Origin of the sequence: Micromonospora pallida, assembly GCF_900090325.1 — a bacterium.
GTDB classification, from domain to species: domain Bacteria; phylum Actinomycetota; class Actinomycetes; order Mycobacteriales; family Micromonosporaceae; genus Micromonospora; species Micromonospora pallida.
The window spans coordinates 6056701-6112734 of record NZ_FMHW01000002.1 but is presented as its reverse complement, the minus strand read 5'-3'; the positions used below and the strand labels follow the sequence as shown (position 1 = coordinate 6112734).

The 56034-nt window shown below is 71.3% G+C and carries 58 protein-coding genes and 1 pseudogene (2 of these 59 cut by a window edge); 44 read left to right on the top strand and 15 right to left on the bottom strand.

Going from position 1 to position 56034, the window contains the following annotated elements; genetic code table 11:
- The 6 genes from GA0074692_RS25755 to GA0074692_RS25730 form a co-directional block, all read left to right on the top strand.
- A protein-coding gene (locus GA0074692_RS25755) for an iron-containing alcohol dehydrogenase family protein (protein ID WP_091648469.1) crosses the window boundary here: on the top strand, positions 1 to 874 show its 3' portion. Its footprint begins 194 nt before the window's first position; 874 of the gene's 1068 nt are visible here — the last part of the coding sequence; the start codon falls outside the window, past its left edge; it ends in the stop codon at positions 872 to 874.
- Entirely contained in the window at positions 849 to 1574 is a 726-nt protein-coding gene (locus GA0074692_RS25750; RefSeq protein ID WP_091648467.1) for a CDP-alcohol phosphatidyltransferase family protein, read from the top strand. Before GA0074692_RS25755 ends, GA0074692_RS25750 begins: the two co-directional genes overlap by 26 nt.
- A 1033-nt stretch (positions 1575 to 2607) precedes the next feature.
- Positions 2608 to 3075 carry a hypothetical protein gene (locus GA0074692_RS25745; RefSeq protein ID WP_091648465.1) on the top strand — a complete coding sequence of 156 codons (468 nt, stop codon included), beginning with the start codon at positions 2608 to 2610 and terminating at the stop codon, positions 3073 to 3075.
- Between the two features lie 176 nt (positions 3076 to 3251).
- Positions 3252 to 3866: an ATP-binding cassette domain-containing protein gene (locus GA0074692_RS25740; RefSeq protein WP_245730457.1), complete on the top strand. Its 615-nt coding sequence runs from the start codon at positions 3252 to 3254 to the stop codon at positions 3864 to 3866.
- Between the two features lie 76 nt (positions 3867 to 3942).
- A complete protein-coding gene (locus tag GA0074692_RS25735; RefSeq protein ID WP_245730456.1) occupies positions 3943 to 5091 on the top strand; it encodes a hypothetical protein in 1149 nt (382 codons plus the stop codon).
- A 95-nt stretch (positions 5092 to 5186) separates the two neighbouring features.
- Positions 5187 to 5687 carry a hypothetical protein gene (locus GA0074692_RS25730; protein WP_245730455.1) on the top strand — a complete coding sequence of 167 codons (501 nt, stop codon included), beginning with the start codon at positions 5187 to 5189 and terminating at the stop codon, positions 5685 to 5687.
- Between the two features lie 95 nt (positions 5688 to 5782).
- On the opposite strand, the gene GA0074692_RS25725 is transcribed toward GA0074692_RS25730, so the two are convergent.
- On the bottom strand, positions 5783 to 6949 hold the full coding sequence (locus tag GA0074692_RS25725) for a glycosyltransferase family 4 protein (protein ID WP_091648458.1): 1167 nt from the start codon (positions 6947 to 6949) through the stop codon (positions 5783 to 5785).
- A 137-nt stretch (positions 6950 to 7086) separates the two neighbouring features.
- Between GA0074692_RS25725 and GA0074692_RS25720 the strand changes: the two genes are divergently transcribed.
- The 9 genes from GA0074692_RS25720 (at position 7087) to GA0074692_RS25675 (ending at position 19007) form a co-directional block, all read left to right on the top strand.
- Positions 7087 to 7947 (top strand): Fpg/Nei family DNA glycosylase, encoded by an 861-nt coding sequence (locus tag GA0074692_RS25720; protein WP_091648455.1) that lies wholly within the window; start codon positions 7087 to 7089, stop codon positions 7945 to 7947.
- Between the two features lie 318 nt (positions 7948 to 8265).
- Positions 8266 to 9777 (top strand): sugar transferase, encoded by a 1512-nt coding sequence (locus GA0074692_RS25715; protein ID WP_091648453.1) that lies wholly within the window; start codon positions 8266 to 8268, stop codon positions 9775 to 9777.
- Between the two features lie 59 nt (positions 9778 to 9836).
- Positions 9837 to 11123 carry a sensor histidine kinase gene (locus tag GA0074692_RS25710; protein WP_091648451.1) on the top strand — a complete coding sequence of 429 codons (1287 nt, stop codon included), beginning with the start codon at positions 9837 to 9839 and terminating at the stop codon, positions 11121 to 11123.
- A complete protein-coding gene (locus GA0074692_RS25705; protein WP_091648449.1) occupies positions 11120 to 11878 on the top strand; it encodes a LytR/AlgR family response regulator transcription factor in 759 nt (252 codons plus the stop codon). The genes GA0074692_RS25710 and GA0074692_RS25705 overlap by 4 nt, the downstream gene beginning before the upstream one ends.
- 289 nt (positions 11879 to 12167) lie before the next feature.
- Positions 12168 to 14249 carry a carboxypeptidase regulatory-like domain-containing protein gene (locus tag GA0074692_RS25695; protein WP_091648446.1) on the top strand — a complete coding sequence of 694 codons (2082 nt, stop codon included), beginning with the start codon at positions 12168 to 12170 and terminating at the stop codon, positions 14247 to 14249.
- A 99-nt stretch (positions 14250 to 14348) separates the two neighbouring features.
- A complete protein-coding gene (locus GA0074692_RS25690; protein ID WP_245730454.1) occupies positions 14349 to 14756 on the top strand; it encodes a hypothetical protein in 408 nt (135 codons plus the stop codon).
- Position 14757: 1 nt separating this feature from the next.
- On the top strand, positions 14758 to 16398 hold the full coding sequence (locus GA0074692_RS25685) for a sodium/solute symporter (RefSeq protein ID WP_091648443.1): 1641 nt from the start codon (positions 14758 to 14760) through the stop codon (positions 16396 to 16398).
- Positions 16399 to 16566: 168 nt separating this feature from the next.
- Complete coding sequence (locus tag GA0074692_RS25680; RefSeq protein ID WP_091648441.1) at positions 16567 to 17331, top strand: ABC transporter ATP-binding protein; 765 nt, start codon at positions 16567 to 16569, stop codon at positions 17329 to 17331.
- Positions 17316 to 19007, top strand: coding sequence for an ABC transporter permease (locus GA0074692_RS25675; RefSeq protein ID WP_091648438.1), 1692 nt, complete (start codon positions 17316 to 17318; stop codon positions 19005 to 19007). Before GA0074692_RS25680 ends, GA0074692_RS25675 begins: the two co-directional genes overlap by 16 nt.
- Before the next feature lie 53 nt (positions 19008 to 19060).
- Here GA0074692_RS25675 and GA0074692_RS25670 read toward each other — a convergent pair whose 3' ends face one another.
- Positions 19061 to 19315: a hypothetical protein gene (locus tag GA0074692_RS25670; RefSeq protein ID WP_245730453.1), complete on the bottom strand. Its 255-nt coding sequence runs from the start codon at positions 19313 to 19315 to the stop codon at positions 19061 to 19063.
- A 129-nt stretch (positions 19316 to 19444) separates the two neighbouring features.
- Here GA0074692_RS25670 and GA0074692_RS25665 point away from each other — a divergent pair, with 129 nt between their 5' ends.
- The 13 genes and pseudogenes from GA0074692_RS25665 (at position 19445) to GA0074692_RS25605 (ending at position 31836) form a co-directional block, all read left to right on the top strand.
- A complete protein-coding gene (locus tag GA0074692_RS25665) occupies positions 19445 to 19972 on the top strand; it encodes an SRPBCC family protein (RefSeq protein ID WP_091648434.1) in 528 nt (175 codons plus the stop codon).
- A pseudogene (locus GA0074692_RS25660) lies at positions 19968 to 20534 on the top strand (flavin reductase family protein); the annotation flags it as partial. The gene GA0074692_RS25665 and the pseudogene GA0074692_RS25660, both read left to right, overlap by 5 nt.
- A gap of 301 nt (positions 20535 to 20835) precedes the next feature.
- Positions 20836 to 21201, top strand: coding sequence for a DUF485 domain-containing protein (locus GA0074692_RS25655; RefSeq protein WP_091654077.1), 366 nt, complete (start codon positions 20836 to 20838; stop codon positions 21199 to 21201).
- Complete coding sequence (locus GA0074692_RS25650) at positions 21179 to 22852, top strand: solute symporter family protein (RefSeq protein ID WP_091648430.1); 1674 nt, start codon at positions 21179 to 21181, stop codon at positions 22850 to 22852. The genes GA0074692_RS25655 and GA0074692_RS25650 overlap by 23 nt, the downstream gene beginning before the upstream one ends.
- Before the next feature lie 168 nt (positions 22853 to 23020).
- Positions 23021 to 23998 carry an NAD-dependent epimerase/dehydratase family protein gene (locus GA0074692_RS25645; RefSeq protein WP_091648428.1) on the top strand — a complete coding sequence of 326 codons (978 nt, stop codon included), beginning with the start codon at positions 23021 to 23023 and terminating at the stop codon, positions 23996 to 23998.
- A 76-nt stretch (positions 23999 to 24074) separates the two neighbouring features.
- Positions 24075 to 25295: an LCP family protein gene (locus GA0074692_RS25640; protein ID WP_091648426.1), complete on the top strand. Its 1221-nt coding sequence runs from the start codon at positions 24075 to 24077 to the stop codon at positions 25293 to 25295.
- 278 nt (positions 25296 to 25573) lie between these two features.
- On the top strand, positions 25574 to 26719 hold the full coding sequence (locus GA0074692_RS25635; RefSeq protein ID WP_483819083.1) for an LCP family protein: 1146 nt from the start codon (positions 25574 to 25576) through the stop codon (positions 26717 to 26719).
- 196 nt (positions 26720 to 26915) lie between these two features.
- Positions 26916 to 27914 (top strand): LCP family protein, encoded by a 999-nt coding sequence (locus GA0074692_RS25630; protein WP_091648423.1) that lies wholly within the window; start codon positions 26916 to 26918, stop codon positions 27912 to 27914.
- Positions 27915 to 27987: 73 nt separating this feature from the next.
- Positions 27988 to 28323 (top strand): rhodanese-like domain-containing protein, encoded by a 336-nt coding sequence (locus GA0074692_RS25625; protein ID WP_091648421.1) that lies wholly within the window; start codon positions 27988 to 27990, stop codon positions 28321 to 28323.
- Positions 28324 to 28333: 10 nt separating this feature from the next.
- Positions 28334 to 29122, top strand: coding sequence for a glycerophosphodiester phosphodiesterase (locus GA0074692_RS25620; protein WP_091648418.1), 789 nt, complete (start codon positions 28334 to 28336; stop codon positions 29120 to 29122).
- A gap of 60 nt (positions 29123 to 29182) precedes the next feature.
- A complete protein-coding gene (locus tag GA0074692_RS25615; protein ID WP_091648416.1) occupies positions 29183 to 30391 on the top strand; it encodes a sensor histidine kinase in 1209 nt (402 codons plus the stop codon).
- A gap of 74 nt (positions 30392 to 30465) precedes the next feature.
- Complete coding sequence (locus tag GA0074692_RS25610) at positions 30466 to 30882, top strand: ATP-binding protein (protein WP_091648414.1); 417 nt, start codon at positions 30466 to 30468, stop codon at positions 30880 to 30882.
- 69 nt (positions 30883 to 30951) lie between these two features.
- Positions 30952 to 31836 carry a DUF5926 family protein gene (locus GA0074692_RS25605; protein ID WP_091648412.1) on the top strand — a complete coding sequence of 295 codons (885 nt, stop codon included), beginning with the start codon at positions 30952 to 30954 and terminating at the stop codon, positions 31834 to 31836.
- Between the two features lie 81 nt (positions 31837 to 31917).
- Here the strand turns inward: GA0074692_RS25605 and GA0074692_RS25600 are convergent, their stop codons facing one another.
- Positions 31918 to 33132, bottom strand: a complete 1215-nt coding sequence (locus GA0074692_RS25600) for an arginine deiminase (protein WP_091648410.1) — start codon at positions 33130 to 33132, stop codon at positions 31918 to 31920.
- A 163-nt stretch (positions 33133 to 33295) separates the two neighbouring features.
- On the opposite strand from GA0074692_RS25600, the gene GA0074692_RS25595 reads away from it, so the two are divergent.
- The 5 genes from GA0074692_RS25595 (at position 33296) to pheA (ending at position 36678) form a co-directional block, all read left to right on the top strand.
- Entirely contained in the window at positions 33296 to 34036 is a 741-nt protein-coding gene (locus tag GA0074692_RS25595; RefSeq protein ID WP_091648408.1) for a hypothetical protein, read from the top strand.
- Between the two features lie 164 nt (positions 34037 to 34200).
- Positions 34201 to 34659: a hypothetical protein gene (locus GA0074692_RS25590; protein ID WP_091648406.1), complete on the top strand. Its 459-nt coding sequence runs from the start codon at positions 34201 to 34203 to the stop codon at positions 34657 to 34659.
- 61 nt (positions 34660 to 34720) lie between these two features.
- Entirely contained in the window at positions 34721 to 35110 is a 390-nt protein-coding gene (locus GA0074692_RS25585; protein WP_091648403.1) for an ACT domain-containing protein, read from the top strand.
- Positions 35111 to 35138: 28 nt separating this feature from the next.
- On the top strand, positions 35139 to 35711 hold the full coding sequence (locus GA0074692_RS25580) for a hypothetical protein (protein WP_245730452.1): 573 nt from the start codon (positions 35139 to 35141) through the stop codon (positions 35709 to 35711).
- Positions 35712 to 35721: 10 nt separating this feature from the next.
- Positions 35722 to 36678, top strand: a complete 957-nt coding sequence (gene pheA / locus GA0074692_RS25575; protein ID WP_091654072.1) for a prephenate dehydratase — start codon at positions 35722 to 35724, stop codon at positions 36676 to 36678.
- A 75-nt stretch (positions 36679 to 36753) separates the two neighbouring features.
- Here pheA and GA0074692_RS25570 read toward each other — a convergent pair whose 3' ends face one another.
- The 3 genes from GA0074692_RS25570 to GA0074692_RS25560 all read right to left on the bottom strand — a co-directional run bounded on the left by GA0074692_RS25570 (position 36754) and on the right by GA0074692_RS25560 (position 38458).
- A complete protein-coding gene (locus GA0074692_RS25570; RefSeq protein ID WP_091648400.1) occupies positions 36754 to 37473 on the bottom strand; it encodes an AIM24 family protein in 720 nt (239 codons plus the stop codon).
- Between the two features lie 93 nt (positions 37474 to 37566).
- A complete protein-coding gene (locus tag GA0074692_RS25565; protein WP_091654070.1) occupies positions 37567 to 37908 on the bottom strand; it encodes a metallopeptidase family protein in 342 nt (113 codons plus the stop codon).
- 118 nt (positions 37909 to 38026) lie between these two features.
- On the bottom strand, positions 38027 to 38458 hold the full coding sequence (locus GA0074692_RS25560) for an OsmC family protein (RefSeq protein WP_091648398.1): 432 nt from the start codon (positions 38456 to 38458) through the stop codon (positions 38027 to 38029).
- Between the two features lie 143 nt (positions 38459 to 38601).
- On the opposite strand from GA0074692_RS25560, the gene GA0074692_RS25555 reads away from it, so the two are divergent.
- The 3 genes from GA0074692_RS25555 (at position 38602) to GA0074692_RS25545 (ending at position 41352) form a co-directional block, all read left to right on the top strand.
- The gene (locus tag GA0074692_RS25555; RefSeq protein ID WP_091648395.1) at positions 38602 to 39399 is read left to right on the top strand and encodes a hypothetical protein; all 798 of its coding nucleotides are present in this window, start codon (positions 38602 to 38604) and stop codon (positions 39397 to 39399) included.
- 292 nt (positions 39400 to 39691) lie between these two features.
- The gene (locus tag GA0074692_RS25550; RefSeq protein ID WP_091648392.1) at positions 39692 to 40513 is read left to right on the top strand and encodes an HAD family hydrolase; all 822 of its coding nucleotides are present in this window, start codon (positions 39692 to 39694) and stop codon (positions 40511 to 40513) included.
- Complete coding sequence (locus GA0074692_RS25545) at positions 40513 to 41352, top strand: HAD family hydrolase (RefSeq protein ID WP_091648389.1); 840 nt, start codon at positions 40513 to 40515, stop codon at positions 41350 to 41352. The genes GA0074692_RS25550 and GA0074692_RS25545 overlap by 1 nt, the downstream gene beginning before the upstream one ends.
- A gap of 57 nt (positions 41353 to 41409) precedes the next feature.
- On the opposite strand, the gene GA0074692_RS25540 is transcribed toward GA0074692_RS25545, so the two are convergent.
- Positions 41410 to 42006 (bottom strand): bacterial proteasome activator family protein, encoded by a 597-nt coding sequence (locus GA0074692_RS25540; RefSeq protein ID WP_091648387.1) that lies wholly within the window; start codon positions 42004 to 42006, stop codon positions 41410 to 41412.
- 104 nt (positions 42007 to 42110) lie between these two features.
- A complete protein-coding gene (locus GA0074692_RS25535) occupies positions 42111 to 43079 on the bottom strand; it encodes a GNAT family N-acetyltransferase (RefSeq protein WP_245730451.1) in 969 nt (322 codons plus the stop codon).
- A 149-nt stretch (positions 43080 to 43228) separates the two neighbouring features.
- On the opposite strand from GA0074692_RS25535, the gene GA0074692_RS25530 reads away from it, so the two are divergent.
- Both GA0074692_RS25530 and GA0074692_RS25525 read left to right on the top strand, forming a co-directional pair.
- On the top strand, positions 43229 to 44026 hold the full coding sequence (locus GA0074692_RS25530) for an alpha/beta hydrolase family protein (protein ID WP_091648385.1): 798 nt from the start codon (positions 43229 to 43231) through the stop codon (positions 44024 to 44026).
- A gap of 90 nt (positions 44027 to 44116) precedes the next feature.
- A complete protein-coding gene (locus GA0074692_RS25525) occupies positions 44117 to 45301 on the top strand; it encodes an ABC transporter substrate-binding protein (protein ID WP_091648382.1) in 1185 nt (394 codons plus the stop codon).
- Between the two features lie 96 nt (positions 45302 to 45397).
- Here GA0074692_RS25525 and ddaH read toward each other — a convergent pair whose 3' ends face one another.
- Positions 45398 to 46231 (bottom strand): dimethylargininase, encoded by an 834-nt coding sequence (gene ddaH / locus GA0074692_RS25520; protein ID WP_342672854.1) that lies wholly within the window; start codon positions 46229 to 46231, stop codon positions 45398 to 45400.
- A gap of 59 nt (positions 46232 to 46290) precedes the next feature.
- Here ddaH and GA0074692_RS25515 point away from each other — a divergent pair, with 59 nt between their 5' ends.
- Together GA0074692_RS25515 and GA0074692_RS25510 are read left to right on the top strand one after the other, a co-directional pair.
- Positions 46291 to 46749: an Lrp/AsnC family transcriptional regulator gene (locus GA0074692_RS25515; RefSeq protein WP_091648378.1), complete on the top strand. Its 459-nt coding sequence runs from the start codon at positions 46291 to 46293 to the stop codon at positions 46747 to 46749.
- A gap of 57 nt (positions 46750 to 46806) precedes the next feature.
- Positions 46807 to 48678, top strand: coding sequence for a beta-propeller domain-containing protein (locus GA0074692_RS25510; protein ID WP_091648376.1), 1872 nt, complete (start codon positions 46807 to 46809; stop codon positions 48676 to 48678).
- A 64-nt stretch (positions 48679 to 48742) separates the two neighbouring features.
- Here GA0074692_RS25510 and GA0074692_RS25505 read toward each other — a convergent pair whose 3' ends face one another.
- From GA0074692_RS25505 to mobA, 3 genes are read right to left on the bottom strand one after another with little or no spacing between them, the layout of a single operon-like run.
- A complete protein-coding gene (locus GA0074692_RS25505; protein ID WP_091648374.1) occupies positions 48743 to 49846 on the bottom strand; it encodes a T3SS (YopN, CesT) and YbjN peptide-binding chaperone 1 in 1104 nt (367 codons plus the stop codon).
- Between the two features lie 49 nt (positions 49847 to 49895).
- Positions 49896 to 50159 carry a DUF6457 domain-containing protein gene (locus GA0074692_RS25500; protein WP_091648373.1) on the bottom strand — a complete coding sequence of 88 codons (264 nt, stop codon included), beginning with the start codon at positions 50157 to 50159 and terminating at the stop codon, positions 49896 to 49898.
- Positions 50074 to 50760 (bottom strand): molybdenum cofactor guanylyltransferase, encoded by a 687-nt coding sequence (gene mobA, locus GA0074692_RS25495; RefSeq protein ID WP_091648370.1) that lies wholly within the window; start codon positions 50758 to 50760, stop codon positions 50074 to 50076. Before mobA ends, GA0074692_RS25500 begins: the two co-directional genes overlap by 86 nt.
- Before the next feature lie 179 nt (positions 50761 to 50939).
- Between mobA and fdhD the strand changes: the two genes are divergently transcribed.
- From fdhD to GA0074692_RS25480, 3 genes are all read left to right on the top strand, one after another.
- Positions 50940 to 51785 carry a formate dehydrogenase accessory sulfurtransferase FdhD gene (gene fdhD / locus GA0074692_RS25490; protein WP_091648367.1) on the top strand — a complete coding sequence of 282 codons (846 nt, stop codon included), beginning with the start codon at positions 50940 to 50942 and terminating at the stop codon, positions 51783 to 51785.
- Positions 51786 to 51788: 3 nt separating this feature from the next.
- A complete protein-coding gene (locus GA0074692_RS25485; protein WP_342672853.1) occupies positions 51789 to 52424 on the top strand; it encodes a tyrosine-protein phosphatase in 636 nt (211 codons plus the stop codon).
- Between the two features lie 64 nt (positions 52425 to 52488).
- On the top strand, positions 52489 to 53679 hold the full coding sequence (locus tag GA0074692_RS25480; RefSeq protein ID WP_218106709.1) for a serine hydrolase domain-containing protein: 1191 nt from the start codon (positions 52489 to 52491) through the stop codon (positions 53677 to 53679).
- A 24-nt stretch (positions 53680 to 53703) separates the two neighbouring features.
- Here GA0074692_RS25480 and GA0074692_RS25475 read toward each other — a convergent pair whose 3' ends face one another.
- The gene (locus GA0074692_RS25475) at positions 53704 to 54252 is read right to left on the bottom strand and encodes a GNAT family N-acetyltransferase (protein ID WP_091648361.1); all 549 of its coding nucleotides are present in this window, start codon (positions 54250 to 54252) and stop codon (positions 53704 to 53706) included.
- A gap of 112 nt (positions 54253 to 54364) precedes the next feature.
- Between GA0074692_RS25475 and GA0074692_RS25470 the strand changes: the two genes are divergently transcribed.
- Positions 54365 to 55306: a HEAT repeat domain-containing protein gene (locus tag GA0074692_RS25470; protein WP_091648359.1), complete on the top strand. Its 942-nt coding sequence runs from the start codon at positions 54365 to 54367 to the stop codon at positions 55304 to 55306.
- A 51-nt stretch (positions 55307 to 55357) separates the two neighbouring features.
- Here the strand turns inward: GA0074692_RS25470 and GA0074692_RS25465 are convergent, their stop codons facing one another.
- Together GA0074692_RS25465 and GA0074692_RS25460 are read right to left on the bottom strand one after the other, a co-directional pair.
- Positions 55358 to 55654, bottom strand: coding sequence for a hypothetical protein (locus tag GA0074692_RS25465; protein ID WP_141725407.1), 297 nt, complete (start codon positions 55652 to 55654; stop codon positions 55358 to 55360).
- A gap of 23 nt (positions 55655 to 55677) precedes the next feature.
- On the bottom strand, positions 55678 to 56034 hold the 3' portion of the coding sequence (locus GA0074692_RS25460) for a class I SAM-dependent methyltransferase (RefSeq protein ID WP_176738572.1). Its footprint extends 258 nt past the window's final position; the window shows 357 of its 615 coding nt (coding positions 259-615); the start codon falls outside the window, past its right edge; the stop codon is at positions 55678 to 55680.

Here is a 56034-nt window from a genome sequence, read left to right as displayed (position 1 = left end):
CATGGTCGCCGGCGGTTCCATCGACTCGGCGAACGAACTGGGCGACCAGCTCCGCCGCCGCTCCTACGACGCGGTGGTCGGCATCGGCGGCGGCAAGACCATCGACACCGCCAAGTACGCCGCCACCCGGTACGGCATTCCGATGGTGACCGTGGCGACCAGCCTCGCCAACGACGGCATCGCCTCGCCGACCGCCTCCCTGGACCACGAGGGCGGCAAGGGCTCGTACGGCGTGCACATGCCGATCGCGGTCATTGTCGACCTGGACTTCGTGGAGAACGGGCCGGACCGGCAGACCCAGGCCGGCATCGGAGACGCGGTGAGCAACCTGAGCGCCTGCGCCGACTGGGAACTGGCCCACCAGGTACGCGACGAGCCGATCGACGGGCTGGCCGTGACCCTGGCCCGGACCGGGGCGGAGGCGCTGGTCAACCACCCCGGGACGATCACCGACGACGGCTTCCTCACCACCCTCGCCGAGGCGCTGATCCTGGGCGGCATCGCCAGTTCGGTGGCCGGGTCGACCCGCCCGGCCAGCGGCGGCGACCACGAGATCTCGCACGCCATCGACCGGCTCTACCCGGGCACCGCCTCGCACGGTGAGCAGGTCGGGCTCGGTGCCCTGTTCTGCACCTTCCTGCGCGACGAACCGGAACGCTTCGCCCAACTCGCCGGCTGCCTGCGCCGACACGGTCTGGCCGTGGACCCGGCCGGGATCGGGCTGACCGACGAGCAGTTCGTCGAGGCCGTGCAGTACGCCCCCCGCACCCGGCCGGACCGGTACACCATCCTCGAACACCTGACGATGTCGCCTACCGAGACGCGGAGGCGGCTGGCAGACTACGCCGGTGCACTCCGCGACCACCTTGACTGAATCGTCCCGTCCCACCGTCGCCGACTTCCACCGGGTCAACCGGGGCGGCGGGCTGTTCAGCGAGTCGATCAGCCAATGGCTGGGGGCGGTGTTCGCGCTGGTCGCCCAGCGGCTGGGCCTGCGCCCCACCGCGTTGACCATCATGAACCTGGTGCTCGGGCTGGCCGCCTCGGTGACCGTGGTGGCGCTCGCCGACCGGGTCGCCGCCGGGTCCGTGCCGGCCTGGGTGGTCGGGCTGGTCGCGCTGGTCGGCTGGCAGGTGGCGTACGCCCTGGACTGTGCCGACGGTCAGCTCGCCCGGGTGACCGGGCAGGGCAGCGCGGCCGGCGCCCGGGTGGACGTGCTCTGCGACGTGGCGGCCCAGATCGCCCTGGTCACCGCGCTGGGGACGGTGGCGGTGGCACAGCGCCCGTCGACGCCGGTCTGGCTGGTGGCGGCCTTCGCCGGCACCTGGATGGTCAACCTGGTGACCTCGGTGATGCAGGCCGGCCCGAACGCCGCCAGCATGGTCACCTCGACCAGCCTCCCGGTACGCCTGGCGAAGCTGGTCCGCGACTACGGTGCGGTGATCTTCGTAGCCGGCCTGGTCCTCACCTTCGTACCCACGCTGACGTTCTGGGTGGTGGCCGCGTTCACCGTCGTCAACGGCGGATTCCTCCTGGCCAGCATCGCCTTCTCCGCCCGCGCATCCCTGCGCTGAACGGCAGAAAGCTGTCCCGGCACGGACGGCTACCGGAACTTCGGTTACTCGAAACGAAACGTGCCCCGGCTCCGGAACGGAAGTCGGGGCACGTCACTGTCTCAGTAGCGTCAGTTGCTCTTGAGGAGCAGTGTGGGGTTCGTGATTCAGAGGTTGAATCACGAACCCCACACCCGGCACCTCTTACAAACTAGAACCAGACCGTCAACGCGGTTCCGCGACCGCCTCTCCGCACAGGGAACCCGACGACTCCGCCCTAGTGGATTCGGAAGCTCAACCCGGTGTAGTTGTTCCCGTCAGAGAAGAAGAAGAAAAGACCTGGCCCCAAGGTGGGGCCACACACCGTGCCGCCAGCGCTCCAGCAGAAGCTGACCGAGTAATTGCCCGCCCTACCCCCACTGCGGGATGGCCAACTTCCGGTTTTCGTACCAGCGGTGCCATAAAAGCCCTGGTCCGCGTAAGGCACTTGCCCGGAGTAGTAGCAGGCATAGCTTGAATTCACACAGCTACTGGTCTGCGTAATCAGGGGTCGAACCATGCCCTCCTCGTACACCGCGACGATCTCACCCGTCTTGGGGTCGATAGCAACGGCCGCTCCTGGCGGCAGGGTGGCCTGTGCCGGCGACGCCCCGAAGATGCTGGCCATCACGGCCACGACGAGGCCAAGTAGCGCCGCCCCGAATCGTCCACTCAACCTCTTCCTACCCAACGTAACCCCTCCACAACTCTGGGTGATCAATTGGTCTGAGCTTAGGCGGGCTTCGATGCCCGGTCAACCGAGACAATGGATCCCCAATTTTTGTGCAATTGGCCATCTTCTATTGACATTTAGATCCACCCCCATGGCGGGAGACGATAACGATCAACCCGCGCCACCCCGCATCAACGGCATGCATACACAGAGGGTAGGGGTTGCGTCACCCAGCGAAGGGTGCAAGTATTGACCGTCGCCACATCGCCGCAGTAAACGGGGAAACGGCCAAGGCGACAGGTCGGGCTCCCCGTGTCTGCGGCCCGTCTGCATGGAGAATTGATGAGCCTGTCACTCAGTGATCGACGCGGGGACGACCAGAGAGGTGGTATCGGCTCTTCCAATCGACGCAGGGCAAGCCTGTGGCTGGGCGCTGCGCTGGTCGGGGCCATCGTGGCCGCCCCGACCCCGGCCCTTGCCGAGGGGAGTTGGAGCAGCAGTCTGAGCGGCGCGCGTAGCGGTTTCACCTCTCGGATCTGGGACGACAACAACTCGGACGGCGTCATCACCAAGACGACGCTCTCCGGCTGCTCGCGGTCGGACGGGGCCACCTTCAACCTGGACGTCGAACTCATTCGGGAGCTCTCCCTCCAGCCGGATGTCTCGTACGGCCTGCGGGATGTTTCCGCCTGCAAGGGTGGGACGGGCACCGGAAGTTGGGGCGACCAGACGGCTGGTGACTACTTCCTCCAGTTCTGGCACTACGATTTCGGCACGGTTTCCGCGTCCAGCGTGAGCGCCGTATACTAATTGGGGCTGGCCGTGAGTGCTTCGACGCTCACGGCCACTCAAATTGACGGGTCGCAGAAGTCGCCAAGAGAAAGTGTGACGTCATCATTAGTGAGTCATTTGGCTTACGGGCCGACAACGTCTCTTTCCGGTATCGGGGACGCGGGTCCGGGGACGTGTTCAGCAATTTCTCACTCGTGTTGGACAGTCGCCCGACCGTGCTCATCGGCCCGAACGGTGCGGGCAAGTCGACGCTGATGCGGTTGCTGACCGGGCAGCTGAAGCCGAGCACCGGAACGGTCACCCGGGTCGGACGCGTGGGCTGGGCAGCCCAGCACACGGTCGCCCTGCCCGGCTTCACTGTCACCGAGCAGGTGCAGTACGCCAGCTGGCTGGCGGGAATCTCCCGGTCCGGCGCCGTCGAAGCGGCTGCCCGGTCGCTCGACCAGGCGCACCTGACGGAGCTGGCTGGCCGGCCGGCGACGCAGCTCAGTGGCGGCGAGCTGGCTCGCATGGGCATCGCGTGTGCGCTGGCCTCCGCGCCCGACTTCCTGGTGCTCGACGAGCCGACGGCCGCGTTGGACCCGCTGGCTCGCCGTTCGGTCACCGCGGTCCTGCAGGGGCTCGCGGCCCAGGGCATCGGCATCCTCGTCTCGTCGCACACCGCAACGGACATCGGTCCGCCGTTCAACCGGTTGTTGGTGCTCCACCGTGGCCGACTGGAGTTTGACGGTTCGGTGCACGACTTCTTCCACCTGCGACACCGAAGCGGAGTCGTGGCAGACCTTGCGCAGGCCCTCCGTGACCACTAGTACGACGTCTCCCGCCCACACGTTCCGCGGTCTGACGCGTCGGCGAGCGGACCGCTCCCTCCTACGGACACCGGCGGTGCTGCTTGCCGTGCCGTGCGCCGTGCTCGCCCACCTGTTCGTCACGATGAACCCGCCCGTGGCGGAGTACGCTCCCGCTCGTGCGGCAGCGGTCTCGTTGACGATGAGCGTCGTCGCGCCGACGCTGTCGTTCTGCGCCGCGTGGGAGGCGCTGACCGTTCGCGCCCTCTGGGGGCTGCTCACGGTCGACCGCCCCTGGTGGCGGGTCCTGCTGGGCCGGCTGGCCCCGGTTCTCGCTGCCGGGCTGCTGGTTCAACTGGTGCTGTACGCCGGCACGCTGCTGACCTCGTCCCCGATCGGATGGCCGGGTTGGCAGTTTCCCTTCCTCTTCCTCTTCGCCATGGTGACCTGGGCGTTCTTCGGCGCGGCTGTCGCTCTGGTGCTGGGGCGGCTGCTTGCCATCACGGTGGCTCTGCTCGTGCCGTACCTGTTGACGTCCCTTCCCGCAGCGTGGGAACCACTCTGGTTGCGGCATCTCAACGGCAACCCGTTCGACTGCTGCGCGACGGATCAGGTCCTCGACCCGCGCGTCACGATCGGTTCGGTGGCCGTCCTGGGCGCGATCCTGGTGGTGTCGCTCTGCGTCGTCCGGGTGCGGCTGGCTCCGAGCCAGGACCGCCCGTTGATTCCGCTGCTGACCGCACTCGGCGCGCTGATCGCCGGTGTGGCCGGTGCCAGCGTGGTGACCGACCTCGGAGCCTCACCCGCCCGTCCGCGCTCCGCCAGTGAACTCGTCTGTCGAAGCGAGGTCTGCCTGTACCCGGAGGATTCGGCGGCTTTCGACGCCAACGCCGCCGCCTGGGTGGCGGTACGCGCCTCGTGGTCCGGGCTCGGCCTGCCAGCACCGATGCTCGAACGGGTCGGCCCGATTCCGGCCGAGGGGATGCTGGCGATCACCACGACCTCCTCCGACGTGACGGCCGCCAAGGCCACCATGGCGCAACTGCTGCCCCGTGCGCTGGCCGGCTGCCTCACCGACTTCGGCGACACCGGCCGCAACGAACGCCTCGATGCGTTGAGCGTCCTGCTCATGCGAGATCTCGGTGTCGAGGAGTACCTCGGCTCTCCGCCTGCCGTGGGTTCGCCGGAGCCGACGCCGGCCCGGGCCCAGCAGCTGTGGCGCGAGACGGGGAGGTGCGTCGGATGAGGCTCTTTCTCCGGGCCCATCATGCGGCCTTCCTCCTAGGAGGAAGCGCTCTGCTGGCGATCGCTGCGTGGGGCTGGAGAGGCACGACCCTGCCCGTGCCACAGCTGTTGCAGGGCCGGACCGTGCCGGTCGCGATCGAGATGCTGCTCGGTGCCCTCTACGCCCCGCTTGTCGCCCACAGCTTCGGCGGGGTTGCTCTCCGCATGGAGAACGGCGCCCGGCGCCGGCTGCTCAGTCCGGACCTGCTGCTGGTCGGGATCGCGCTCATCCCGGTGGTTCTCGTGTGCCTGACGGCTACCGCCCTGGGCGACGGCGCCCTCGGTGCGAGCCTCGTTCGAAATGCCACGTTCTTCGTCGGTGCGGCGCTGTTGCTGCTCAGCGCGTTCGGACAGTCAGCAGCGGTTGCGGTGCCGATCGCCTACTTCTTCATCGCCAGCCTGCTGGGGGGCAGCCCAGGTGGGTCCGCCGAATGGTGGGCGGTGGTCCGTGGGCCGGCCGATCCGGCTTCGGTGATCGCCGCCGTGTTCCTGATGGTCCTCGGGTCGGTGATCTTCCATCTCCGTGCCCGACAGGCAGCCGCGCTGCGTCCTGCCTGACCGCGACCGAAGGTTTGCCGCTGGTCACCCACGACACGTCGATCATGCGGTACGACGTGGATGTCCTCAAGGTGTGAGAGGGCTTTGGGAGATGGTCAGGCGAGCGAGGCGTACACGTCGATGAGGCGCTTGGTGACCACGTCGGGGTGGAAGGTGCGCTCGTAGCGGAGGCGGGCGGGGGCCGACAGGGCGGCGGCGCCGGCCGCTGCCGTCGGCAGGGCGGCGGCCATGGCGGCCGGGTCGGCGGGCACCACCCAGCCGACCGCCCCGGCCGGGTCGTCCATCCCCACCAGGTACGGGATGCCGCCCAGGTCGGTGCCGAGCACCGGCCGACCGCTCGCCATCGCCTCGATCACCACGGTCGGCAGCACGTCGTGCCAGAGCGAGGCGGCGATCACCACGGCGCTCTGCGCCATCACCGCCCGGACGCCGTCCCGGTCCAGCGACCCGAGGTAGGTAACGTCGGACCGTTCGGCGGCGGCCTGCTCGGCGAGGTGCCGCAGTTCGCCGTCACCGGCGATGCGGAGCGGACCGAGCGCGCCGTCCGGATGCCGCCGCCAGGCGTCGAGCAGCAGGCCGAGCCCCTTCTCAGGGGAGAGCCGACCCAGGTAGAAGAAGCCCTCGCCGAGCGACGCGGGGCGGCCCGGGTCGGGAATGCCGTTCGGCTTCACCACGATCCGATCGGCCGGGATGCCGTAGTCGCGCAGGTGGGTGGCGATCTGCGAGGTCAGCGCGATGAACCGGTCGACCGAGCGCCAGGTGCCCCGGTGCACGGCCAGGGTGGTCGCCATCAGGGCGCTCTGCACGGTCGAGCCCCGGTAGCAGCGGTTCGTGATCGCCGGCACGCCGAGCGCCTTGCCCTTGCAGTCCTGGCAGATCGCGCCGTCGCGGAAGTAGACGCCGGAGGAGCAGACCTGCCGGTAGTTGTGCACCGTCTGCACCACCGGCACCCCGTGCTTGTGCGCGGTCCGCACCACCCAGGGCGAGAGCAGCGGGTACGGGTTGTGCAGGTGCAGCGCGTCCGGTTTGTGTTCGGTCAGCAGCCGGCTCAGCTCCTGCTGGGCGCGGGGAGCGTAGATCGGTGAGATCGGCAGCAGCGCCTTGGCCGTCTTCGGCATCGTGGGGATCTCGTCGGAGCTGCGGAGGAAGGGCAGCACCTCCACCCCCGCCGCCCTGAGCTGGGCGATCTCCGCGTCGACGATGGTGTTCTCACCAGAGGGCTGGGCCTGGCGGTACCGGTTGTGCGCCACCACGATTTTCACTGGGCCAGCCTCTTGTTCGCGATTGCGGGACTCGCAAGCTCATTCCTCACGCTCACGGGTGCCAGCCTCTTGTTCGCGATTGCGGGACTCGCAAGCTCATTCCTCACGCTCACGGGTATGAAGGCTACCGTTGGAGCGTGCCGGAGCTACCCGAGGTGGAAGCGCTCGCCGATCACCTGCGCCGACGTGCCGTCGGGCACCGGGTCGAGCGGGTGGAGGTCGCCGCGATCAGCGCCCTGAAGACGTACGACCCCGCGCCGGACGCGCTGACCGGGCGGCAGGTCCTGGACGCCGGCCGGCACGGCAAGTTCCTCGACGTCCGGTTCGAGGGTGACCTGCACCTGGTGATCCATCTGGCCCGTGCCGGCTGGCTGCACTACCGGGAGTCGTTCCCGTCCGCCGTCCCGTTGCGGCCCGGGAAGGGGCCGATCGCGCTGCGGGTACGCCTTGACGACGGTTCCGGTTTCGACCTGACCGAGGCGGGTACGCAGAAGAGTCTCGCCGGGTACCTGGTGACCGATCCGGGGCAGGTGCCCGGGGTGGCTCGGCTCGGCCCGGATGCACTCGACGCCGACCTGGCCACCTTCAGCGCACGGTTGCGCAGTCGACGGGGCCAGGTCAAGGGGGTGCTGACCGACCAGCAGGTGCTGGCCGGGGTCGGCAACGCGTACTCCGACGAGATCCTGCACGCGGCGCGGCTGTCACCGTTCGCGCTGACCAACCGGCTGACCGACGAGCAGCTCGGCACGCTGCACGACGCGACCCGGCGGGTGCTCGGCGACGCGGTGGCCCGCTCGGTCGGGCAGCGGGCGGCGGAGCTGAAGGGGGAGAAGCGGTCCGGATTGAAGGTGCATGCCCGGACTGGGCTGCCCTGTCCGGTGTGCGGGGACACCATCCGGGAGGTCTCTTTTGCCGACTCCAGCCTCCAGTACTGCCCAGGCTGCCAGACCGGCGGCAAGCCGCTCGCTGACCGAAGGTTGTCCAGACTTGTACGGTGAGTGACTATCACTCGGGCGCACCTCCAAGATCACCCACCCGGGTCAGCATCCCGGCTGCGCGGCTCTTCCGGTGCCCCGATCCATCGGTATAGTGGCTCGGTCCCCGGCTTCCGCTTATCGGAGCCGGCCGGATCCCGGCCACAACATCGACGCCATCTCCGTAGGGTCGACGGCGGTGTCGTGGCTCGCGTGGGAGACTGGTAACGGTGGGCGACCGCGCCCTCACGATGTGAGCGGCGCGTGTCATGCGGGAGGACACAGGTTGAGGTGACGACAAGCCTCCAGCGCCCGGTAACCAACGAAGGCCGGAGCAAACTCGTGCGGCACGTCGACAGCTTCGAGATCCAGCCGCCGACACCGCCGTCACACAACGGCGTACCCCGGTCGGCGTGGGCGCGGTCCAGCCGCCGGGTCTCTCGGTGGCACCGTCCCTACATCTTCCTCCTCCTGCTGCTGGACTTCGGCGCGGCGGCCCTGGCCAGTTGGACCGCCATCCAGCTCTTCGACCAGGCAGCCTCCGGTTTCACCGAGGCCGAACACGACCCGACCTGGTTCTACACCGTGTCGTACCTCCTGCTCCCGCTCGGCTGGGTGGTCACCCTGTGGAGCAACCGGGCCTACGACCGCCGCTACCTGGGCCTGGGCCCGGAGGAGTTCAAGCGGGTGATGCGGGCTGCCGTCACGGTGGCAGCCAGCGTGTCGTTCCTGGCCTTCTCCACCGTGACCCAGCTCTCCCGGTTTACGGTGGGCACCGCGCTGCTCGGCGCGGCCATCCTGATCCTCCTCGGCCGGATGTTGGGCCGGTTCACCCTGCACATGGTGCGGCGACGCAACGGGCACGCGGCGCACCGGATGGTCCTGGTGGGCACGCTCCCGGAGTGCCTGGAGGTGTACGCGGCGGTCACCCGTAACCCGGCCGCCGGGCTGGTGCCGGTCGCCATCCACATCACCGACGGCTACGCCGCGGCGCGGGGCATCGAGACCCCGGTGCCGGTCTACGCCGGCCAGGACGTGCTCGCCCTGGTCCGCGAGGTCGGCGGGGACACCATCGCGGTCTGCGGATCGGCCAGCTCGGAGCCGGGTGAGTTGCGCCGGCTGGCCTGGCAGCTGGAGGGTTCCGGGGTCGACCTGGTGGTCGCGCCGCAGCTCACCGACATCGCCGGCCCTCGGGTGCACATCCGGCCGATCGAGGGCCTGCCGCTGCTGCACGTCGAGGAGCCGACCCTCTCCGGCCCGGCACTCCTGATGAAGAACCTGATGGACCGGGTGGCGGCGGGGCTGGGCCTGCTGGTGCTCGTGCCGGCCTTCCTGGCCATCGCGGTGGCCATCCGGATCTCGGACCCGGGACCGGTCTTCTTCCGGCAGCCCCGGGTGGGGCACGAGGGGCGTACCTTCCGGGTCTGGAAGTTCCGCACCATGTACGTCGACGCGGAGGATCGGCTCGCCAGTCTGGTGGACCAGAACGAGACCGACGGCATGCTCTTCAAGATGAAGCAGGATCCCCGAGTCTTCCCGGTCGGCCGGTTCCTGCGTGCCTCGTCGATGGACGAGCTGCCCCAGTTGATCAACGTACTCTGGGGCGAGATGTCGCTGGTGGGGCCGCGTCCGCTCCCCGCCGACGACGGTGACTTCCTGGGCGACGTGCGCCGCCGGCTGCTGGTCCGTCCCGGGATAACCGGTCTGTGGCAGGTCTCCGGCCGCTCCGACCTCTCCTGGGACGAGGCGGTCCGACTCGACCTGTACTACGTCGACAACTGGTCGCTGGCGTACGACCTGAGCATCCTCTGGCGGACGGTCGGGGTGGTGCTCGCCCGCAAGGGCGCGTACTGACTCACCTTCCCCACGGTCGGGGCTTGGCGGGCGGTGCCCCGACCGGTCAGGATCGTCGGATGAGCGGCAACGTCTCGGCGGTGCTCGCGGTCGTCGTGCTGGTGACCGCGCTGGTGGCCGCCCTGTTCGGGGTGGGCCGGCTGCGCGCCCGCCGGGGCATCGCCACGGCCAGCCAGCGGGCCACGTACGAGGTGCTGCACACCGCCGGGCTGGCCGCCGCGCCACTGCGCGCCGGGTTGGACGAGGTCAACGCGGCCAAGGCCGTCCGGCACCTGCGGACCCTGGTGGGTGCGGCCGGGCTGGCGCTGACCGACCGGGACGACCTGCTCGCCCTCGACGGGCGCGGTGCGCACCACACGGCCCAGTTGCGCGCGGCGGCGCAGAAGGCGGTGGCCGCCGGCCGCTCGACCGTGCTCGGCGAGGTGGAACTGCACTGCGACCGGGTCGACTGCCCGGTACGCGGTGCCATCGTCGCCCCGCTCAGCGGCCCGGACGGGCGGGTGGTCGGGGCGCTGGTGGCGGTCGCCGACGACGCTCCCCCGCCGGGGCTGGTGCAGGCCACCCTGGAGACCGCCGACTGGGCCGGCGACCAGCTCGCCCTGGCCGAGCTGGACTCGTCCCGGGAACGGCTGGCCCGGGCCGAGGTCCGCGCGCTGCGGGCGCAGATCAGCCCGCACTTCATCTACAACGCGCTCACCGCCATCGCCTCGTTCGTCCGCACCGACCCGGAGCGGGCCCGCGAGCTGATCATGGAGTTTGCCGAGTTCACCCGGTACTCCTTCCGAGCGCACGGCGAGTTCACCACGTTGGCCGAGGAGCTGCGCTCGATCGACCGCTACCTGACCATCGAACGGGCCCGGTTCGGCGACCGGCTCCAGGTGCGGCTCCAGGTCGCCCCGGAGGTACTGCCGGTGGCGCTGCCCTTCCTCTGCCTCCAACCGCTGGTGGAGAACGCCGTCCGGCACGGGTTGTCCCGCAAGCCCGGCACGGGCATGGTGAGCATCGAGGCCCGGGACGCGGGCGCCGAGTGCCACATCACGGTGGAGGACGACGGCGTGGGGATGGATCCGGCGACCCTGACCGCCGGGATCGCCGAGCTGGCCGGGCCGGGCGGGAAGCCGGGCAGCGCCACGCACTCCGGGGCCGGGCACTCCGGCGGGGCCGGGCACTCCGGCGGGCCGGGGGACGACTCCGGGCAGCACGTCGGGCTCTCGAACGTCGACGAGCGGCTCCGGTCAGCCTTCGGCGACCAGTTCGGCCTGGTCGTGGAGACCGGCCTCGGATCGGGTACGAAGGTGAGCATGCGAATCCCGAAGTTCCACCCCGGCGTCCGGGCGGGCTCGTGACCGGCGGATTCCTGCGGGTGCTGGCGGTCGACGACGAGCCTCCGGCGCTGGACGAACTGGCGTACCACCTGCGCGCCGACCCCCGGGTGGCCCGGCTGCACACCGCCTCGGACGCCACCGAGGCGCTTCGGGTGCTCCGCGACGACGACGTGGACGTGGTGTTCCTGGACATCCGGATGCCCGGCCTGGACGGCATGGAGCTGGCCCGGGTGCTGCGTCGCTTCGCCCGCCCGCCGTCGATCGTCTTCGTCACCGCGTACGACGACGGCGCGGCGGACGCCTTCGACCTGGGCGCGACCGACTACGTGCGCAAGCCGGTCCGCGCGGACCGGTTGGCCGAGTCCCTGCGCCGGGTGATCGGGTCGCGGGTGGTGCCGAGTCATCCCGCCGCGCACGCCCGGGCCGAGGAGGACCCGACCATCCCGATCGAGCTGGCCGGGACGACCCGGATGTTGCCCCGGTCGGCGGTGCGCTGGGTGGAGGCGCAGGGCGACTACGCACGCCTGCACACCGCCGACGGGTCACACCTGGTCCGGGTGTCGTTGTCGACTCTCGCCGAACGTTGGGCGGATGCCGGATTCGTACGGATCCACCGCTCGTACCTGGTGCAGTTGCGGCTGATCGCCGAACTGCGGCTGGTCAACTCGGGCTACGTGGTGGTCATCGACGCCGCCGAACTGCCGGTGAGCCGCCGGCACACCCGGGAGCTGAAGGACCGCCTGGTCCGCGCCGCCAAACAGGACTGGAGCCGCTGAACCGGCCAGGGGACGGTTCCCCGGGTCAACAGCCCTGTCGCCCGCTGCTGATCTGGTACCGGGTGCCCTGCCAGTCGATGTAGCCGACCGCGGCGACGCAGTAGTTCGCGGTGCCGGTGACGCCACGCGGGCCCGCGTAGTAGGCGTAGTTGCCGAGGTCCGCACTGGAGGCAGAATCGGCGAAGATAGCCGTTAGCCTATACTCTCGGTGCCGATCCGGTTACGGGGCGCGGGGTCGGTGCGGCGTCGTGCTGCGCGGACGCCCCACCACCCTCGCGTTTGGAGACACATGCGACTGTCCCTCCTGCGACGTGCCGGCCTGGTCGGCCTCGTCGTCGCGTCCCTCGTCGCGCCGGGGGCGATCCCGGCGCAGGCGGCCGAAACCGGCACGGTCAGTGGACGGCTGACCACCAGCACCGGAGCCGGGGCCGCCGACGCCACGGTCTATGTCTACGAGCCGAAGAACTTCTTCGTCGTCGACCGGACCGACACCGACGCGGACGGCAACTGGTCCGTCCCGGGGCTGGCCGCCGGCAGCTACGCCGTGGGCTTCTTCCGAGCCGAGGGCGGCCCGGAGCAGTTCTACCGGCAGCAGACCTCACGGTGGGACGCCGAACGGATCACCGTCACCGCGAACGAGACCACCACGGTCGACGAGCAACTCATCGCCACCGGCACCATCAGGGGTCAGATCCGGGACACCGCCGGCAACCCGGTGGTAGAGCTCATGGTGGAGGCGACCAGGCTCGACACCTACGAGGTGACGTACGCCCGGACCGAACCCGACGGGCGCTACCAGATGCCGACGTGGGCCGGCACCTATCAGATCTCGTTCCGTCCGGTCGAGGGGCTGTGGCAGAGCCAGTACGTCCCCGGCAAGCTCGACAAGGCGGAGGCCGGTCAGTACACCGTCACCGCCGGTTCGGAGACCGTCGTCGACGAGACCGTGCTCCCCACCGGCAGCCTCTCCGGCACGCTGACCAGCGCCACGGGCAAACCGATCGCGAACGCGTACGTGGGGGTGAACACCGTGAACATGCACGGCGGGGTGGACACACGCACCGGCGCCGACGGCACCTTCACCGTCCCGACACTGCTCGCCGGGTCCTACAAGATCATGTTCGACACGGGCAGCCGGCAGCAGTTCTACGACGGCAAGCTCACCCACGAGGAGGCCGACGTGGTCACCGTGCAGGGCGGGCAGACCACCACGGTGACCGAGAGCCTCCTCGGTACCGGGTCGGTGCAGGTCTCCGCCGTCGACTCGGTGACCGGAGCCCCGATCGCCGACTTCTGCGCCCACACCGGGTGCAGCAACGGCACCGGCAGGGTGACCATCACCGGCCTGCCGGAGGGCCGGCACGACCTCTACCTCTACACCAACACCGGTCGGTACTTCGCACGTGACCTGCTCGGCGTCCAGGTCCAGGCTAACCAGACCACCCGGGTCTCTCCGGCGATGCGCCCGGGTGCGGTGATCACCACTACCGTCGTCGACGCGCAGACCGGCGCGGCGCTGCCGAACGTCTGCCTCGCCGCCTTCCTGCCCAAGCGGGCGGCCCTGCTGGACGGGTACAACCGCTGCTCCAACAGCGCCGGCCAGATCAGCGTCGGCCCGCTCGACACCGGCACCTACAAGCTCTTCGCCAACCCACAGCAAACGACGTACGGGCGGCAGTGGGTCGGGGCGAACGGTGGCACCGGCGACGAACAGCAGGCCGTTTCGATCTCGGCGACGGCCGGCACGGTGGTGACCGGTCCGCAGGTCCGGATGGACCGGGCGGGCACGATCAGCGGTACGGTCACCGACGCGGCGACCGGTGCCCCGCTGCGCGACGTCTTCGTCTCGGTGCTCACCGGTCACCCGGGCCTCGGGGCGGAGGACGCGACCACCGACGAGGACGGCCGCTACACGCTGACGAAGCTCGGCCCGTACGACTGGCCGGTGGTCTTCGGCTCCCGCCCGTACGGCTACCAGTGGTCGGGGAACGCAGCCAGCCGGTTCACCGCCACGCCAGTGACCGTCACCACCGGCGGCACCGCCACGTACGACATGGCGATGCGGGCCGCCAGCCGGGCCACCGGTGCGGTCACCACCCCGGACGGCACCCCGTTCACCGGGGGTTTCGTGATCGCCCGCAGCGCTGACACCGGTGACATCGCGGCGGCCGACTCGGTCGAGAACGGCCGGTTCGACGTGCCGGTCCTCGGCCAACAGCAGGTCTACTTCACCTACGAGGTGACGCTCGGGGAGGAGTCCTACTCCGGCACTTACCAGCTTCCCGACGCGGACGGCGTGCCCCGGGCGGCGCTGTTCACCGTGCCGGCCAGCGGCACCCTCACCGCCGACCTCGTCATATCCACAAGCTGACCGGGTTATCCACAGGGGCCGGGCCGGTTGTCCACAGGTTGTGCACAACCGGCCCGGCGGCCCCCTTGACAATCCAGCCCGGGCGGCGAGACTGCGTCAGTGGCCGCCCCCACCGACCCCGTGCCCGCACCCCGGCGCCCGGAACCGTCCCGCCGGACGCGGATCGTGCTCGCCGAGGTGTCGCGGCGGGGTGTCGACCGGACCCGCAGCGAGCTGACCGAGCAGACCCGGGTCGGCGAGGCCCTGGTCCGGGGCCTGGTCCGGGCCCAGCTCGCACTGGCCCTGCGGCTCACCGTGGTGGTGCTGGTCGGGCTCGGCGGGCTGCCCTGGCTCTTCGCCATCGCGCCCACGGTCAGCCGGGTCACCGTCCTCGGGATCAACCTGCCGTGGCTGCTGCTCGGGGTGGCCGCCTTCCCGTTCCTGGTCGCGGTTGGCTGGGCGTACGTACGACTGGCCGAACGCAACGAGCAGGACTTCACCGACCTCGTCCAGCGGCCGGGGCGCTGAGGTGGACAACGGGTACGTGATCCCGGCGATCGTGGCGGTCACCCTGGCCACGTTCGGCATCGGCTTCTACGGGCTGCGGGTGGCCCGCACCACCTCCGACTTCCTGGTCGCGTCCCGCGCGGTCAGCCCGAACTGGAACGCCGCCGCCATCGGCGGGGAGTACCTCTCGGCCGCGTCCTTCCTGGGCATCGCCGGCCTGATCCTCAAGTACGGCGTCGACGTGCTCTGGTACCCGGTCGGCTTCGCCGCCGGCTACCTGGCGCTGCTGCTGTTCGTGGCCGCCCCATTGCGCCGCTCCGGGGCGTTCACCCTGCCGGACTTCTGCGAGCTGCGGCTGCACTCCCGCCGGCTCCGCGCGCTCGCCACCGTCTTCGTGATCTTCATCGGCTGGCTCTACCTGATGCCGCAGCTCCAGGGGGCGGGGCTCACGCTGACCACCCTGACCGGCTCGCCGTACCCGGTCGGGGCGCTAATCGTCGCCGTGGTGGTCACCGCGAACGTGGCGCTCGGCGGGATGCGGGCGATCACCTTCGTCCAGGCGTTCCAGTACTGGCTGAAGCTCACCGCGCTCGCCGTACCGGTGATCTTCCTGGTGTTGCAGTGGCAGGCCGACGGCCGCCCCGCGGTGACCCCGCCCGACGGGCCGGCGTTCCGGACCGCGACCACCGTCGTGGTCGAGCATCCGGCGACCCTCACCCTCGCCGACGGCACCACCCGCGAGGTACGCCCCGGCGACGAGCTGACCTTCGCCGCCGGTGACCCGATGCCGGCGGTCTCCGGCGTGGCCGTCGAGGCCACCGACTGGCTGCTGCCGAGCACGGCCGGGGACGACGACCGGGGGTTGTTCGCCACCTACTCGCTGATCCTGGCCACCTTCCTCGGCACCATGGGGCTGCCGCACGTACTGGTCCGCTTCTACACCAATCCGGACGGCGCGGCGGCCCGGCGGACCACGCTGGTGGTGCTGGCCATGGTCGGGGCCTTCTACCTGCTACCCACCCTCTACGGCGTGCTCGGCCGGATCTACACCCCGCATCTGCTGCTGACCGGGCACACCGACGCGGTGGTGGTGCTGCTGCCCGGCGCGGCCCTCGGCGACGGGGTGACCGGACGGCTGCTCGCCGCGTTGGTCGCCGCCGGGGCGTTCGCGGCGTTCCTCTCCACCTCGTCCGGGCTGCTCACCAGCGTCGCCGGGGTGATCTCCACCGACGTGCTCGGGCGCGGCTCGGTACGCGGCTTCCGGCAGGCCACCCTGATCGCCGGTGCGGTACCGGCCGCGCTGGCGCTCAACGTCTCGGAACTGGACGTCTCGCAGGTGGTGGGGCTCGCCTTCGCGGTGGCCGCGTCCAGCTTCTGCCCGCTGCTGGTGCTCGGCATCTGGTGGCGGGGGCTGACCGACGTGGGCGCCGCCGCCGGCATCCTCGCCGGAGGTGGGGCAGCGGTCACCGCAGTGCTGCTGACCGTGGTCGGCCCGCCCCTGGACGGCTGGCCGGCGACGCTCATCGCCCAGCCCGCAGCCTGGACGGTACCGCTCGCGTTCACGGTCATGGTGGCCGTCTCGGTGGCCTCCCGCCGCCGCGTCCCCGCCGACGTCGCCACCACCATGCTGCGCCTGCACACCCCGGAGTCCCTACGCCTGTAACCGTCCGGGTTCCCCGTGATCAACTCCGATTGCCGCATGTCGGGGCCTCGTCACGCCGTGACACCCCCACATGCCGCATCACGAGTGGATCACCGTCCGACCGGGGGATGACGACGGATCACCCTGTGGCGGGACGGCGGGGTGGCCGGTGACGGATAGTTTCGAGGCATGACTTCTGGGCACCCGGCCCTCGCCCTGCGCGGCCTGGCCAAACGGTTCGACAGCAAGGTGGCGGTGGCGGGCGTCGACCTGGACGTCCCGGCCGGGTCGTTCTACGGGCTGCTCGGCCCGAACGGTGCCGGCAAGACCACCACCCTGTCGATGGCCGTGGGCCTGCTCCGCCCCGACGCGGGTGGCGCCTGGGTGCTCGGGCACGACGTCTGGCGCGACCCGGTCACCGCCAAGCAGCTGCTCGGGGTGATGCCGGACGGCGTCCGCCTCTTCGACCGGCTCAGCGGCGCGGAGCTGCTGGCGTACCACGGTCTGTTGCGGGGCATGGACCCGGCGGTGGTCGACCAGCGCGCGGCGGAGCTGCTCGACGTGCTCGCGTTGCACGACGCCGGCCGGACCCTGGTAGTCGACTACTCGGCCGGCATGAAGAAGAAGATCGGACTGGCCTGCGCCCTGCTGCACGGCCCCCGGCTGCTGGTGCTGGACGAGCCGTTCGAGGCGGTAGACCCGGTCTCGGCGGCGCTGATCCGCGACATCCTGCACCGGTACGTCGTCGGTGGCGGGACGGTGGTCTTCTCCAGCCACGTGATGGAGGTCGTGGAGCGGCTCTGCTCGCACGTGGCGATCCTCGCCGAGGGAACGATCAAACGCGTCGGCACCCTCGACGAGGTACGCGGGCAACGCTCGCTGGAGGAGGTCTTCGTGGAGGTGGTCGGCGGCCGTACCGCGACGGGTGAGGAGTTGTCGTGGCTGTCGCGGTGACGTCACCCACCGAGCGGGTCCGTCCCGTCTCGGCCCGCCACTTCGTCCGGCTCAAGTTGCGGGTGATGGGCAACAACTTCCGGGGTCAGGGCTGGCGGATCGCCCTCTTCGTCGGCGGGGTGGTCGCCGGGCTCTGGTTCGCGGCCATGGGTTTCTTCCTGCTGGCCGCCCCCGGGCTGGCCGGCGAGCCCCGGTACGCGCTGATGGCCGCCGCGTTCGGCGGGGGCCTGCTGGTGCTCGGCTGGCTGCTGCTGCCGCTGGTCTTCTTCGGGGTGGACGAGACACTCGATCCGGCGCGGTTCGCGCTGCTGCCGTTGACCCGGCGCACCCTGGTGACCGGATTGTTCGCCGCTGCGCTGGTCGGCGTGCCGGCAGCGGCGACGCTGCTCGCCACCACCGGGCTGGTGCTCACCTCGGGGGCGCTCGGCGGTTGGGCGGCGGCCCTGGTCGCCGCCGTCGGGGTGGTCGCCGGGCTGCTGCTGTGCGTGGCGGCCAGCCGGGCGGTCACCAGCGCGTTCGCCACCATGCTGCGCTCCCGGCGGGTACGCGACCTGGCGGCCGTGCTGCTGGCGGCGCTCGCCGCACTGCTCGGTCCGTTGCAGCTCGTGGTGATGGCCGCCGTGCAGGACGCCGACTGGGACCGGCTGACCGGGGTGGCCCGGGTGATCGGCTGGACCCCGCTCGGCGCCCCGTGGACGGTCGGCGTCGACGTGGCCGAGGGCCGGGCGTGGACGGTGCCGGTAAAGCTGCTGATCACCGTGGCGGCCATCGGCGCGTTGCTGCTGTGGTGGTCCCGGTCGCTGGAGTCGGCGATGGTCGGGGCGGCCAGTTCCGGTCCGGCGAAGACCCGCAGCGGCCCGGTCGGTGGGGCCGTCGCGCAGCTCTTCCCCCGCGCGGTGGGCTGGGTCCGACGGGACCGGTTCGGCGCCCTGGTGGCCCGGGAGTGCCGCTACTGGTGGCGGGACGCCCGACGGCGGGCCAACCTGATCACGATCGCGGTGGTCGGCATCTTCGTGCCGGTGATGGTCAACGTCGGCGGCTCCAGCTTCACGGTTGAGAGCGGGGGAACGGAACTGGCCGCCCCGAACTCCTCCCCGGTGCTGGTCAGCCTCTCGATGATCTTCGTCGGGGTGCTCGCCTCGATCACCCTGGCCAACCAGTTCGGCTTCGACGGCAGCGCGTACGCGGCCAACGTGGTCGCCGGGCTGCCCGGCCGGCTGGAACTGCGCGCCCGGATGACCGCGTTCTCGGTGTACGTGCTGCCGCTGCTGGCGGTCGTCGCCGTCGTCCTGGCGGTGCTGTTGGACCGACCGGCCTGGCTGGGGCTGATGGCCGGCAGCCTGCTCGCGGCGTACGGGGTGGGGTTGGCGATCAGCGCGTTCGTCTCGGTGCTGGGGGCGTACTCGCTGCCGGAGACGAGCAACCCGTTCGCCGTGAACAGCGGCGCGGGGCTCGCCAAGGGCCTGTTCACCATGGTGGCGATGGTCGGCTCGGCGATCGCCGCGGTCCCGATGGTGCTCGCGGCGGCGCTGCTCGGCGACGTCTGGCTCTGGTTGGCCGCGCCGCTGGGTCTCGGGTACGGACTGGGCGCGGCGTTGCTCGGCGCGTACCTGGCCGGTGACGTGCTCGACAACCGGGCCCCGGAACTGCTGACCACGGTGACCCCGCGCCGCTGACCGGTTCCACCGCTCCGTTGTCGTCGACCGAGTACACGCGCCGGCGGCTCCGCTCAGCGCAGCCGCAGGAAGGCGTACATCACCCGGCTACCGTCGGCGCTGGTGACGTTGACCAGCTCCCATCCGAACTGGGTGAGGTACTCGACGGCCTCCAGGAGTTGGGTGATGGAGCTGGTTCCGAGCCGCGGACGGGCGGCGATCGCGATGTGCCGGTGCGGGTAGCCCCGGAAGTCCACCTCGTTGCGGAGCACGGATTCGGCGAGGACGATGCGGTTGCTGGCGAGCTGCTGCGGTGTCACGAAGCCCATGACCGGCACGATAGAGGCCACTCGCACCCGATGCCGACCACCTGCCGGCCCGCCTGGGCGTCGTCGCTCGGGTCGGTCCCGCCCGGGCCGTCCCGTGCTCGGCTTGGTGGGCGGCGGCACAATGGGTCAATGCCCGTCGTCGAGTCGGTCGCCACCGTCCCCGTACCGCCTGACCTGGCGTTCGCCGTGTCGCAGACCGTCGGGTCGGTGCGCTACCGATGGGACCCGTTCGTCCGCGACCAGCACTTCGCCGACGGGGCGACCCGACCCGGCAAGGGGGTCCGCACCGTCACCCGGTCCCGGCACGGCCTGCTCATGGTCAGCGAGTACGTCTCGTACGCGCCGCCGAGCCACGTGGGGATGAAAATGGTCCGGGGCCCGTGGTTCTTCGAGGTGTTCGCCGGCGGCTGGCGGTTCGCGCCAGGTCCCGAGCCGGGTACCACGGTCGCCACCTGGCGGTACAACTTCCGGTGCCGTCCGGCGTTCCTGCGGCCGGTGGCGGAACGGATCGGGGTATGGCTGCTCGGTCGGGACATCCGCCGCCGGATCGCCGGTTTCGCCGCCGGCTGCGCCGACCCGGTGGTGCTGGCCTCCGCCCGGCCGACGGAAGACGGGCGGACGACGGAAGACGGGCGGCCGGCGGACGGCGGGTGGTGAGGCACGACGGGCCGGCGGGCGGGTCACAATGTTTCACGTGAATCCAGAGCCGGGCGCGGAGATCCACCACGTCGACCCGTTCGCCACGCCGGCCGGGCAGCGTTCGCCGGTCCGCCGACTGCGGGGACGGCTGGCGTCGCCGGTAACCCTGTGGACCGCCCCCGGGCCGGCCGGCCTGACCGTCTCGTCGACCCTGGTCGCCGAGGGGGAGCCGGACCGGCTGCTCGGACTGGTGGACCCGGAGGCCGACCTGTGGGCGGCGATCGAGGAGAGCGGCCGGTTCGCGGTCGCGGTGCTCGGTCCGGCGCACCGGCAACTCGCCGACCGGTTCGCCGGCCTCTTCCCGTCCCCCGGCGGGCTCTTCGCCCTCGATGAGTGGGTGGACACCCCGTACGGGCCGGTGCCAGCGGATGCCGGCGGCTGGGTGGGTTGCCGGCTGGACGGCAGCCGCGAGTTCGGCTGGGCGCTGCTGGTCGAGGCGGCGGTCGAGGCGGTCGAGCTACCCGAGCGGGCCGAACCGCTGCTGCACCACCGGGGCCGCTACCGCACGCTGGCCGACTGACCCCACCCCGGCGGCGTCCCCGATCGCACGCGTGGGGCAGCGGCAGCCGACGGCACCCGGTCCAGCGCGCCGGTCAGGCGGCAGCCCGCGGGGCGCGGTCGAGCGCCGGCCGGCGGCAGCCGCGGCGACCACTCGCCTACGTGACGTACGTCACTCGGCGCACCGGATCGGCCGTTCGGCGCAGCCAGCGACCCGCGCCGATCCTCCCCTTTCCTGGCGGTGAGCACCGTCCCTACGGTGCGCGCAACACCCCACGCCCGCGAAAGGTGGTGATCTACAGATGTCGACGGACTCACCCAAGATTTCGACGGACGCGCCCACGCCCGCCACGACGAGCCACGAGCAGTATCTCGCCGTACAGCGGTCGGACGAGTTCGCCGGTCTGCGCCGCGCGCTGCGCGGTTTCGTCTTCCCGATGACCGTGGCCTTCTTCCTGTGGTACGCGCTCTACGTGATCCTCTCCGCGTACGCGCGGGGATTCATGGGCACGAAGCTCTTCGGCAGCAACATCAACGTGGCACTCGTCTTCGGGCTGCTCCAGTTCGTCTCGACGTTCCTGATCGCCTGGCTCTACGCCCGGTACGCCGACCGCAAGATCGATCCGGTCGCCGACCGGATCCGCGCCGAGATCGGGGAGGTGGGCCATGAGCACGGTCCTCGCGGCTGAGGCGGCCGACACCACCGCCCGCAACCTGACCATCGCCCTCTTCCTGGTCTTCGTGGCGGCCACCCTCGCCATCACCATCTGGGCCAGCCGACAGACCAAGACGGCCACCGACTTCTACGCCGGCGGCCGGTCCTTCTCCGGCTTCCAGAACGGCATGGCGATCGGCGGCGACTACATGTCAGCGGCGTCCTTCCTGGGCATCGCCGGCCTCATCGCCCTGTACGGCTACGACGGTTTCCTCTACTCGATCGGGTTCCTGGTCGCCTGGCTGGTGGCCCTGCTGCTCGTCGCCGAACTGCTGCGCAACTCCGGCCGGTACACGATGGCCGACGTACTGGCCTTCCGGATGCGCCAGCGGCCGGTCCGGACCGCCGCCGCGGCCTCCACCATCACCGTGTCGATCTTCTACCTGCTGGCCCAGATGGTCGGCGCGGGCGCGCTGGTGGCCCTGCTGCTCGGCATCCGGCCGGGAACCACCTTCCTGGGCATGGACGCGGATACCGCGAAGGTCGCCACCATCATCCTGGTCGGCGCCCTCATGATCATCTACGTCACCGTCGGCGGAATGAAGGGCACCACGTACGTCCAGATCGTCAAGGCGTTCCTGCTGATGGGCGGGGCGCTGGTGATGACGCTGCTGGTGCTGGCGAAGTACCAGTTCAACCTGTCCGCGCTGCTCGGCGACGCCGCCGCCTCGTCCGGCAAGGGCAACGCCTTCCTCGAACCGGGACTCCGGTACGGGGTCGAGGTGGCCGGGAACGCCACCCAGACCTTCTACAACAAGGTGGACCTGCTCTCGCTCGGCATCGCGCTGGTGCTCGGCACGGCGGGCCTCCCGCACATCCTGATCCGCTTCTACACGGTGCCGACCGCGAAGGCGGCCCGCAAGAGCGTGCTCTGGGCGATCGGCATCATCGGCACCTTCTACCTGCTCACCCTGGCCCTGGGCTTCGGGGCGGCGGCGCTGGTCGGTGGCGAGGCGATCACCGCGCAGGACAAGGCGGGCAACACCGCCGCACCACAGCTCGCCGAGGTGCTCGGCGTGGACTTCCTCGGCGGTGACCTGGGCGGCGCGGCCCTGCTGGCGATCATCGCGGCGGTGGCCTTCGCCACCATCCTGGCGGTGGTGGCCGGACTGACCCTGGCCTCGTCGTCGAGCCTCGCGCACGACTTCTACGCCAACGTCATCAAGAACGGCCAGACCTCCGAACGGCAGGAGGTCCGGGTCGCGCGCCTGTCCGCCCTGGTCATCGGCGCGGTGTCCATCCTGCTGTCGATCTACGCGCAGAACCTGAACGTGGCGTTCCTGGTCGCGCTCGCCTTCGCGGTGGCCGCCTCGGGCAACCTGCCGGCGATCCTCTACAGCCTGTTCTGGCGGCGGTTCAACACCTCCGGGGCGGTCTGGGCCATCTACGGCGGCCTGCTCTCGGCGGTCCTGCTGGTCTTCTTCTCCCCGGTGGTGTCCGGTGCACCGACCTCGATGTTCCCGGAGCACGACTGGCAGTGGTTCCCGCTGTCCAACCCGGGGATCCTCTCCATCCCGTTCGGGTTCTTCTGCGGCTGGCTCGGGACGGTGATCTCGAAGGAGCGCGACGAGGAGAAGTACGCCGAACTGGAGGTCCGCGCGCTGACCGGGGCGGGCGCCCACTGACGGAGTCCGCGACGAGCCGGTCCGGCGGCATCCCGACCTGGGAGGTGCCGCCGGACCGGTCACGGGGTCTGCGGACGGAGGTCGTCGCCGGTCCGCCGGGGGACATCGTCGATGTCGTCCCGCTTGTCGATACGGCGTGACGCGGTGCCGCTGAGTAGGCTAACCGGTATGAAGGTAGCTCCCCGTTTCGGCGCCGGTCACCGAGTTCTCGTCACCGGCGGTGCCGGTTTCGTCCCGTCGCACCTGGTCGACGTGCTGCTCGACCGGGGTTGCACGGTGGTCGCGGTGGACAACTTCGTCACCGGGTCCAAGGAGAACGTCGCCCACCTCGCCGAGCGTCCCACCTTCACCCTCGTCGACGCGGACGTCTCCGACGGTCTGCCGACCCACCACCCGGCGCTGGCGGAGCGCTTCGACGCGATCCTGCACATGGCCTCCCCGGCCAGTCCGACCGACTTCACCAGCCTCCCGATCGAGATCCTCCGGGTCGGCTCGGTCGCCACGCTGCACCTGCTGGACCGGGCGGTCGCCGACGGGGCCCGGTTCCTGCTGGCCTCCACCTCCGAGGCGTACGGCGACCCGAAGGAGCACCCGCAGCGGGAGACGTACTGGGGCAACGTCAACCCGATCGGTGTCCGCAGCGTCTACGACGAGGCCAAGCGGTTCGCGGAGGCGGCCACCATGGCCTACCACCGGTTCCACGGCCTGGACGTCGGCATCGTGCGGATCTTCAACACGTACGGCCCCCGGATGCGGCCGGACGACGGGCGGGCCATCCCCACCTTCATCGCCCAGGCGCTGCGCGACGAGCCGATCACCGTGCACGGGACCGGGGCGCAGACCCGTTCGATCTGCTACGTCGACGACCTGGTGCGCGGCATCCTGCTGCTGCTCGACTCGACCGAGACCGGGCCGATCAACTGTGGAACCGAGCACGAGATGTCGATGCGCCAGCTCGCCGAGTTGATCGTGGCGCTCTCCGGCAGCAGCTCGGAGGTGACCTATGTCACCCGGGCCGCGGACGACCCGGAGATGCGGCGGCCGGACCTCTCCCTGGCCCGGGAGGTGCTCGGCTACGAGCCCCAGGTCTCCCCCGAGGACGGCCTCCGGCGCACGATCGACCACTTCCGGAAGCGGTTGGGCTGATTTCCCGCACAGGTTCGGCGGCCGGCTGAGCGTCACCTGAAGGCGTGACTGGCTCCGGTTCCGTACCCTGAGTTACATGTCAGCGACTTCGTCAGCCGGTCTCCCGCTCCCGTACCTGCACTGGGGCTCCGCCGGGCGTGCCTCGGTCCCGGGCTCCGACCCGGACCGCCGGTACCCCCCGGCCCGGCCGGGCGACGATCGACACCCGGCCGACGCCGCACCCCGTCGGGCCGGCGCCGGACCGGCCGGTCCTCCCGGGCCAGGTGGCCCCGGTCGTCCCCCTCGCCCGGGCCCCCGTCCGCGCTGGGGCCGGATCGCGCTGGTCGCCGGGGTCGCCGTACTGGTGCTCGCGCTCCTCGGTGGCATCGGCGCCTGGGTCTACGCCCGGGGTCTGGACAAGGACCTGGCCCGCACCGACCCGTTCTCGGAGATCACCGGCGACCGGCCGGCCAAGGCGGTCGACGGCGCGCTCAACATCCTGCTGGTCGGCAGCGACTCGCGGGACCCGGACGCCCCGATCGACCAGTCCAGCAAGTGGCGGGCGGACACCATCATCGTGATGCACATCCCCTCGAACCACGCCGAGGCGTACCTGGTCTCCATCCCCCGCGACCTCTACGTGCCGATTCCCGAGAGCGCGAACGCGGAGTGCGGGACCGGCCAGCGCGCAAAGATCAACGCGGCTTTCGCCTTCGGTGGTCTCCCGCTGGCGGTCCGGACGGTGGAGTGCTTCACCGACGTGCACCTGGACCACGTGATGGCGGTCGACTTCGCCGGATTCAAGCAGGTCACCGACGCGCTCGGCGGGGTGGACCTGCCGGTGGAACGGACCGTCACCTCGATCCACAAGCCGTACCGGACGTTCACCAAGGGCGTGAACCACATGAACGGGGCCGAGGCGCTGGACTGGATCCGCCAGCGTAAGCAGTTCCCGGACGGCGACTTCGCCCGGATGCGGCACCAGCAGGAGTTCCTCCGGGCGCTGATGGACAAGGCGGCCAGCAGCAACACGCTGACCAGTCCCCGCAAGCTGAACGCCTTCCTCAAGTCGACGACCGACGCGGTGACCGTGGACGAGGGGTTCTCCCTGGCAGACATGGCGGTGCAGTTCCGGAAGCTGCGCGGCGAGAACCTCACCTTCGTGACCAGCCCGCACCTGGGCAGCGAGACGATCGACGGCCAGTCCGTGGTGGTCTCCGACCGGGAGAAGGCGCTGGCGATGTACCGGGCGATGGCCGGGGACCGCATGGCCGAATGGGTCAAGGCGAACCAGCCTGCCAAATCCAACGGCGGCTGACGCTTCGACCGACGTCAGCACCGGTCGGCGGCCGGGACGCCTTAACGGACGTTCCGGCCGCCGACCGGTTTCTCGTATGTCAGCCGTTCGGTCAGCAATCGGCGACGACGGCGGGTAAAACGTGAAATGGCGGCGAGATGAACTCGCCAGATCGAGGGTGGATCCGTAAAGTGGTCCCGCCCCCGATATCGCGAGCTGGAGTACGCATGCCGGTGCAGACCCGCCGTCGCCCTCCGTCGTCGCGGGAACCCGCCCCTGCCGGCCGGGCTTCCGCCTCAGTGGTTCCGCCGTCCCGCCGGGGTGGCGGCCGTGGTACGGACACATCCCCGAAGCGGAAGCGGCGCAAGGACCCGCTCTGGGCCCGACTCACCGTGGTCGTCGGCGCGGTGCTGATGATGACCAGCGGTGCGGCGATCGTGGGGAGCAAGGCGCTGATCGGTCAGGCGACCGGGAGCATCTCCCAGCAGAACCTGCTCGGCGACGCGGGCAAGAGCAACGCCGAGGGTGGCGACACGCTCGAGGGCCCGATCGACATGCTGCTGCTCGGCGTGGACGCCCGGGCGACCTGGGCGGCCGACGACGTCCGGGCGGACAGCATCATCATCCTGCACATCCCGGCGACGCACGACCAGGCGTACCTGATCTCGATCCCCCGGGACACCGAGGTGCAGATCCCGCCGTTCAAGAAGACGGGCTTCGGCGGCGACACCACCCTGATCAACGCCGCGTTCCATTACGGGGCCCGTAACGGCGGCGGCTGGGAGGGCGGGGCCCAGTTGATGGCGCAGACCATCAAGAACGCGACCGGGGTGAGCTTCGACGGCGCGGCGATCATCAACTTCGGCGGGTTCAAGAAGGTGATCGACGCCCTGGGCACCGTACGCATCTGCGTCGCCCAGGAGGTCACGTCGATCCACATGTCGTACGTCGACGGCAAGCCGATGTGGAACGCGGACGCCAAGAAGACCGGCAAGAAGAGGACCCCCGTGCTGCACAAGAAGGGCTGCCGGGAGATGGAGGGCTGGGAGGCCCTGGACTACTCCCGCCAACGGAAGACCCTGGCCAACGGCGACTACGACCGCCAACAGAACCAGCAGCAGCTGATCAAGGCGATGGCCAAGAAGGCGATCAGCGACGGTGCGATGACCAACCCGCTGAAGCTGAGGAAACTGCTCGACGCGGCCGGCGACACGCTCATCATCGACACCGGTCGGGCGGAGATCGCGGACCTGGTCTTCACCATGCGCGGGGTCACCGACAACGAGTTGACCATGCTGCGGACGAACAACGGCACCTTCCACGTCAACGAGCACGGCCGGGAGTCGCTCAGCCCGCTGACCATGGACATGTTCAAGGCGGTCAAGGAGGACAAGCTCGCCGAGTTCGTCTTCGCCAACCCGGGCGTCCTCTCCACCCGGAAGTGACCCGGGGCGCCAGCGCGGGCTCGGCCGGCGGTAGCGACGAGCGCGATCGGGTCGAGCCAGCCCGGGTCAGATCCGGTGGATCGGGCGAAGGCCACACATGACGCGAAACACCCTCGTAGCCTGAGGTGAGCAGGGCTCGTCTCAGGCCAACGGGGGAGGCGTCACGTCCAGGTCAGCGCGGACCGGGTCGGGGCCGATGGGCACCGGCGCGCCGCACTGGGCTCGTACGCTGGTCGGCGTCGGTCTCGCGCTGGCCGTGGTCGCGGTGGCCGCCCTGATCGGCGTACGGGCCCTCACCGAACGCTACGACAGCTCGGTGGCCCGGGGGCAACTGCTCGACGACGATGCCCGCCGGGACCGAACCGACCCGGACGGCCCGCTGAACTACCTGCTCGTCGGCTCCGACCGGTTCCGTGGCGCGGACGACGCCGACCAGCGCTCGGACACCATCCTGATCGTGCACCTGCCCGCCGGGCTCCGTCAGGCGTACCTGGTCTCCGTCCCCCGTGACCTGCTGGTCGCCATCCCGCCCGCGCCGAACGGGTACCGCGGCGGCCAGGACAAGATCAACGCCGCGTACGACCTCGGGGGCGGGGGTGCCGGCGGCGCCCGGCTGCTCTCGGCCACCCTGCACCGGCTCACCGGGCTCGAGTTCGACGGTGCGGCCGTGGTCGACTTCACCGGACTCCGTCGGGTGATCGACCTGCTCGGCGGCGTCCGGATGTGCGTCGACACCGAAGTCCGGTCGGTGCACACCGGCACCGTCTTCGCTCCCGGCTGCCGGCAGATGGACGGGGCCGCCGCGTTGGACTACGTCCGGCAGCGCTACGACCTGCCCGACGGCGACTACGACCGGCAGCGGCACCAGCAGCAGTTGCTCCGGGCAATGCTCGACCGGGCTGGACAGACCAACCTGCTGGGCGATCCGCTCCGGCTCGACTCGCTCATCCGGGCGGTGGGCGACTCGCTGACCGTGGACACCAACGGCGTACCCCTGGAGGACCTGGTCCTGGCGCTGCGCGCGCTCCCCGCCGACGGGCTGGTCGGCGTCCGGGTGCCCTCGTCGCCGCAGCTCATCGGCCAGGTGTCGTACGTCGTCCTGGACGACGGTGGCAACGCGCTCTTCGCGGCCGTCCGGGCCGCACGGATGGCACCGTGGGCCGCCGCCAACCCGCGCTGGGTGAACCGGCTCTGACGCCCGTGCGGCGCGCGGCCACCGGGCCCCGGGGGTGCACCCACGCGGAACGATCGGGGTCTAACCTTTACCCGTGTTCGGACCCCAGATTCCCACCGTGACCGTGAACGAGATCACCGACGCCACCTACCTGCTGGACGTGCGGGAGGACGGCGAGTGGGCGGCGGGGCATGCCCCCGGCGCGCACCACCTGCCGATGATGGAACTACCCGCCCGGCTCGCCGAGGTGCCCACCGACGTCGACGTCGCGGTGATCTGCCGGTCCGGCGGTCGATCGGGGCACGTCGTCGCGCACCTGGTGCAGAACGGGTGGGACCGGGTCCGCAACGTCGAGGGCGGGATGCAGCAGTGGGCCGCCGCCGGCCGTCCGGTCACCACCGACAGCGGGGCACCGGGTCAGGTCGTCTAGGCCGACGGGGATGAGCGCACCACTGGTCTTCGCCCACCGGGGTTCCTCAGCCGTGTTGCCCGAGCACACCCTCCCGGCGTACCTGCGGGCGATCGAGGAGGGTGCCGACGGGCTGGAGTGCGACGTCCGGCTGACCCGGGACGGGCACCTGGTCTGCGTGCACGACCCACGGCTGGACCGGACCAGCAACGGGCACGGCCGGGTCAGCACCCGGACCCTCGCCGAGCTGGACGCGCTGGACTTCGGCTCCTGGCACCCGGGCTGCGGACCGCTCGACGCCGACGAGCCGGTCGACCCGGCACGCACCCGGCTGCTCACCCTGGAGCGGCTGCTCGACGCGGTGCTCGCGGCCGGCCGACCGGTGCGGTTGCTGGTGGAGACCAAGCACCCCACCCGGTACGGCGGGGACGTGGAACGGCGGCTGGTCGAGCTGCTGCGCCGGTACGGCCTCGCCGAGCCCGGCCCGGACGACCCGGTACGGATCACCGTGATGTCGTTCTCGCCGCTGGCGGTGCGGCGTACCCGGGAACTCGCCCCGGCGCTGCCGACCGTCCTGCTGCTGGACAGCCTGCCGGCGTGGCTGCGCGCGGGCCGGCTGCCGTTCGGCGCCCGGGTCGCCGGGCCCGGCATCGCGCTGGTCCGGGCCCGACCGCAGCTGGTCCCCGCGTTGCGCTCCGCCGGCAACCAGGTCTACGTCTGGACGGTCAACGAACCGGACGACCTCGACCTGGTCCTCAACGCCGGGGTGGACGGCATCATCACCGACCGACCCGCCCTGGCCCTGGCGCGGCGTGGCTGAACCGCGCGTCGTACCAGGTCCGGGGTGTCCAGAATCCGAGTGAAAGGACACACTCTGGGGATGCCGGAGCGACCCGACTACGCCGCTCTCATCGCCGGCCACAACGCCGTCGTCGAAAGGATGAACTCGGGCTACACCGGGTTACCTGTGCTCACCCAGTTGCTCGAGGTGGCCCAGCCCGCGCTGGGCGCGGCGGGCATGGCGTTCGTGGAGTTCACCCCGGCCGGCGGCCGGGTGATCGCGGCGACCGGCGCCGCCGAGTGGGCGGTCGGCTGGCCGCTGTCCCCCGCCGACCCGACCACCGCCTGCCTGCTGCACGGCCCGCGGGTGCAGCGCATCCGGGTCGACCGGTTCACCGGCAACCTGGTCGAGGAGCTGACCCGGCGAGGGCTCCGCTGGCTGGTCGCCGCGCGGGCCGAGACCGGTGGACGGTCGGTCGGGAGCCTGCACGCCCTGCATCCGACGGCGGACGGGGAGGTCACCGACGAGAGCGCGGTGATCGGGTACCTCGCCTCCTGCGTCGCGCAGATGTACGGCGACCGGACCGGGCTGCCGGTGCCCGGGGACGGGCCGGTGGCGCCCGCGCTCGCCGACCAGGAGCGGGACCTCTTCGTCGCGGTGACCAGCCACGAGCTGCGCACCCCGGTCACCGTCATCAAGGGGTACGCGAACACCCTCACCGACCACTGGGACTCCCTCACCGACGCGGACCGCCGCAGGGCGGCCCGGGTGATCGGCCAGCGGGCCAACGAGCTGGCCCGCCTGGTCGACCGGCTGCTCTCCTCCGCCACCGACCTCGGGCCGGGCGCAGACACCCCGGCGACCGCCCTCGACCTCGCCGAGGCGCTCCGGTCGGCGGTCACCGACCTGCCCACCGGGCTGCGCCAGCGGATCGTCCTGGCCCTGCCCGCCGACCTGCCCCGGGCGCTCGGCGACCGGGTCGACCTGGCGACGGTCCTGGCCGAGCTGACCACCAACGCCGACAAGTACTCCCCACCCGGCTCCCCGATCGAGATCAGCGCTGACGCGGACGAGCGGACCGTGGCGTTCCGGGTGAGCGACCGGGGCATCGGCATCCAGCCGGAGCATGTCGAACGGGCCTTCGAGCGGTTCTGGCAGGGCGAGTCGGGGGACCGGCGGCGCTACCCCGGGGCGGGGCTCGGTCTCTATCTCGTGCGCCGTCTCGTGGAACGGCGGAACGGGTGGGTATCACTACGGCCGAGGACGGGTGGAGGTACCGTCGCAGAGGTGCGGCTGCCGCGCGGGTGAGGTCCCACCTGCCGCGGGGTACGCGGCGAGGAGGCACGGGCGTGTCGGTGAGGTTGACGGAGCGATCCTGGTGCGTGGTGGTGCCCCACCACGCGAGTGGAGCGCGCCTCGCCCGGCACCGGCTGGCCGCCGTGCTCGCCGAGGACGTACCGCCGGCCCTGCTCGCCGATCTGGTGGCGGTCCTCGCCGAGCTGGTCGGCAACGCGGTCCGGCACGCCGACCCCCTACCCGGCGGAGTGGTCCGGGTGGCCTGGCGGTTGCGGTCGGAGGACGCCGGGCAGCACGTCCGGATCCGGGTGACCGACGGCGGGGCGGCGGCGCCGCCGCAGATGCGGGCCGCCGGGCTGGACGCGGCCGACGGACGCGGGCTGCACATCGTCGCCGGGCTGGCGAGCCGCTGGGGAGTCGACCGCGACGGCCTCGGGCAGAGCGTCTGGGCTGACTTCGACCCGACCGGCGCGGCCCGGGACGATCTCGTCGCCGCCGGGTGAGGCCTCGTCGCTGCCGGGTGAGGCCAGGCGATCCACATCCGGGCCGTTCGGCCTCTAGGCTGTCTCGCCGTGAGCAAGCGTCGAAAGAACCAGCGGACCGCCGACGACACCCCGAAGCGGGAGAAGGTGCGGGACGTCTTCGTCCCACGCCCGTTCGAGGGACTGACCGACGAGCCGGAGTGGATCGCCCTGCGCGAGCTGGTGCCGGCCGCGTCCGCGCCGCTGCGCCTGACGCCCGCGCTGGTCGAGGAGTACGGCGACCGTCCGGTGATCCTGGCGACGGTGCTGCCGATGGCCACCCCGGCCATGACCAAGCCGGACGGGCGGATCTTCATCGGGCTCCAGCGGCACCTGCAGTCCGGTGACGTCTCCCGCGACCTGGCGGAGGCGCTGCTCTGCGCTCTGCGTACCGAGCCGGGCCGGTCGGTCCCGGTACCCCCGCTGCCCGGCCCCGGCCCCCGGCTCCAGGACGTCCTGGTCGACGGGCCGTTGGAGGTCAGCATGCACGACGGGTTCGAGTTCTGGCTCGACCCCGGCGCCGGCGACGACCCGAACGTGCAGGCGTCGTTGGAACGCGCCAACGCGGCCGTCTACCCGACCGTCAAGCTCTCCGCCGCCCGCGCCGCGTACTGGTGCCAGGTGCCGGAGAAGGCGCACGTGCGCTGGGTCCTTCCCGACGACGAGGACGCCGCCCTGGACACGTTGGCGCGGCTCGGTGCGGCCGGCACCCTGACCCTGGGCGAGGAAACCCGGTTCGCCGGCATGTTCCGGGCGCACGGTCGGCTGGTGCCGGTCTGGGACCTGCCCGGCGAGCCGCCCGCCGCCGAGTGGGAGGAGCCGCTGGCCCAGTTCGCCAAGCGGTACGCCGAGGCGCTCGCCGACCGGACCCCACTGGACGCGGCCGGCCGCCGGGCCCGCCAGGGCCTGCTCGGCCGTCAGTTGACGCTGCGCTGAGTCGAGCTGCCCTTCCTTCCGGGTGTTTGCAGGGGACCCTTACTACCGTTTTTTGATGAGGAAGGGTCCCCTGCAACCACCTCAGCCGGGCAGCGGCAGCGGGTCGCGGACCAGCGGGCAGGACATGCAGCGCGGTCCGCCCCGGCCCGAGCCCAGCTCGGATCCGGCGATCGGGATCACCTCGATGCCGGCCCGTTCGAGCTGGGCGTTGGTCTCGACGTTGCGCTCGTAGCCGACGCAGAGCCGGGGTGCCAGGGCGAGGGTGTTGTTGCCGTCGTCCCACTGCTCGCGCTCGGCGGTGACCGGGTCCAGCCCGGTGTCGATCACCCGGAGGGTGTCGAGGTCCATCGCGTCGGCCGCCGCACGCAGGAACGGAGCCGGCCCGTCCACCTGCGGCTCGCCGTCCGGGCCCGGCACCACCGTGTACGCCGACAGCGTGTGGGCGACGTTCGGGTACATCAGCACGGCGTCGACGTCGACCATCGTGCAGACGGTGTCCAGGTGCATGGTGGCCCGCTCCTGCGCGATCGGCACCACCAGGATGGTGTGGGCCAGTCCGGCGGCGAAGACCCTCCGGGCGAGGCGTTCCGCACCGGCGGGCGTGGTCCGCTCGCCCACCCCGACCGCCAGTACGCCGGGCGCGAGCAGCAGCACGTCGCCACCCTCGACGTGTTCCAGCCCCGGCTCGTAGACGAACCGGGAGTCGGCGAAGCGGGGGTGGTACCGGTAGATCGCCTCGGTCAGCGAGGTCTCCCGGCGCCGGGCCGGCATGGCCAGGCTGGTCACCCCGACCCGGTCGCGGATCCACAGCGACGAGTCGCGGGTGAAGAGCAGGTTCGGCAGCGGGTCGATGACGAAGTCGTGCCGGTCCATGAGCGTGTAGACCAGCCCGCCGGGGCGGTCCCCGCTGGTCCGCAGTTCCTCGTGGGCCAGGCCGGCGACGAGCACGTCGGCGAGGGCAGCCGGATCGAGGTACGCGAGGTGGTCGGCGACCCGCTGGCGCAGCGTGTCACCGAGGCGGCGGTCCCGGAGCACCTGGTCGGTCAGCTCCGTGCGGGCCTCCGCGACGGCCAGGGTCTCGGCCAGTAGGGTGGCGAGGTACAGCACCTCCACCCCACGCTCACGCAGGGCGGCGGCGAAGGCGTCATGCTCCTCCTGCGCCCTACCCACCCATGGGATAGCGTCGAACAGAAGTGAGTCGTTGTTGCGGGGGGTGAGTCGCGCAAGTTCGGGGCCGGGCCGGTGCAGAAGCACGGTGCGGAGCCGGCCGACCTCACTGTCCACGTAGTGGGCCACCCACGCAGCCTAGGCCAGTGGTTGACGGCATCCGGGAAAAGAGAAGGGCATGAATGTGGCATTCATCCACACTCACTCCGGTGCTGCGACTTGCCGACCTACCGGTCTAGCCACGTAGGGTAGTGAGGACATAACTTCGAGGGACCTTTTGCCGGAGGTCGCGATGTCTGTGTTTCCCGCACGTCGAGCCGTATCCACCAGTCGGGCACTGCCGCCCAGGGGGGTTCCACAGTCTCAGGCCGAGGCCCCCGGCCTCCCCGCGCCGACCCGGCCTTCGCCGTTCGGCTGGGCGCGTCGTCGGCGCGCCGAGAAGGGCGCCCGCCGCCTGGAGGCCGCAGGAGCCCGCGCGCTCGGCCAGCTCGACACCCTCGGGCCGGCCTGGCACGTGATCGAGTGGCCGCGGGCGGACCTGGCCGACACGCTCCTCGACCCGGTCCAGGACGACCGTGCCGGGTTCCTCGCCATCGGCCCCAGCGGGCTGTTCGCGATCAGCATCGTCGACCACGGCCGCACCCGTGTGCTCGTAGCCGGGGACGTCGTCCAGATCAATGGCAAGCGCCCGCCGTACGTGGCGGAGGCTCGCCGGGACGCCAAGCGGGCCGGCCGGGTGCTCACCAAGGCGGTGGGCAAGACCATCCCGGTGACGCCGGTGCTGGCCTTCGTCGGATCTGGCGACATCAGCGTCTACGGCCTGCCGAAGGACATTCTCATGGCCACGCACCGCGAACTGGACCGGCTGCTCATTGCCGGCGGGGCACGGATCAGCCCGGCCACCGCCGAGAAACTCGCGCAGGTCGCACGGCACCCGGGCACCTGGACCGACGGCACGTACCGTCCAACCGCCGACTACCGGTGGTACGACCAAAGCCGAATGGCCGCTGACAAGCGAGCCAACCACCGGTAACGTCACCGGCGACGCCACGCGGCCGGATCCGCCACTGGCCCGCGTCGTCGCCGGTACATCCGCTGGCTGCACCCGCGCCACCGGCGATTCGGTGGCTTCCGCGGGTTGCCGGTGGGCGGCGGCCAGCCAGTGTGGACAGCCCGGCGATGCACAGAGGAGGCTCGGTGGCCCACGTCGAACTCTCGCTTTCGGACGTGTTCGTGCCGGCGGCACGAACCCCGACAGAGCCCGGGTTCGGCAACTTCGAGCAGTGGTTGACCACCGTCTCCCGGGCGCTGGAGCCCTGTTTGCTCATCGATCTGGAGACCAAGGTCGCCGCGGTGTCGACCTCTGGTTGCGAGCTGCTCTGCCTGGGCACGCCGGGCGAGTTGATCGGGCTGCCGCTGCTCCACGGCGGGCTGCGCCTGCTGGACTTCACCGCCAACCGGGGCGAGCTGACCGAGCAGGAGGTGGACAAGATCCCCCCGCTGCTGGCGCTCTCCTCCGGCCGACTCGCCCGTGGCCTGCTCCGGGTGCAGGCCACCCGCGCGGACACGCCGGACGCCACCGTCGACGCCATCTCCACACCGGTGCTCGCCGACGGCGTTGTCGCCGGTTCACTCACCTTCTTCTCCGGGGTCTGACCGGCGACGACGCGGCGGAACGTCGTATCCCAGGGCCTCCTGGACGTCGTAAGGTGCCCTCATGCTGGATATCGCTCTGCTGCCGGGCGAGTACGCGGTGTGTCGACTGACCGCCGGTGCCGCTCTCCCGCCCGCGCTCTGGAGCGACCTCGGCACCAGACAGGTCGTCTCGGTCAGCTGGTCGGCCGACGGCGTCTCGCTGATCTGCCCGGCGGACCGGGTGCCCGGCGACGCCCCGATGGAGACCGCCTGGCGATGCCTGCGCGTCGTCGGCCCGCTGGAACTCCCGGTGACCGGGGTGCTGGCCGCGCTGGTCGGCCCGCTCGCCCAGGCCCGGGTCAACATGGTGGTCTTCTCCACATACGACACCGACCACCTCCTGGTGCCGGCGGTACGCCTGACCGAGGCGGCGGCCGCCCTGAGTGGAGCCGGTCACCGGTTCGTCGACTGACTTCACCCGGGGCCCGTCGCGTCCTACCATGGGCAAGGCCCTCCGTCGAACGACGTCCACCTATATCAAGGACCGGTTCGTGCCCACCACGCTCTCCCGGCTGCTGGCATTCAGCCTGCTGACCGTCGTACTCGGCGGGTGCGGGGCTCCTCCTGAACTGGAGCAGCAGTCGACCAGCCGACCGTCGCCCACTGCCGCCCCGCCCGCCACGGTCTCCCCCGGTCCGCCCACCGGCGTGCCGCTGGCGCCACCAACCGCGCTGCCGACCACCCCCGACTCCTCGGGCATGGTCGCCACCCCCTGCCGCAACGGCCCCTCGGGCCAGCAGGTCCTCCGGCTGGTCCGCGACTCACCCGGGGCGCTGCCCGGCGGCTCCGGGGTCCGCGTACGCAGCGGGCCGCTCTGCGCGGACGACTGGCAGTACACGGTGCTCACCGTCTCCGGCTACGAGGACCTGAGCGTGGTCACCCGGGGGCGACCCGGCTCGCTGCGATTGGTGACCGCCGGCACGGACGTCTGCACGATCGAGGTACGCACCGCCGCGCCCACCGGGATCCGGACTCTCACCTGTGACGGCACGGGCGGCATGGCGGGTGCGTAGGCTGGTCGGCATGCCGGGAACACCGCCGACCCGTTTCGTCTACCTCGGCCCCGAGGGCACCTTCGCCGAGCAGGCGCTGCGCACCGTCCCCGCCGCCGAGCGCGGCACCCGGACGCCTGCCCGCAGCGTCGGCGAGGCGCTGGACAACGTACGGGCGGGGGAGGCCGACGCCGCCCTGGTGCCCCTGGAGAACTCGATCGGCGGCGCGGTCGGCGTGACCCTCGACGAGATGGCCGAGGGGGACCCACTGGTGATCACCCGGGAGGTGGTCCTGCCGGTGGAGTTCGTCCTCGGCGCCCGCCCCGGCACCGCCCTCCACGACATCCGTAGCGTGGCGGCGCACCCGCAGGCCTCCACCCAGTGCCGCAACTGGCTACGTGGCCACCTGCCGGACGCGACGGTGGTGGACGTCCTCTCCAACGGCGCCGCCGCCGGTGGGGCTGCCTCCGGCGAATACGACGCGGCTATCTGCGCCCCGATCGGCGCCGCCCGGCACCGGCTGGCGGTACTCGCCAACAAGATCGCCGACCACCCGGACGCGGTGACCCGGTTCGCGCTGGTCTCCCGGCCCGGCCCACCGCCCCCGCCCACCGGCGACGACCTCACCTCGCTGGCCGTCTACATCGCCCACGACCGGGTCGGCGCGCTGTTGTCGGTGCTGATGGAGCTGGCCGTACGAGGGGTGAACCTGACCCGGATCGAGTCCCGCCCGACCGGCGAGGCGCTCGGCCGGTACGTCTTCTTCCTCGACTGCGCCGGCCACGTCGCCGACGTCCGGCTCGGGGAGGCGCTGCAGGGGCTACGCCGGGTCTGCGCGGACGTCCGCTTCCTGGGGTCGTACCCCCGGCACCGGTTCGGCGACGGGTCGGGGGACCGGCCGGTCCCGGCACCGGCCGGACTCTCCGACGCCGACTACGCCGACGCGGCAGCCTGGCTGTCCCGCATCCGCGCCGGCACCCTGCCCTGACCCACGGCCCGGCCCGGGTGACCTGCCGGAGGGGCCCCTCCGGACGCGGGTGCCCCTGCGGGCACCCGCCCGGGATCAGCTCAGCAGGCCGCCGAGCAGTCCGTTCTGCTGCTGCTGACCGCCGCTGCCCTGGATCGGGGGCTCCTCGGAGGGCTGCACGACCACGAAGCCCTGGCCGGCGAAGCTCATCGTGAACGCCTCCCCGGTGGTCCGACCGAGCAGGGTGCCCAGGCCGAGCTGCTCGGCCCGGTGGTAGCCGGTCTGGAGGCTCGCCGACCAGCAGACGGCGGCCTGCGGGTCGACGTAGGTCGGGGCGTCGACGTTGAGCACCACCGGCGTGCCCTTGGTGGTGATGGCGATCCGGCCGTACCCGCTGAAGACACAGTTGAACAGGCCGGACGCGGCCATCCCGGTGCCGCCGACCATCTTGATGTCGTACTGGAGGGTCGAGTCGAAGGCCAGCACGCTGGAGCCGTTGATGGAGAGCGCGTCGCCGGGCTCGAGGTCGATGATGTGCACGTCCTTGGCGAAGTCGGCGAGGAAGACGTCGCCCCGGCCGGAGAGCTTCATCAACGGGACGCCCTCGCCGGTGAGCTTCTGCTTGAGGAACTTACCGAGGCCACCGGAGCCGAGCGCCTGGAACTGCACCTGTCCCTGGTACGCGACCATCGAGCCGACGCGGGCCATCGCCTCGCCGTTCAGCTCGATCTTCAGCATCTTGGAGTTCTGCAGCCGCATGCCGGGCTGAGCGGACTCCTTCTCGAGGTTCTCGGCGGAGAACAGCGCGCTGCGCATGGGTCTTCCTCCTGGTTCGGGGTTTCCTGGTGGAGGGTAGGGGACCACCGCAACCGTCCCGCCGGCCGGTGGCGGGTCCTCCCGAACTCCTGGTCAGCCCCAGCCCAGCTCGTGCAGCCGGTCGTCGTCGATGCCGAAGTGGTGGGCGATCTCGTGCACCACGGTCACCGCGACCTCGTCGACGACGTCCTCGTCGCTGTCGCAGATGCGCAGGATCGGCCGGCGGTAGATGAGGATGCGGTCCGGCAGGACGCCGGAGTAGTCCCAGCCCCGCTCGGTCAGCGCGTGCCCCTCGTAGAGGCCGAGCAACTCCGGTTCGCCCGGCGGTGAGTCGTCCTCGACCAGGATCACCACGTTGCTCATCAGGGCGAGCAGTTCCTCGGGCACCTCGTCGAGGGCCTCGCCGACCAACTCCTCGAAGCGCTCGCGACTCATCTCGACCGGCACGCGACCATTCTGCCGCAACCGGCGACCCCGGTGACGCCTCCGCCTCAGGCCGTCGGCGGGACCCCCGTCCCCGCCGACGGCCGTCAGGTGCGGGCCACCCAGGAGGTCAGGAGGCCAGGCGGGCGGTGAGGCTGATCTCGGCACCCGGGGAGAGCAACCGGGAGATCGGGCAGTTCCGCTTGGCGGTCTCGGCCAGCTCGGTGAACGTCGCCTCGTCGATGCCGGGAACCCGCCCGGTGGTGTCCAGGTCGATCCGGGTGATCGTCATGCCGGCATCGGTCTTGTCGAAGTGCACCTTGGCGGTGGTCTCCACGGAGGTGCCTGGCGTACCGGCGTCGGCGAGCGCCTTGGAGAGGGCCATCGAGAAACAGGCGGCGTGCGCCGCGCCGACCAGTTCCTCCGGGTTGGTCCCTTCGCCCTCCTCGAAACGCGACTTGTACGAGTAGTTCCCCTCGTACCCTCCCTGCCCGGTGCGGAGCGTGCCGGCGCCCTCGGTCAGGTTGCCCTGCCAGCGTGCGGATGCGGTTCGGATAGGCATAGCCCGACGCTATCCGACCCGGCGTCGCCCGGAGACCGGTTCCCGTGCCCACGCTCCCGGCCCTTCCCGACAGGCTGTGTCATGATTCGGCACAGACCCGGTAACGCCGCAGCTCAGACCCCGCGACCGTGGAAGGGTGACCGATGTCCCAGGATCTCCCCATTCCCCGCCAGGGCAACCGATCCGACGGCGCGGCCGTCCTGGAGTGGGGCTCGACCACCCCCGAGCCGGACCGCCTTCCCCGTACGTTGGCCGGGCTCGGCCGGGACCCCCGGCTCCCGGTCGTCCTGGTCGGGCTGGGCGGGGTCGCCGCACTCGCCTCGTTGCTGGGCGAGTGGTTGGTGATGACGGTGCCGGGGAACGGGCCGGAGGGCAGCAGCAACCTCCGCGTCCCCGGCGGCGTCGCCGAGGTGGGCGGATTCGGCGTCGGTTACCTCGTCGGGCTGCTCGCCCTGTCCGGCGCGACGGCGCTCGCGCTCGGCGGCACCCGGGAGGTCCGGCGCAACGCGCGGGTGCTCGGTTCGGGCCTCGCGGTGGCGCTGCTCGCGCTCCTCGTCGCCGCCACCGTCTCGCTCGACGACTCCACCCGACGTTCCCTCTTCTACAGCGCCGACAGCGGCTTCCAGGTCGAGTACGGACGAGGGCTGGTGATGGCCTTCGTGGGCGTGACGCTCCTCGGGGCGGCGCTGCGACTGAGCGGATCGACCGACCGCCGCCCCGAGCCCGGGGACGACACGACGGCTTGGAACGACGACGACCCGGGTTCCCCGCCCGCCGACGGACCGGAGCCAGCGGGCTCGACGGCGGCATCCGCCGACCGGCCGTGGTGGCCGCGGCGGCGGAGCCGGCCGGTGGAGGAGGACGAGCCATCCGCGCCGGAGGGGCTGACCGTGGAACCGGCCAGCCCGTTCGCCCGTCCGGAGCCACCCGGCGAGCGCTGACCACGGCGGTCGGATCGCCGACGTCGCCGGCCGCCAGCCCCGACCGGCGAACGCGTGAACCAGGATCGCTGGTCACCCACCGCCCGTTCCGGAGGCCCGTCGCCGGCCACCTTTCGGCCGTCGACCGGCACCCGGTCGGTGTCCGAACGGACACCGGAGGTTGGCGGGTGATTCGCCGTGAAGCCATGGTCACCGCCGGTCGGGCGAGGTACGGTTGCTGCCCGCCGTCCCGCCCGACGAGGCTCCGACGACCCGATCGGCTGGCGCGACGGCGGCGGGCGAAGGAGGAACGATGACCCGTCCGGGACTGCCGAAGATGATCGCCACCGACCTCGACGGGACGCTCGTCCGCAGTGACGACACGGTGTCCGCGTACACCCATGGGGTGCTCGACCGGGTCCGGGCCGCCGGTATCCCGGTGATCGGCGCGACCGGTCGGGGGCCGAGACTGGTCGAGCTGACCCGCAACGACATCCGGGCCGCCGACTACCTGGTCATGGCCGGGGGCGGCCGGGTGGTGGACCAGACCGACCCGGCCGGACCGGTGGTGCTCCGTGACGAGCGGCTCTCCGCGAAGGTGCTGGCCAAGGTCATCGCCGACCTGGAGGCGGCGGTCGGCCCGCTGACCGTGATGGTCGAGGCTCTGGACGACCCGGACGCGCCGCTCTGGGGCGACTACCACCCGAGCTGGCCCTACCAGGACCGATTCGAGGCGCGGGTCCGCGCCGAGTGCCTCAACCATGACGTGATCAAGGCGTTCGCCCATGCCCAGGACCACCACGTGGACGACCTGCTGGCGGTGGCGCGCAGCATCGTGCCGGCCGAGGTGGCCGAACTCACCCAGGCCGGGCTCGGCTTCATCGAGATCTGCCCGCCCGGGGTGGACAAGTCCACCGGCCTCACCGTGGTCGCCGAGGCGCTCGGCGTGGACCCGGCCGACGTGCTGGTCTTCGGGGACATGCCCAACGACCTGCCGATGTTCGAGTGGGCCGGCTGGGCGCGGGTGGCCGTCGCCAACGCCCACCCGGCGGTCCGGGCCGCCGCCGACGAGGTGACCCTGCGCAACGACGACGACGGGGTGGCGGTGTACCTGGACCGGCTACTCTCCGGCTGATGGATCCCACCCCTCCGCCCGCCACCGTCCGTCCCATCCCCCGGCTCGTCGCCAGCGACATCGACGGCACCCTGCTCCGCGCGGATCGGACGCTGAGTCCGTACACCGCGCGGGTGCTGACGCGGATCAGCGCGCAGGGCACGCCGGTCGTGCTGGTCACCGGCCGTCCGATCCGCTGGTTGCAGGTGGTGTACGACCAGCTTCCCGCGCCGCTGCCGGCGGTCTGCGCGAACGGGGCGGTGGTCTACGACCCGGCCGCCGACGAGGTGCTGCGCGCCGACCCGCTCGCCCCGGAACTGCTCGCCGAGGTGGCCCGGCGGCTGCGGGCGGCGGTGCCCGGGGTGAGCCTCGCGGTGGAGGTGGTGGACAGCCGCCAGATGCGGCACGAGGCGCACTTCCCACTGCACTGGGACGCCGACCCGACGGTGATCCGGGTGATCGAGACGCCGGAGGAACTGCTCGCCGTACCGGCGGTGAAACTGCTGGTCCGGGCCGGTGTGCAGGATCCGGACCGGTTCACGTCGGTGGTGACGGAGGCGCTGGCCGGGCTGGCCGAGGCCACCCACTCGTCGAACTCCGGGCTGGTGGAGATCTCCGCGTCGGGGGTGACCAAGGCGGCCGGCCTGGCCTGGTACTGCTCCCGGCTGGGGCTGTCCGCCCGGGACGTGCTGGCCTTCGGCGACATGCCGAACGACGTACCGATGCTGACCTGGGCCGGACGGGCGGTGGCGGTGGGCAACGCGCACCACGCCGTCCTGACGATCGCCGACGAGGTGACCGCGACGAACGACGAGGACGGTGTGGCGGCGTACCTGGACCGGGTCTTCCCCGACTCCTGAGGCCGGGGGCCGATGATCGGCGGTCCCCCGGCCGTCGCCCCCGGTCCGGTCCGGGGATCAGAGGTACTGGCCGGTGCCGTGTCCCTCGTTGCCTGACGGCTGGATCATCCCCGGCATGCCGGGGATGACGGCGCCCGGACCGCTGGGCAGCGCCTGCCGGCCGCCGGACCGCATCTGCTCGAGTTGTACCCGGGCGGCCATCTGCTGGGCGACCAACGCCGCCTGGATGCCGTGGAAGAGACCCTCCAGCCAGCCGACGAGCTGGGCGTGCGCGATCCGCAACTCGCCCTCGCTGGGGGCCTTGTCCTCGGTGAAGGGCAGCGAGATCCGCTCCAGCTCCTCGCGGAGTTCCGGAGCGAGGCCCTCCTTCAGCTCGACGATCGACCGCTCGTGGATCTCCCGCATCCGGTGCCGGCTGGCATCGTCCAGCGGGGCGGACTTGACCTCCTCCAGGAGCTGCTTGATCATGCTCCCGATCCGCATCACCTTGGCCGGCTGCTCGACCAGGCGGGCCGGGTCCTCGCTCTGCGCCTCGTCGGTCTGCACCGTGCCCACCGGGCGGCCGTCCGGGCCGATCACCACCACCGTGCCGGAGTGTCCGATGCCCTCCTGGCCCGGCTCGTCGTTCTGTGCAGCGGAACGTCCTTCGGTCATGGCACCATCTTGACCCAGGCCGGGCGGTCACCGCTCACCGGGACGCCGTACCGGGTGGAAGTGACGGCGCGTGGGAGCGCTCGCCGGACCCGCGCGGCCCCGGCTCAGTAGCCGACGAGGCGGTGCAGCCGGAGGAACGTCTCGGTGAAGCCGAGCGCCGGCCAGGCCCGCGAGGAGAGCAGGTTCGTCACCCGCCAGTCGGTGACCACGCTGTCGAATCCGCTGTCGGCCGCCCACTCGATCACCGCTTCGCCGAGGGCCCGGCCGGCACCGAGACCACGGGCCGGCGGGAAGACCGCGGCGAACCCCAGGAACCCGGCGTTCTCCGGGCGGGCCAGGCCGGCGTGTGAACTCGACAGTTCCAGCGCGCACCCCGTTGCCGAGCCGACCACCTCGCCGTCGTGTTCGACCACGAACGTGGCGTAGGCGGGGTCGTCGATGTCGTTCGCCCACTCGGCGAGGTTCTCCTCGACCGTGGTGACCTGGCCGGCGGAGAACACCGGGGACCGGCCCTGGTGCACCGGCAGCTCGACGTCGAGCCGGGCGAGCATCGGGATGTCCGCCCGGGTGGCCCGGCGTACCGTCAGCCGGGGGGCCGGGGGTGCCACCGGGCCGGTTGCCGGCCGGATGGCGTGCGCATGCTGCTGCCCGAAGCCCAGGCGGTACCAGGCGCGCGCCAGTTCGGTGTCGTGCGCCGGCACGAGCACGTAGTGCGCCGAGCGGCCCTCGTCGACCCAGCGGGCAGCGGCGACCCCGTACAGGTCGCGCATCACCTCGGCGTCGGTGACCGCCTGCCCGGCCGCCTCGACCCAGACGTTCGGTCCCCACACCGGGGACGGCTTCGGGGCGCCGAGCAGGAAGCCGACCGGCACGCCAGCGCGGAACGCGACCGCACCGGACGCGTCGGCCGTCCCGAAGGCGGCGGTCAGCTCCGCGACCGCGGCGTCGGGCTCCTCGAACCGGGGGGACAGCAACGGCTGGGCGGTGCGGTGGCGACGGTGCCGGGCGGCCAGCAGCGCGCCGCAGTCGGCCAGGTCAGCGGTCTCGAGCGGCCTTACCTCCACGCGGGACATGGCCGGCACGGTACACACGACCAGCCCGGCTCGGCACCCGCTTTCCGGCGGGTGGGGCCGGGCGGGGGCCGGGGCCGGGCGGGGGCGGGCCGGGGTGGGGGCTGGGCCGGGGGCTGGGCGGGCCGGGACGAGGGCAGTAGCGTCGCGGGATGTCCGCCGATCCCCGTGAGGTGCTGACCCGGCCCGCCCCCGACCCGGACGCCACGGTCGCCTACGGCGACCTGCCCGACCAGGTGGCCGACCTGCGCCACCCGAAGGGGTCTGGGCCACCCCGGCCGCTGGTCTTGGTGGTGCACGGCGGCTTCTGGCGGGCGGAGTACGACCGTACGCACACCGGTCCGCTGGCGGTGGGCCTGGCCGGACTCGGGTACCCGGTGGCGCAGGTGGAGTACCGGCGTACCGGACAGCCGGGCGGCGGCTGGCCGGGAACACTGGCCGATGTCCGGGACGCGGTGGCCACCCTGCCCGCCCTGGCTGCCCGGGCGCTGCCCGACCGGGTGGCCCCCGGACCGCCGTTGCTGGTGGGGCACTCCGCCGGTGGACAGCTCGCGCTGTACGTGGCCGCCACCGCCCCGGAGACGGTGGCCGGGGTGCTGGCGCTGGCCCCGGTGGCGGACCTGGTCGAGGCGTACCGGCGGGATCTGGACGGCGGCGCGGTGGCCGCGCTCCTCGGCGGCGGCCCGGCGGAGGTGCCCGACCGGTACGCGCAGGCCGACCCGTCGGTCGCGTTGCCGCTGCGCACACGGACCGTAGTCATACACGGCGTACGGGACGAGCAGGTACCGATCATGATGAGTCGATCATTCGTGGCCAAAGCTCGGACATTGGGGGCGTCCGTCGCCCTTGTCGAACTACCCGACTGTGAACACTTCGGGCTTATCGATCCGACCTCGTCGGCGTGGTCCGCAGTGGCCGCTGCGCTGCGATCATTACAACAAGATCAATGACCATTGACGCAGCGTCGAGGAAAGAGTAGAACGCCGAGGGTACTGCGACTGGTCAGGCACCACCCTCCCGGAAGGAACTTGGTGTAGCAGATGAACCGCAGGCGGGTGCTCCAACTGTTGGCCGCGACGGTCGGGACGGGGCTGACCGCCGCGTGTGGCACCGATGCGGACGACGAGACACCGGCGAGCGGCAGCCCCATCAAGATCGGGTTGATCGCGCCCCAGACCGGCGGCTACAAGCCGATCGGCGACGAGCTCCGCAACGGCTTCCAGCTCTTCCTCGACCTCAACGACCAGCACCTCGGCAACCGGCCGGTGACCCTGCTCACCGCCGATGAGGGGGAGAACGCGACCACCGGCAAGGCGGCCGTCGACAACCTGCTCCAGCAGGGCGTGCTCGCGCTGACCGGGGTGGTCAACTCCTCGGTCATGGTCGGCATCCGGGACACCGTCGAACAGGCCCGGGTGCCACTGGTCGGCTCGGACGCATCCCCCGCCGCTCTACAGAGCGTCGTCTACATCTGGCGGACGTCGTACGTGCTCGACGAGCCGGGTCGGGCCCTGGGTCGGTACCTCAAGCAGCAGATGCCGGCGAAGAGCCGGGTGGCGATCGTCGCCCCGGAGAACGTCGGCAGCCTCGACGTGGTCAAGGGCTTCACCCAGGAGTTCGGGGCGTCCGACCCACGGCTGGTCGGGGAGCCGATCTGGACCCGGTTCTCCACCGACCCGGACGGTGACTTCTTCGCCAACGACATCCGGCAGGCACTGGCCCTCGACCCGGATGCGGTCTTCTGCTTCTACGCCGGCCCGGCGGCGGTGCAGTTCATCCGGCAGTTGCGTGGCGCCGGCTACCGGGGCCCGATCTACGCCCCCGGCTTCCTCACCGAGGGCTCGGTGCTCAGCGAGATCAAGTCGGCCGAGGCGGCGAACATCATGACCTCGCTGAACTACTCGGCGGACCTGAACAACGCGGCGAACCGGCGGTTCGCGGCGGCGTACCGCAAGAAGCACAACGCCTCGCCGACCACGTACGCGATGGCCTCGTACGACGCGGCGCAGGTGCTGGACAAGGCGATCCGGCTCGCCGGACCGGACGCCAACTCGCAGCAGGTCAACCTGGCGCTCGGCAAGGTCGGTCAGATCGACAGCCCGCGCGGGCCCTGGCAGTTCAACCAGCCCCGTACGCCCCAGCAGAAGTGGTACCTGCGCCGGGTGCAGCTCGACGGCCAGGTGCTGGCGAACATGCTGGTCACCGAGCTGGCCACGCTGGGCTGAGGCGGCACCGGTCCGGCCGGGGCGGGCTGGTTCGCCGACCCCGGCCGCCGGATGCGGGGACCGGGTGGGTGGTTCGCCGGGCCGCCGGTACGGAGATCAGTGCCGCAGCTCGGCGATGCAGCACTTCACGCTGCCGCCGCCCTTCTTCAGCTCGGCCAGGTCGACCGGCACCGGGGTGTACCCGGCGGCCTTCAGCTTCTCGGCCAGCCGGGTGGCCTCGCTGTTGAGCACCACGTTCGCACCGTCGCTGACCAGGTTGAGGCCGAAGGCGAGGGCGTCGGTGTCGTCCGCGATCACCGCGTCCGGGAAGAGCTGGGCCAGAACCCGCTGGCTGGCGTGCGAGAACGCGCCGGGGAAGTAGACGACGTTGGTGTCGTCGATCGCGGCGAGCGCCACGTCCAGGTGGTAGAAGCGCGGGTCGACCAGGTGCAGCGAGATCACCGGCCGGCCGAGCGCCTCCTGCGCCTCCGCGTGGGCGGCCGGGTCGGTGCGGAAGCCGTACCCGGCGAGGACCAGCCCGCCGTGCGCCTCCGGCACGTACGCGAAGTCGCCCTCGCCCTCGTTGGTCTCGTTCGGGGCGACGAACCGCCAGCCCTGCTCCTCGTAGAAGGCCCGGTGTCCGGCGGCCTCGGCGGCCCGCTGCTCGTGCTTGAAGCGCGCGCCGTAGACGATGCCGTCGACCACGAACGCGCCGTTGGCGGCGTAGACCATGTCCGGCAGGCCCGCCTGGGGGGTCAGCAGGTGCACGGTGTGGCCGAGCCCGACCAGGACCTCCCGCAGGCGGTCCCACTGCTTGACGGCGAGCGCGGCGTCGACGGGCGTGGTGACGTCCATCCACGGGTTGATCGCGTACTCGACCGCGAAGTGCTCGGGCGAGCACATGAGATATGTCCGCTTTCGCGGCACTCGCTGCTGGTTCACGATGACCAAGACTAGGTACGGTTAACCGTCGTCAACAGCCACGACCATTGCTTCCGAGAGGCGGAACGTTGCAGATCGACGCTGTGGATCAGCGAATCATTGCGCTACTCGTCGCGGACGCCCGCGCGTCGTACGCGGAGATCGGAAGTCGGGTTTCGCTCTCCGCCCCGGCGGTCAAGCGGCGGGTGGACCGGTTGCGGGCCGCCGGGGTGATCAAGGGGTTCACCGCGGTCGTCGACCCGGCCGCCGTCGGCTGGACCACCGAGGCGTTCGTCGAGCTGTTCTGTGCCGGCCGGACCACCCCGGCCCAGATCGGGGTGGTCGCCCGGCGGCACCCGGAGGTGGTCGGCGCGTACACCGTCTCCGGCGAGGCGGACGCCCTGGTGCATCTGCGGGCGGCCGACATGAACCACCTCGAACAGGCCTTGGAGAAGCTCCGCGCGGAACCCTTCGTCACCTCGACCCGCAGCGCCATCGTGCTGTCCCGGCTGGTCGAGTCACCCGGGGTCGGCCCCTCCACCCGCTGAGCACAAAGCTGAGAAGAGGTTGGGAACCGGTTCGGCCCGGGCTGCGTCCGATCGGCCATGAAGCGGGGAATCGTCGCCCTCACCGGACTCGCCCTGGTGGCCGGCTGCACCGCCGCCACCCCCGAGCCGGACCGCACCGAGCGTTCCACCACCGCCATCCGACTCGTCGCCTTCGACTCCTGCGCGGACGCCCTGGCCGACCTGCGCGCCGCCGCGCGGAAGTCGGTCGGCCCCTGGGGTCTCGGCCCCGAACGGGCCGTACTCTTCGGGGACGCCGGCGGCGCCCGGGCCGGGGCCGCTTCGGCCGACGCGCCGCCACAGCACTCGGCCACCAACAACCACGAGGCCGCCGCCGACGAACCCGACCTGGTCAAGACCGACGGCAGCCGGATCGTCACGATCACCAATGGCGTACTGCGCGTCGTCGACCCCAGCCGCCGTGTCCAGACCGGCCAGCTCGAACTGCGCCGGATCGTCGAGGACGGTCACTGGTGGGCCAGCAAGCTGCTGCTGCACGGTGATCGGGCGATCGTTCTGGCCGCCGCCGCGTACGACCCACCACCTGGCATCGTCCGGCCGAGCGTCGGACTTCCATCTGACACCCGGGCGATCCTGATCGACCTGGCCGGCACCCCCCGGGTACTCGGCTCGTACCGGATCGACGGGCAACTGGTCGACGCGCGCAAGATCGGCGACACCGCCCGGGTGGTGATCCGGTCCCGCCCTCGGATCTCCTTCCCCCCACTTGCCGAAGACGCCACCGACGCCGAGCGGATCGCGGCGGAACAGGCGGCGATCGACCGGGCTCCGGTGGAGGACTGGCTGCCCCGGTACGAGTGGACCGACGGCGGTGGGCAACGACGGACCGGGCAGCTCCCCTGCAACCGGCTGTCCCGGCCGACCGGGCACACCGGCAGCGGGCTGCTGAACCTGCTCAGCTTCGACCTCGGCACCGGAAAGCTGGGCGACGGCGACCCGGTGGGCGTCGTGGCGGAGGGAGAAACCGTCTACGGCACCGGTGGCAGCCTCTACGTCGCCGACCACCGGGGCGGACGGGAGGTCGGCCTCCGGAGGGCCGGGCCCCGCCCGACCGGCGAGACGGTCGTCCACCGGTTCGACCTCACCTCGCCCGGCCAGCCCCGCTACGCCGCCTCCGGCTCCGTCCCCGGTCACCTGCTCAACCAGTACGCGCTTTCCGAGTGGGAGGGGCACCTGCGGGTCGCCACCACCTCCGACCCGGACGGCCGTGCCGGTCGAGGAGAGAGCAGCTCGGCGGTGTACGTGCTGCGTACCGACGGGGACGAGCTACGCCGGGTCGGCGAGGTCACCGGGCTCGGCCGGGGTGAGCGGATCTACGCGGTGCGCTTCCTCGGCGGCACCGGTCACGTGGTCACCTTCCGGGAGACCGACCCGCTCTACACGCTCGACCTGCGCGACCCCACCGCGCCGAAGGTGACCGGCGAGCTGAAGATCACCGGCTACTCGGGGCACCTGCAACCGGTGGGTGAGGGTCGGCTGCTCGGGGTCGGGCAGGAGGCCGACACGCGGGGCGTCCGTCAGGGACTGCTGGTCTCGCTCTTCGACGTCGCCGCCCCGGCCAAGCCGACCCGGATCGCCCAGTACCACCGGGCCGGGTCGCACTCACCGGCCGAGCACGATCCGCACGCCCTGCTGTTCTGGCCGGCGAACGGACTGGTGGTGCTGCCGGTGTCCGGCCCCGGAAGCGGCGGTCAGGGGGCCCTGGTGCTGCGGATCGACGGGTCGAGGCTCACCCAACTCGGATGGATCACCCACCCCGGCGTTGGGCAGCGGGGCGGGATCCTCCGTTCCCTGGTCGTCGGCGAGACCCTCTGGACCCTCTCCGACGCCGGTCTTCAGGCCACCGACCTGGTCGGGCTCGCCAGGCGGGAATGGATCCCCGCCACCTGATCCTTCCTCCCCTCAAGCGGGTGGGGCCCGGCTCTCGGGGTTTGCCGGGCCCCACCCGCCCTCCTTACAGATACATCCCGGTGCGGTGCTCGCCCTCGCGCTGGCTGGGCTTGTCGCCCTCCCCGAAGAACCGCTTGCCGCCGAACTCGCCGTGCAGCCGGTCGTCCAACTCGTCCGCCAGCCCCGTCATCACCTGCACGGCCAGCATCAGGTGGGTGGCCTGGAAGTTCCGGCCGAAGACCGGGATGGACGCCCACACCGTGTCGTCGGCGCAGTAGAGCCGCCCGATCGGCATCCGGTTGGTCAGTTCGGAGAGCTTGACATAGAGGCGCTCGGTCGGCTCCACCTCGGTGAGCACCGGGGAGAAGACGTCGACCAGCGGCGGATTGTCCCGAACCCGGACGAACACCATCGCCGAGCCGGCCCGGATGTTGATGTCGCCGTCCGAGTCGACCTGGATCTGGTCCGAGTCCGACCGGAGCATGCTGGAGACGACCGTACGGACCTGCTCGGCCAGGGCCATGGTGTCGTTCGCCTCGGCCTTGTTGGCGACCGCGGCGGCTAGTGCCTCGTCGAGGTCGGCCTCGACGTCGCGGTCCTGGCCGAACTCGCTCCGGGCGGTGCCGAGCGGCCCGGTCGACAGCGGCTCTCCCTCGGCGTCGTGCACCAGGTAGACCAGGAACGCCGGGTGCGGCGCACCGTAGACGTCGCGGAGCGTACGGGAGACGATCGCCGCCAGCCTGGGCGCCTCGTCGCCGGAGCCGACCAGGCCGAAGTGCTCGCCGGAGCCCTCCACCACCCCGGGCGGCGACCAGCCGAGCGCGATCATGTCGGCCACCGCCGCGCGGTCCAGCCGGTAGCCCTCCGGCAGGGTGGCGTTGCCGACCGCGCGGGCCACGAGTCGTCGCTCGTCGCCGACGTCCACGCCGATCGAGTACACCGCGTCGCCGGTGCCGGAGGCGGTGGGGTCGAGGGTCACCGCCAGGTGCGCGCCCACCGGCAGGTCACCGAGCCGCGCGGCGAGGGCCCGAGCGAACTCCCGCCAGGCCTCGGTGACCTTGGCCCGCAGGTCGGCGGTGGTCGGCTCGTCGAGCAGGATTGACTCATGGTGATCCGGCTTGGCGTCGGCCGCATCCTCGGCCGGCGTCGGGGGGTGGTCTGCCGTCATGATCCTCCGTCCGTCAGGGCCACCCTACCCACGGCACCCGGCGCGGCAATCAACCCGAGGCGTTCTCGTTTTCGCCGCCCAGCTCCACCGGCCAGGACCGGGCCAGTTCGCCGAGCCGGGCCGCGGTGGCCGCCGGGTCCGCGCCCCGGGCGACCGCCAACCCCAGCAGGTACGCGCTGACCGGCGCACCCGGGCGCAGCACGTTGTGGGCGACGTCCCGGGCGAGGTCAAGCACCTCCGGTACGGGCACCCGGTTCGGGTCGAGATCCAGTTCGGCGCAGGCCGCCGTCACCCAGTCGTCCATCCGCGTCATGCGTCCACTCCTCCGCCCGGCGTACGTCGTCGTCAGTGTCGCAGTCGAACCAGGGCGGCGGGCCGTCCCCGGACCAGCGCAGCTCACCCACGACGAGCCCGGCCAGCAGCGCCCGGACCGACGCCCCGGTGAGCGTCCCGCCCCGCTCGGCGGCGAGCCGGTCGACGGCCGCCCGCAGCAAAGCCGCCCGCCAGAGACCGCAGAGGAACTGACGTCGTCCGTCGGCGTCGACGTAACAGATCCCGTCGGCGGTGGCGTCGGTGGCGAGCGTCCGGCGCAGTTCACCCACGGCCGTCGGGGTGAGCAGCGGCAGGTCACCGGCGAACAGCGCGACGGTGGCCGTTCCAGCCGGCAGGAGGGCCAGACCGGCGGCGACGGCCGCGACCGGCCCGCCCCCGGCGGGCTCCTCCCGGGTCAGCCGGACGTCGGCGGGGACGGGGGTGGTGTCCGGGCCGACCACGATCCGGGGCGACGCGTCGGCGACCGCCGCCAGCACCCGGTCCCGCATCGGCCGGCCGCCGACCGGCAGGCCCGGCTTGTCGACCCCACCCAGCCGGCGCGCCGCGCCGCCGGTCAACACGATCGCCGCATAGTCGGACACGCGACCACGGTAGCCGCGTCGCGGTGTGCGTCCGCCGAGTTGGCCCTGTCGCGGTGCTCGTCCGCCATGTTGGCCCCGTCGCGGTACGCGTCCCGCCCGTCGCGGTGCTCGTCCTGCCTGTCGCGGTGCTCGGCCTGCCTGCCGGGGTCGTGGTTCGCGGGTCGGGGCAGGATGGACGCATGGGACGGGCGACTGACCGACGCAGCGTGCTCCGTATCGACCTCGGACCGGACGGACGGGTCGTCCGCCGGCCGGACAACCTGGCCGCCGAGGAACCGTTGGAGATCCGCGTCGGGCCGGCCGGGCCGGGCCGGCGTCGCCCGCTCGCGGTGACCATGCGGACGCCCGGAGACGATCTCGACCTGGCGCTGGGCTTCCTGCTGACCGAGGGACTGATCCGGTCGACCGACGACGTGCAGACCGCCCAGCTCTGTGCCGGGGCGGAAACCCCCAACACGTACAACGTGGTCGATGTGGTGCTGGCCCCCGGCGTACCCGAGCCGGTCACCGACCCGGCCCGCAACTTCTACACCACCAGTTCCTGCGGCGTGTGCGGCAAGGCGAGCATCGACTCGGTACGGACCCGCTCGGCGTTCCGGGTCGCCGACGACCCGCTGACCGTGCCGGCCGAGGTGCTCGCCGCGCTCCCGGACACGCTACGTTCCGCCCAGCGTGGCTTCGACCGCACCGGTGGGCTGCACGCGGCCGGTCTGTTCACCCCGGCCGGGGAGCTGGTGGCAATGCGGGAGGACGTGGGCCGGCACAACGCCGTGGACAAGCTGGTCGGCTGGGCCGTACGGGAGCGGCGATTGCCCCTGACCGGGCATCTGCTGCTGGTCTCCGGACGGGCCAGCTTCGAGCTGACCCAGAAGGCGTGGATGGCCGGGCTTCCCCTGCTGGCGGCGGTCTCCGCGCCGAGCACCCTCGCCGCCGACCTGGCCGCCGAGGCGGGGATGACCCTGGTCGGCTTCCTGCGCGGCGACACCATGAACGTCTACACCGGCGACCACCGGATCAGCCGCTGACGCATGATCGGCGTACGGAGGGATGGGGCGATGCTCGACTGGCCCGGTTGTCGGAACGCTCGTGACGTCGGTGGTCTGTCCACCTCCGACGGGCACCTGATCCGGCAAGGTGCCCTGCTTCGGTCGGATAGTCACGAACGACTCACACCGGCCACCGTCGAGGTCCTCCGGAGTGGCCGGGTGAGCCGGATCGTCGATCTACGCTGGGCCTGGGAGTGCGCGGCGCAGCCGAGTCCGTTCGTCGGCGACCCGGTCTACCGGCACGTGCCGATGCTCGACGACGTTCTGGCGTACACCCCACCGCCGGACACCTACGCCCCGATGCTCGACCACAACCGGCAGCGGATCGCTGCCGCCTTCCGGGCCGTGGCCGAGGCGCCACCCGGCGGGGTCCTCGTGCACTGCAAGGCCGGACGGGACCGGACCGGTGTCCTGGTGGCGCTCCTGCTGACCGTGGCCGGGGTGGCCGCCGAGGACGTCGCCGCGGACTACGCGCTCACCGACGCCTGTACGCCGCAGCCGATGCGGCACACTCTCGCGCACCTCGATCAGCAGCACGGCGGTGCCCGGTCGTACCTGCTGGCGGCGGGCGTCGGGGAGGAGGCACTCGCAGCGGTACGCGAACGGCTGCTGGAGTGAACGCGGAACGTGCGGTCGTCGCGCCACGTGTAACTTGCGATCGGACGAGATGGGGAGGAGACAGGTGGCTGCTGGTGGCTTCTCGTCGAAACGGCTGGCTCGGGTGCGGGAGCTGATCGAACGTCGCGTCGAGTCCGGCTTCGTCCCGGGTGTGGTGGCTGTCCTCGCCCGGCACGGCGAGGTGCACATTGAGGCAACGGGCAATCTCGCGTTCGAGGGCGCAGGGTCGCAGACGCCGATGGCGGGCGACACGATCTGTCGCCTGAGCTCGATGACGAAGCCGATCGTCGCCGCGTGTGCGATGACGCTCGTCGAGGACTGCACCCTCCGCCTCGATGACCCGGTCGACGACCTCCTCCCGGAGCTGGCGGACATGACCGTGCTCGCCGATCCGCACGGGTCACTGGAAGACACCGTCCCGGCGGAACGCCCGATAACGCTACGGGATCTGCTGACCTACACCCTTGGCACCGGCATGGTCCCCGCCGAACCGGGAACGGTCCCGATCGCCGACGCGCTCAACACACTCGGACGGCCGTCGCCGGACGAGTGGATCCGCCGGCTCGGCACCCTTCCACTCGTCCACCAGCCAGGTGAGCGCTGGATGTACGACACCGCCGCCAGCGTGACCGGTGTGCTCATCGCCCGGGCCACCGGCATGTCCTTCGGGGACGCCCTGCGCGAGCGGATCTGCGGTCCGCTCGGGATGACCGACACCGCCTTCAGTGTGGGTAGCGAGAGCATCGGCCGGTTGGCGACGGCGTACGAGCGCGACAACGCCGCCACCGGCGAGCCGGTCGTCGAAGACGCCCCCGATGGACGGTGGAGTCGGCCGCCGGCGTTCGAGTCAGGTGGCGGCGGGCTCGTCTCGACCGCGTACGACTACCTTGCCTTCGCCTCGGCTCTACTCGCGGGCGGCGCCCACCGCGGCGGGCGGGTGCTCTCGCGGCCGTCGGTGACCCTGATGACCAGCGACCACCTGACCCCGGCGCAGAAGGCGGTCTCCGGGTTCTGGCCTGGGTACTTCGACAACATGGGCTGGGGCTTCGGGATGTCGGTCCGCACCCGCCGCACGCACCTCGGCCCATCGGTCGGGAGCTACGGATGGCCCGGCTTCTACGGCACCGCCTGGTACAACGATCCCGCCGAGGACATGACGACGATCGTCATCATGCAGCGCGCGCACGCGGGCGACCAGACGCTGCCGATGTGGCACGACCTCTGGACCGCCGTCTACCAGGCGATCGACGACTGATCGCAGACGCCGGAGACCGCCGGGTCAGGCGGCAGTGTCCGCGCCGGTCGGCGTGGCCGGGGACCGCACACCGAGCCACTGCTCGGCGCCGTACTCCTCGAACAGCTCCACCTCGGTGAACCCCAGCTTCGCCGCGAGCCGCATCGAGGATTCGTTTGCGGTCTGGGTGCAAAGCACCACCGGCTCATTGGGGAACGCGCCAGCGAACCAGTCGAGCGCCGCCGTGCACGCCTCGGCGGCGTACCCGTAACCCCAGGCCTCCGGCAGGAACATGTAGCCGACCTCGGCCTGCCCGGCAGCCGGACGCTCCGCGTCGCGCCGATCGAGCGTGACCATGCCGATCATCGCTCCGTCGAGATCGACCACGAAACGGCCGGGGCGCTGCCTGGGCACCTCCGGCACCTCGCGCTCGAGCACGTCACGCGGCTGAGGGCCACCGATGTAGGTGCCCACCTCTGGCGAGGCGAACAGTTCGATGACCGCCGCACGGTCCCGGGCCTCGGGCTCACGGAGCACAAGCCGCTCGGTCCTGATCGGAGCAGGTGGCCAGGCGACGGATCCGAGTTCAGCCATGGCGGGCAACCTATCGCACGCCCGCCAGGCAGGAATCGTCAGACGACCGCGATTGCCAGAACACAGACTATGCTTGTGCCACCAGTCTCCCCTGACGCGTGAAGAAGCACTGATGGACGACAGGATCGCCCGGATTCAGGCCAAGCTTGCAGCCTTGCCCTCGACTGAAAAGGCCGTTCTCAACCCCGTACTCACCGAGCAACAGGTCTCGGGCTTCGAGGATCTGCACGGTATCCGACTACCCGAGGAATTTAGACAGTTCGTTACCCGCATCGGCCATGGCGGATACGGACCGACCTACGGGCTACTGTCCATGGACAGGTGGATGCCCCCGCGCAAGGAAGTCCATGGAAAGCTCGCCGAGCCGTTCCCCTTCGCGCCCGACGAGTACGTCTCGACCTGGTCCAGCGACGAGGGTGGGCAGATGCTTCCTTTCCCCGGCACGATCGCGGTGGTCTGGGGAGGATGCAGCCAATACACCCTACTTGTCGTCACCGGGCCCGGCTGCGGCCGCCTGGTGGAGGTCGTCACTGACAGCGACGTCGTGCCTCACTTTCACACCGATGCGGACTTCCTGGCTTGGTACGAGCGCTGGCTGGATTTCACCCTGGCCGGACATCGTGATCTGACCTGGTTCTCACATCAGATGGCCGGCGACGAGCCAGAGCTCGTGGACACGCTTGTCAACAGCGCATTTGCAACGCGCCGCAACGCTGCCGCGTACACGTTCATCACCTATCCCGGGCCAAGGGCATCGCTTCCCGACGTCTTGGTGCAGGCGCTGTCGACGGAACCACACCCGCTCGTACGTAAAACGATCTTGCGTGCTTTGCAGGCGCAGGGTAAGCAGGGCCGCGATCTCCTGCCCGCAGCACTGGCAGACCCAGTACCCGACGTTCGATGCCTCGCCGCGATCCTCATGGCCGCCAACACCCGGCAAGGCATGCGGCTAAGCCCTGGACTACGCCGGACTCTCGCCGACCATCTACGCGTAGAGGACGATCGGTCGGTGCGTGACACCATCCAGCGGCTGCTTGACTGGCCGCATCGATAAGCGCCGGTTCCCCGTTCATATCCGGATTAGCCGGTGATGGCGCGGCGCTGGTCAGTTGGCTGCGCGTTCCCACGGACGCTCGATCCACGGATTGTCGTCGAGGTAGGCGGTGAGCCTGGGGAAGCGCTGCCTCGTACGGGTCTCGTTGGTCAGGTCGGCCGGAGTTCCGATGGGTGTATCGAATCCGGAAGGCCCATCGATAGTGAAGGGAGCGCCGGTTGCGGCAATGTGCGCCTCCTGCGGGAGGCCACAGAACCAGTCGATCCGAGCGTTGTGCCGGTCGCGCGCCAACTCAACAAGGCTGTCAGGATCGTTCTGGACGCGCTGATGATCGCTCTGGCGCCCCACCACGCCCTCTTCCGATCGTTAACTCAGCTCACGGTTCGCCCACGACCTGCCGCGATCGCGGCGTACGGTCGATGGGTGCCATCGCTGGGCCGATGCTGGCGTTCGACCTCCTTGAAGCCAGCTCGCGCCAACCGTTCGGAGAATTCGTCAACGGGCCAGCGATAGGCCTTGACGACCTTGTGGTCGAAGGCGGCGACCTCGTCGCCGTCGAAGAAGCCGACCACCAGCGTGCCGACTGGAGTCATCACTCGCCGGAACTCGGCGAGTACACCGTCGAGGTCCTGGGGCGGTACGTGGATCAGCGAGAACCAGGCCAGGATGCCGGCGATGGAGCCGTTCTTGATGTCCAGGCTATTCATCGACCCGAGTTGGTACCTGCC

What these genes read in the sequence shown, in the direction of transcription:
- GA0074692_RS25745 (WP_091648465.1), top strand. Translation starts at nt 2,608, where the DNA reads ATGAGCCTGTCACTCAGTGATCGACGCGGGGACGACCAGAGAGGTGGT.
- GA0074692_RS25710 (WP_091648451.1), top strand. Translation starts at nt 9,837, where the DNA reads ATGAGCGGCAACGTCTCGGCGGTGCTCGCGGTCGTCGTGCTGGTGACC.
- GA0074692_RS25695 (WP_091648446.1), top strand. Translation starts at nt 12,168, where the DNA reads ATGCGACTGTCCCTCCTGCGACGTGCCGGCCTGGTCGGCCTCGTCGTC.
- GA0074692_RS25680 (WP_091648441.1), top strand. Translation starts at nt 16,567, where the DNA reads ATGACTTCTGGGCACCCGGCCCTCGCCCTGCGCGGCCTGGCCAAACGG.
- GA0074692_RS25670 (WP_245730453.1), bottom strand. Translation starts at nt 19,315, where the DNA reads ATGGGCTTCGTGACACCGCAGCAGCTCGCCAGCAACCGCATCGTCCTC.
- GA0074692_RS25665 (WP_091648434.1), top strand. Translation starts at nt 19,445, where the DNA reads ATGCCCGTCGTCGAGTCGGTCGCCACCGTCCCCGTACCGCCTGACCTG.
- GA0074692_RS25650 (WP_091648430.1), top strand. Translation starts at nt 21,179, where the DNA reads ATGAGCACGGTCCTCGCGGCTGAGGCGGCCGACACCACCGCCCGCAAC.
- GA0074692_RS25645 (WP_091648428.1), top strand. Translation starts at nt 23,021, where the DNA reads ATGAAGGTAGCTCCCCGTTTCGGCGCCGGTCACCGAGTTCTCGTCACC.
- GA0074692_RS25640 (WP_091648426.1), top strand. Translation starts at nt 24,075, where the DNA reads ATGTCAGCGACTTCGTCAGCCGGTCTCCCGCTCCCGTACCTGCACTGG.
- GA0074692_RS25630 (WP_091648423.1), top strand. Translation starts at nt 26,916, where the DNA reads ATGGGCACCGGCGCGCCGCACTGGGCTCGTACGCTGGTCGGCGTCGGT.
- GA0074692_RS25620 (WP_091648418.1), top strand. Translation starts at nt 28,334, where the DNA reads ATGAGCGCACCACTGGTCTTCGCCCACCGGGGTTCCTCAGCCGTGTTG.
- GA0074692_RS25615 (WP_091648416.1), top strand. Translation starts at nt 29,183, where the DNA reads ATGCCGGAGCGACCCGACTACGCCGCTCTCATCGCCGGCCACAACGCC.
- GA0074692_RS25595 (WP_091648408.1), top strand. Translation starts at nt 33,296, where the DNA reads ATGTCTGTGTTTCCCGCACGTCGAGCCGTATCCACCAGTCGGGCACTG.
- GA0074692_RS25585 (WP_091648403.1), top strand. Translation starts at nt 34,721, where the DNA reads ATGCTGGATATCGCTCTGCTGCCGGGCGAGTACGCGGTGTGTCGACTG.
- GA0074692_RS25580 (WP_245730452.1), top strand. Translation starts at nt 35,139, where the DNA reads ATGGGCAAGGCCCTCCGTCGAACGACGTCCACCTATATCAAGGACCGG.
- pheA (WP_091654072.1), top strand. Translation starts at nt 35,722, where the DNA reads ATGCCGGGAACACCGCCGACCCGTTTCGTCTACCTCGGCCCCGAGGGC.
- GA0074692_RS25570 (WP_091648400.1), bottom strand. Translation starts at nt 37,473, where the DNA reads ATGCGCAGCGCGCTGTTCTCCGCCGAGAACCTCGAGAAGGAGTCCGCT.
- GA0074692_RS25565 (WP_091654070.1), bottom strand. Translation starts at nt 37,908, where the DNA reads ATGAGTCGCGAGCGCTTCGAGGAGTTGGTCGGCGAGGCCCTCGACGAG.
- GA0074692_RS25560 (WP_091648398.1), bottom strand. Translation starts at nt 38,458, where the DNA reads ATGCCTATCCGAACCGCATCCGCACGCTGGCAGGGCAACCTGACCGAG.
- GA0074692_RS25555 (WP_091648395.1), top strand. Translation starts at nt 38,602, where the DNA reads ATGTCCCAGGATCTCCCCATTCCCCGCCAGGGCAACCGATCCGACGGC.
- GA0074692_RS25550 (WP_091648392.1), top strand. Translation starts at nt 39,692, where the DNA reads ATGACCCGTCCGGGACTGCCGAAGATGATCGCCACCGACCTCGACGGG.
- GA0074692_RS25545 (WP_091648389.1), top strand. Translation starts at nt 40,513, where the DNA reads ATGGATCCCACCCCTCCGCCCGCCACCGTCCGTCCCATCCCCCGGCTC.
- GA0074692_RS25540 (WP_091648387.1), bottom strand. Translation starts at nt 42,006, where the DNA reads ATGACCGAAGGACGTTCCGCTGCACAGAACGACGAGCCGGGCCAGGAG.
- GA0074692_RS25535 (WP_245730451.1), bottom strand. Translation starts at nt 43,079, where the DNA reads ATGTCCCGCGTGGAGGTAAGGCCGCTCGAGACCGCTGACCTGGCCGAC.
- GA0074692_RS25530 (WP_091648385.1), top strand. Translation starts at nt 43,229, where the DNA reads ATGTCCGCCGATCCCCGTGAGGTGCTGACCCGGCCCGCCCCCGACCCG.
- GA0074692_RS25525 (WP_091648382.1), top strand. Translation starts at nt 44,117, where the DNA reads ATGAACCGCAGGCGGGTGCTCCAACTGTTGGCCGCGACGGTCGGGACG.
- GA0074692_RS25510 (WP_091648376.1), top strand. Translation starts at nt 46,807, where the DNA reads ATGAAGCGGGGAATCGTCGCCCTCACCGGACTCGCCCTGGTGGCCGGC.
- GA0074692_RS25505 (WP_091648374.1), bottom strand. Translation starts at nt 49,846, where the DNA reads ATGACGGCAGACCACCCCCCGACGCCGGCCGAGGATGCGGCCGACGCC.
- GA0074692_RS25500 (WP_091648373.1), bottom strand. Translation starts at nt 50,159, where the DNA reads ATGACGCGGATGGACGACTGGGTGACGGCGGCCTGCGCCGAACTGGAT.
- fdhD (WP_091648367.1), top strand. Translation starts at nt 50,940, where the DNA reads ATGGGACGGGCGACTGACCGACGCAGCGTGCTCCGTATCGACCTCGGA.
- GA0074692_RS25485 (WP_342672853.1), top strand. Translation starts at nt 51,789, where the DNA reads ATGATCGGCGTACGGAGGGATGGGGCGATGCTCGACTGGCCCGGTTGT.
- GA0074692_RS25475 (WP_091648361.1), bottom strand. Translation starts at nt 54,252, where the DNA reads ATGGCTGAACTCGGATCCGTCGCCTGGCCACCTGCTCCGATCAGGACC.
- GA0074692_RS25470 (WP_091648359.1), top strand. Translation starts at nt 54,365, where the DNA reads ATGGACGACAGGATCGCCCGGATTCAGGCCAAGCTTGCAGCCTTGCCC.